Below are 50054 nucleotides of genomic sequence, written 5' to 3' on the forward strand. Positions count from 1 at the left end.
CTGACGCGCTTTCCCAGCGGCATCTCGGCCTCGAGCAGGCCGCAGGCCAGCCGCTCCAGATCGTCCCGGCCCCTGACCGCGGCCAGGACGGACCGGCTGCGCGTGATGATCTCGAAGTCGGCGAACTTGATCTTCAGGGTGACGGTCCGGCCGCGATTGCCGGTCGCCTCGCAATGGCGCCAGACCTTGTCGACGAGAGGTCTGAGCTCGGCGGCCAGCGCGTCATATTCGGCCAGATCGGTCGAGAACGTGTTCTCCGCGCCGATGGACTTGCGAATCCGGTTGGCCCGAACCGGCCGTTCGTCGACGCCGCGCGAGATCCAGTAATAATAGGCGCCCGACTTGCCGAAATTCGCATTCATGAACTCCAGCGTCTGGTTGCGGATGTCGAGGCCGGTGAACAGGCCGAGCGAATTCATCTTCGCGGCAGTCGCCGGCCCGATGCCGTGAAACTTGCCGACCGGCAGCGTTTCGACGAAAGCCGGTCCCATCTCCGGCGCGATCACGAACTGCCCGTTGGGCTTGCGATGATCGGAGGCGAGCTTGGCCAGAAACTTGTTGTAGGAGATGCCGGCCGACGCGTTGAGGCCGGTTTCGGCCTTGATCTTCTCGCGGATCCGCAGCGCGATGTCTCGCGCCAGCGGGATGCCTTGCCGATTTTCCGTCACGTCGAGATAGGCCTCGTCGAGCGACAACGGTTCGATAACAGGCGTGTGCTCGGCGAAGATGTCGCGGATCTGCCTGGAGATCGCCTTGTAGACCTCGAAGCGCGGCCTGACGAAGATCAGGTCCGGACATTGCCGCTTCGCCGTCACCGACGGCATGGCGGAGCGAACGCCGAACTTGCGCGCCTCGTAGCTGGCGGCCGCGACGACGCCGCGCTCCGCCGAGCCTCCGACCGCAACCGGCTGTCCGCGCAGCTGCGGATTGTCGCGTTGTTCCACCGACGCGTAGAACGCATCCATGTCGATATGGATGATCTTGCGCACCGGCGCAGCCTTGCCAGTCACCGGGTCGGATTCGCTCATGGAAAGATGATACAATTGCAGCATGAGAAGTGCGAGGTGACGGATGTTTCAGTTGGTGCTGTTCGTGGTGGGCGTGGTCGGCATCGGCTGGCTGATCGGCGCGACCAATCCGCCCGGCGAGTGGTATGCCGGGCTTGCCAAGCCGGGCTTCGTGCCGCCGAACTGGGCGTTCCCGGTGGCCTGGACCATCCTCTACACGCTCATCGCCATTGCGGGATGGCGGACCTTTCGCCGCGACCCCCGGGGCAAAGCGATGCTGGCCTGGGCCGCGCAGATGGCCCTGAACTTTGCATGGTCTCCGGTCATGTTCACGATGCACCAGATTGGCGCCGCGCTCGTCATCCTCATCGCGCTGCTCGGCGCGATCGTGACCTATATCGGCCTCGAGCTGTCACGCGACAGGCTGGCCGCCGCCTTGTTCGTGCCCTACGCGGCGTGGGTCGCATTTGCCGGCGTGCTCAATGCGGCGATCTGGCGGTTGAATTGAGACGATCGGTCTCGACCGATTCAAAAGACAATCTCAGGCATGTGAGTGGCAAGCATGGACACGCGACCCAATATGAGCCGCGGGAGGACAGCCCATGCAGTACAGCTCCGAGCTCATTCAAACCATGCGTCAAGCGCTGGAGACCGTGATGGCGAGCGTGCCGTCCCATCAATCAGTGTTCGGCCTGAAAGCAGCCGTCGCCGAATGCATCCTGCACGCCGCCGCGCACGGCCAGACGTCGTATGACGGATTGGTGACGGCCGCGTCCGACCAGCTCCAGGCGATCATCGCGATGCTGACGTGAGTGGCGGGACCTGAATGGCTGGCCGCTGGCGCGCCATTCAGAACAAAACTACGAACTCATATACAATTGAAATTACTATGTAATTTCCGACCTTACGCTTGTCGAAGCCTACACCGCGTAGAAGCCAGGGGAACAGGCTCTGTGCGTGCTTCATCACCTCGGCAACCAGCGAGCTATCCCGCGTCACCAACAGAAGGCACTCCGTCCAGCCCGTGGCGATATCGACCATCGTTAGGGTTTGGATGAACGATCGCGCCACCGACGTGCCGCCGTGGGCGACCCGTCGACCTCGCAGAAGCCCGGCGGCGGATTGTTCCAGTCATTCACTTCATCATTCCATATCAGCGTAACAAACACAAAATTCCATATCAGCGTAACAAACACAAAAATGGCGCCTGACGTCAAGACAGCGAAGATCATTGGTTCGAGGCCCGGAAGTACAGAACGCACCGGCGCCCGCGACGTCACGACGAAGTGCAGCGGCCGAGCCGAGCGAGCTGTCGTCGGCGAACGGCGACGGCATTCCTTTCTAAGCGAGGCAATCGACGATCATGAGATCGTCGCGCTGGCCGTGCGGGGATCGACGACCCCACCCAGCATTGCTTCACCATCCAAAAAACGCAGGATGTCTCGCCCAGCGGCCAGGGCAATGTCGCGCCGTACGGCAGCGACAGCAGAGCCGAGATGGGGCGTCATGACAGTGCCAGGATGCGCCAGCAGCCGCGGCTCGATGCAAGTCGGACGGTCCTGTCGTGCCCAGTCTTCCACTTCGAATACGTCGGCGGCATAACCGCCGAGGTGGCCCGACTCGAGAGAATTGGCAACTGCAACCTCATCAACCAGGGAGCCCCGCGCCGGGTTGATCAGGAGAGCGCCCGGTTTCATTCCGGCCAAGATTTCAGCATTGATCAGGTGCAAGGAATTCGCGGCGAGGGGTAGAGCCAACACTATATAGTCACTCTCGGCGAGCAGCTGTGCAAGATCGCGCCGTATGAGGCCAAACGCGTCCTCCTTGGCAGGCGAAAGTGGTCTCGCATCATAATAGGCCAACCGGCAGCGAAATGCACGGAGCCGGTGCGCGATCGCCTGCCCAACAGAGCCCATTCCGACAATTCCTACGGCTGCTCCGTCAAGGCCTGTTCCGTAGAGGATTGGGCGCCACCCCGCAAAGGATTTTTCCCGGATCAACCGGTCGCCCGCAAGCAGGTTCCGGCCAAGAGCTATCATGAGCCCCACGGTCAGTTCAGCCGTTGGGGCCGTCAACAGGTCTGGGACGATACTCACTGCGACACCGCGACGTCGACAGGCGGCGAGATCGAAATTGTCAGCACCCTTGAGAGCACAGGCGATAACCCGCAGATGCGGACACTGTTCGAGAAATTCATCGTCGATATGGTCCGTCATGAACGCGATCATGGCATCCGCATTCCGTAATCGGGATAGTATGGTCTCCCTTAGCCATGGCTGCCGTGAAAGATTGACCTCGACGTCCCCACGGACCCGCAGCAAATCGATGACTTCGGAATGCACCCAGTTTGTGATCAAAGTCTTTCGTGTCATCGGTCGAGCTTCCTCAGGAATTGGCGGAGTGGTCTGCACGATTATTTACGATTGGTCAGAGACCGGTGGCTGAAATGCCGCTGTCATGCGGCGCACGGCAGAAACGATGAGGATGACGGATACAGAACCTTGCCGACCACGACATTGCCCTTGCTGCCCAGGTGGCGATCTGCACTCACGCATCGGATGTCGTGCCTGCCGCGCTGCAAAACCGGGCAAATTGACGAGACAGGGATGTCTCCGGACTTTCTCCGGAAACCCCCAAGAACAGATTCTTGAATATGTCGGCTTCCTCGATGTCGATCGCTACGAGAGAGCCAAAGGCCATATCCTCGGTAACCGAACAAGCAAGCACGATCGACACGCCAAGATTTGCCTTAACCGCTTCCTTTACTGCTGCTGTACTGCCGAGCTGGCGCTCAATCCGGAGTTTTTCGACATCCTTGCCAAAAAGGCTTCCAAGGAGGCGCCCGGTTCCAGTTCCAGGCTCGCCGCCCATCATCGGATACTCCAACAGCTCTTTTTTGCTGATACAGCCGCGTTGGGCCAGGGGATGATTTGGTGCCACGATCACGACAAGCTTTTCTCGACGCCAGCGCAGCCACTCCACCGAAGCATGATCTTCGGCCCATTCGGTCATGATCACATCGGCTTCACCAGATAGGAGCGCATCGATCGCGCGTCGATTGGCGCCGATACGAAGATCGACGATTCCTTCTCGACCCAGCTGCCTTTCGAAGCCAGCAACCAAGCGAGGCGCGAGGAATACGCCGACGTTGCCGCTTGCCGCGACAACGAGATGGCGCTCCTCAATCAGCTCGCGGGCTCGCTCAGCTGTGGCGAGCAATGATCGCGCATGTGGCAGAAAGAGCTCGCCCTCTCGTGTTGGAGCCGAGTGGCCTCTGTTGCGCACGACTAGCGGAACGCCGAAAAACTCCTCAAGCTTTCGCAGTTGTTGCGAGACGGTGGGCTGCGAGCACGACAAGCGCGTCGCCGCAGACTGGATGCTTCCTTCATCTATGATCGCAAGAAACGTCTGAACTTGAGATAGAACTAGCATCTGGGTCTCAGTCTCCTGCTGACGGATTAACTTCGCCAACGCTCCACCGGTTGGCCTGATCGTCTTGTTCACGCGCCGGCGGCGGCATCGCGGAATAGTTGCTCTTGAACAAATGCGCGCCGAATACGCGAACTCACGCGAAATTAGATTATTGACATTACAAAACGAAATCTTTTTCAAGATAAATCCGATTTTCCGATGATAAAAATGTCTGATTATTTGCTTTTATTGTCATTCTATAGCGAGTTTCTTAAATCGTCATCATATCGTAATACGAATGTTATTCAATTTTCATTCGTTAATATAATTCTACCCTCGCAACTAGGCGCAAGACGATAGCCCACGTTGCAAGCGCAAGGCACGGCGTGCGGTCGATGCCTCAAACAGAATTGATCTATGGAGACTTTCATGCTGACGCGTCGTCGTTTCGGAGCGCTTGCCGCCTCCTCTATTTCTGCAGCTTCGCTCGGCCTTGCCGCCAGCGCGGCTCGCGGTCAGGAAATGCGCAATGGCAAACTGCATCTGCGGTTTGCTATCGCCCCACTTCGTCCAACCCCAGCCATCACCCTCAAGGAATTCGAGCCCGTCTTCAAATACATCGCTGACGAGATGGGGGCCACCTACGAACTGGTGTCCCCCGAAAGCTGGTCTGCAATATCGGTCGCTATGACCAATGGCCACGTAGATGTGGGCTGGCTCGGACCGTGGGGTTATGTGCTGGCATATCACCGGGTCGGCACTGAAGTGCTCGCGACTGCAAAATATCGTGGCAAGCCGTTTTACCACGCCATCATCGAAGGACGGCCGGATCTTTCGATCAAGGAGTTCCCGAAGGACGCAAAGGGAATGAAGCTGTCGCTGAGCGATCAGGGCAATACGTCCGGCTGGCTCGTCCCCTACGCCTTCCTGGTGAAAAACGGCATTGATCCGCGTGATTTCTTCCAGTTGCGCGAGGGCGCAACTTTCGGAAACAACGTCTCGATGATCCAGCAGGGCCTGATCGACCTCGGTTCAAACATGGATCGAGGTCGCAACGGCATGATCGAAGCTGGCGAAATGGACCCCAACAAGGTCAAGGTCTATTGGACTTCCGATCAACTTCCGAATGACGCTATCTGCGTGCCGAAGAATTTCGATCCGGAGTTGAAGAAGAAACTCCTGGCGATCCTGGTCGGGCTTTCGGAGGAGAAAGCGCAGTCGCTCATGGGCAGCGGGTACAACGGTTTTGTCCCTGCGAGCCACAAGGACTACGCGATCATCGAGGAAGCCGGACGCGTAACCGGCAAGCTGCGCACCTGATTACATTCAGTTGGGCGAGCGCATTCTGGCGCCCTGCCCGTATTCCTGCGCGACCGGCGGCGGGTGGATATTTTCAGCGCTCGTCGGTCGCACGAAATCAATGGACGAACTCATTACCAGGCCAGCGGTCTCACCGCTCTGGGACGACGAGTTGCCGTAATTGCGGGGGAGGATCTGTGTTGATCGCTGACTTGTCAGAAAAACGCTTTATGGAGCCTGGTGTACGGGTATTTTGTTGGCGCAACATTCGGAACGTCCTGATCTTTATCTGCGTAGCGGCGTTCTTGGCCACTTGCTTCTCGGCCGTGCGGATCGACATTTACAAACTGGCCAGCGGCCTTCCCAAGATCGCGAACTGGTTCGTGCAGATGTTTCCTCCCGACCTGCGCGACATCGACCGAATCCTGCGCGATGCATTCCAGACCCTGGCCATGGCAACTGTAGGGACGATATTCGCTCTCGTGATCTGTTTGCCGTTGGTGCCGCTCGCCGCACGCAACACGACACCGAATATGCTGATCTACCGCCTAGTGCGAGGCCTGTTCTCCGTGCTGCGAGGGACGGAAATCCTAGTATTCGCCTTGATCTTCGTTGCGGCCGTCGGGTTCGGCCCCTTCACCGGCGTGCTTGCGATCACGTTCAATATGGTCGGCGCCCTGGGTAAGTTGCTCACCGAGGTAATCGAGCCGGCCGACCCTGGCCCGGTGGAGGCCGTCCAACTCACAGGCGCGGGCCCCGTGAAGACCTTTCGCTATGCGCTGCTTCCTGATGTCTGGCCGAACATCATCGCGACGACGCTGTACATCTGGGAGTTCAATGTCCGAGCCTCGACCGTACTCGGTATCGTCGGCGCGGGCGGAATCGGGCAGACGCTGAAGGACTCCATCGACCTGCTCGATTTTCCAAAGATGCTGACCGTTCTCGGCGTCATCCTGATTATGGTCGTCGCCATAGACAGTTTGAGCTCCTGGGTGCGTAACAAAATTCTGAATCCCGACGCGGCCAGCAGCGCTGGTCATGGCGCACCGGTACGGCTCAGCAGAGGAGAAATGCCTTGAATACCGTCACACCGATCGATCTGACCCGTTGCCAACCATTCGATGCTGCGCAGACCGACGTCATCACTGTGCGAAATCTCTGCAAGTCATTTAACACCCGCAGGGTCCTCGACGACGTGTCCTTTTCGATCCCCAGAGGGAAGTTCGTCGTGCTTTTGGGACCGAGCGGCGGTGGGAAGTCCACATTGTTCCGCTGTCTCACCCGCCTAATCGAGCCTGATAGCGGTCATATCAGCATCAACAACACCACAATAACGAGTCTAAACGCCGGCGCACTAAACGATTTTCGCCGCCAAGTGGGGTTCATCTTCCAGCAGTTCAACCTCGTCAAGCGCCTCAGCGCCCTGGATAACGTGCTTGCGGCTAGGCTCAGCTACACGTCGACGATGCGCGCGATGCTGCGGCGCTTCTCGAAATCCGACCGGCAACTCGCCTTGGCTTGCCTTGATAGTGTTGGCCTGCTCGACCAAGCCTATCAGAAAGCCCAAACGCTTTCCGGAGGCCAGCAGCAGCGCGTGGCGATCGCTCGAGCCTTCGCCCAGCAGGGCGAATTGATCCTGGCCGATGAGCCAATATCGAGCCTCGACCCGGAGTCTTCCGAGAATATTCTCCAGATCCTTCAGCAAGCAGCTCGTGATTGCGGCTTTTCCGTCTTGTGCAGCCTGCACCAGGTCGAGTTGGCGGTTCGTTATGCCGACCGCATTGTGGCGCTCAAGGATGGCCGGATCTTCTTCGACGGGCCGTCGGACGATTTCAAGGCGAGTGTGCGCGAGGAGCTCTATAGTGCGGTCAAAGCATAAGCGTCCAAGATCGTACGGTGCAGGCGGGCCTATTGCCGGTACGCAGGAGATCGCGGCGATCGAGACGGCGCTGCTGTCGCACGGCACCGCACGCGACGGGCTGCTGGAAATCCTTCTCGACATCCGTGACCGCCAGGGGAGCGTCTCCCAAGCTGGGCTTCAGTATATCGCGGAACGTCTTCGGCTTACCTCGGCCGAGGTCTACGAAGTGGCGACGGCGTTTCCGGCCGTAAACTACGGCGCCACTGTTCCCTACGGCAACTATACGAACAATTGCTGCGACTTGGTCTGTGCGCTGTTGCGCGGACCAGCGGACATCGATCGCGAGATGCGTCCCGGCGTTTGCGGAGGACGTTGCGACGTGCCGGACTCCGAACCGGCGCCGCGATCGTTCGAGACGTTTCGCGCGGCCGGCGGTTACACAGTCGTCAACAGGCTGCAGCGGATGCCGACGGAAAAAAATCAAATTCTGCAGAACATCGCTGGCCGGAACGCTGTCGGTCGAGCTGGCGTCGGGTTTCCCGTGCATCGCAAGTGGCAAAGCCTGATTGCGACAGGAGGAGAGCCGGTGGTGGTCGTCAATGCGGACGAAGGCGAACTTGCGACGTTCAAGGATCGCTTCATCCTGCAGAGCGATCCGCACGGCGTACTGGAAGCCGCGCTCGTTGCCGCATCGGTTACCGGAGCAAAGCAGCTATTTTTCTATCTGCGCGACGATTACGCGGATCTTCATGCCATTGTGCGTCGCGCGATCGACGATACGGTCGCCGCAGGTTTGACCGCGGGGCTCGATGTCCATCTGCGGCGTAGTGGCGGCGCCTATATCTGCGGCGAGGAAACTGCTCTGATTGCCAGCCTGGAGGGGCGGCCTGCTCGCCCGCGTGAGCGTCCGCCCTATCCGACTGAGCGCGGGTTGCAGGGACGACCGACGCTGGTCCACAACGTCGAGACCCTTTACCGCCTTCGCGGCGCCTGGGGCGCGGTCCACGAGGATGCCGTGCCGGTTTCCGCCCTGCTCGATCCCGATATGCTGCTCTACAGCGTGTCCGGTCGGGTTCGGAAACCTGGGCCCAAACTAATCCGGGCCCTGCCTTCGCTCGACGCGCTTGTGCGAGCGGCTGGTGGTATGCGCGAGGAGGAAGAGCTCGGCGGTGTCGTCATCGGCGGATCGGCAGGGACTATAGTTCCGGCTTCCCGCTGCGGCGTGCCGCTGGCCGAGCTTCTGGCATCGGGGCTGAGCCTCGGCACCGGCAGCGCCGTCGTGTTCGGCAAGACCGACGACATTCGATGGATCGCCGAAAAAATGGCGGGCTTTCTTGCGCGGGAGAGTTGCGGACAATGCGCTCCCTGCCGTATCGGTACCGCCAAGATGGCGCGCGCGCTCGCGGGCGGGCCACTCGATCGCCGCCTGCTCGATGACCTCGCCTCGGTGATGAGCGAAGCGTCCATTTGCGGCCTCGGTCGAAGCGCCGGAAAGTTCCTCGCGCGGGTCACCCCGATCCTAACGGAGCATGAGCGATGAATTTTTTCGACATCGACATCGATGGCAAGACGGTTCCGGCCGCCGTCGGCATAACCATTCTCGAGGCGGCTGTTGCGGCGGGGGTCGACCTGCCGCATCTCTGCGCCTGTATGCGCGAAGGCTATCTGCCCATCGCCGCATGCCGGACGTGTCTCGTCGAGTTGAACAACCATGACGGCCTTGTGCCGGCTTGCCGCCACAGCGTTGCGCCAGGGATGGTGGTCCGTTCGGATAGTGCCCTGTCGAGGCGCACGCGACGCACCGTTGTGGAACTCCTTGCATCTGAAATGAGCGAGCCGGCGGCGAAGCGGCACCCGGATGGGCTTTTCCAGCGCCTAGTGCGACGGGTCGAGGCCGATAGTGGCCGGTTCGGCAACCGCGCGGTGCGCTCGGAGCCGGACCGAAATCATTCTGCGATCACCGTCGATGCGGACGCGTGCATCCGCTGCGGCCTGTGCAGGTCCGCCTGCCAGGACGTTCAGGTCAACGGCGTGATCTCGCTCGCCGGTCACGGTGACGGACTCCACGTTGCGTTCGATACCGGCAAGGATATCGGCGACAGCAGTTGCGTGTCCTGCGGAGAGTGCGTCCAGGTGTGCCCCACAGGCGCCTTGTCACCGGCCGTGCTCTTCGCGCCTGAAGCACCGGTAGCGATCGAGTATTCGGCGGAGACGGTCTGCCCATTCTGCAGCGTCGGTTGCCGGGTAAATCTGCATGTCGCCGAGGATCGCGTCGTGTATGCTGACGGCGCGGATGGGCCGGCCAACCACGGTCGGCTTTGCGTCAAGGGACGCTTCGGCTTCGGCTACCTGCGACATGCCGAGCGTCTTACCGTCCCGCTCATCAGACGCGACGACGCCCCCAAAGATGCTTCGCATAATTTTCGGGGCGCCGAGGTACTGGAGATGTTTCGCCCCGCGACCTGGGACGAAGCGCTGGATCGTGCCGCGTCCGGCTTCGCCGACCTAAGAGATCGTCACGGAGGGGATGTCTTGGCCGTTCTCGGATCGGCCAAGGGAACCAACGAGGACGCATATATTCTCCAGAAGCTTGCACGGACCGGCTTCGGCACCGCCCATATCGATCATTGCACCCGGCTTTGCGCCTCGGTACCGCCACTCGCGGAAGCCATCGGGTTTTCCGCCGTCACTGTCCCGATCGAGCAGATAGTTAACGCGGATGTGGCTCTTATGGTCGGCTCGAACCCTGAAGTGAACCACCCCGTTGCCGCCTCGATCATGAAAAACGCCATTCGGCGCGGTACCAAGCTCATCCTGATCGATCCTTACGAGCAACCATTAGCGCGGCTGGCGACAGTCCACCTGCAATTGCGACCCGGTACGGACGTCCAACTTTTGTCGGCTATGACGAAGCTCGTGATTGCCGAAGGGCTCTATGACAGCAAGTTTGTCGATGATCGACTGGAGGGTTTCGACGAACTTGTCCAGCGCGTCGAAGCCTATACGCCGGACGTGGCGGCCCGAATCTGTGGCGTTTCAGCTGAAGCCATCGTGGAGGCCGCTCGTCTTTTCGCGAAGGCGCCGGCCGCCATGTGCTTTTGGGGAATGGGCGCCTCTCAGCATGTGCACGGAGCCGACAATATCCGCGCAACGATCGCCTTTGCTTTGGTCTGCGGACAGATCGGGCGCTCGGGGACTGGCCTTCATCCGCTCCGTGGGCAGAACAATGTGCAGGGATCCTGCGACGCAGGTCTATTGCCGCATTATTTTCCCGGCTACCGCACGCTTGACGACGCTGTGCAGAGAAGCCTTTTCGAGACGCTATGGAAGACGCAGATTCCGATCGGGTCAGGGCTTTCTGTTGTTGAGATTATGGATGCCGCCAAAGCCGGAAAGATGAAGGGGCTCTATGTCGTCGGCGGAAATCCCGCCATGGCGAATCCCGATCTTGCCGCCACCAGGGAAGCCGTCGCCCGATTGGACCACCTCGTGGTTCAAGACATCTTCCCAACCGAGACGGCCGCCTTTGCTGATGTGATCCTTCCAGCGGCCGCACTTGCGGAAAGATCCGGGACTGTCACGAACACCGACCGGATCATCCAGTTCGTCGAGCCTGTGCTATCGCCTCCGGGCATGGCCCGCGAGGACTGGGCAATCGCCTGCGCCATCGCGGCTCGGCTAGGACTGTCTTGGGCGCGGGACTCGCACGAGGCGATTTTTGATGAAATGGCGTCGGTTGTTCCTGTCCTCAACGGCTTGAGCTGGCAAAAGCTCAAGACCGAACGCGGCGTGCGGTATCCTCTCAATCCGAACGATCCGCTACGGATGGATCACCCGATAGGAAGCAATCAGATACCGCAGGACAGCCTGTTCTCGACCGGCTTTCCACGAGGCCCCCGGGCTCGGCTCGCAGCCCTGGAAGGTAAGTGTCCCAGCGAACTGCCCGACGCAGCGTTTCCCTTCACGCTGATTACAGGGCGCGTCCGCGAGCATTGGCATACGGGCTCGATGACGCGACGATCTGACGTGCTCGACGCGTTAAGTCCTGAAGCACTGCTCCACGTCTGCCCCTCCGACTTCGACCGACTGGCTCTTTCGTCGGACTACTTGGTAACCGTGGAGACTCGCCGAGGGGCTGTAACTGTTCGTCCGGTCTCCGATCAGCGAATTCAGCAAGGCGTTATCTGGATGGCAATGTCGTTCTTCGAGGCCGCAGCAAATGAACTGACCATCAATAAACTCGATGCATACACACGCGTGCCGGAATACAAGTACTGCTCCGCTAAAATCGTTGTGAACAAGGTCAACTAAATGCCGCCACTTTAACTGACGCCGCGAATTCACACAAGCGAGCGCTAACAATACGCAGAATTCGCTGAAGGCAGGATAGCACGACGCCGGGCGGGGTCGGGGTGCGTGCTCATCTGCGCCGCCTGGTACGGCACATGTGGATGCGGTGGCACAAGACGCGAATTACGTTCCGCGGCGACGTAGTCCCCGGTCAGGCCAAAGCGCCGACATAACCTTCTTCTCTCACGCCGCATTCGCAGCGCAGAGTGACAAGCTGTCCCGCCGACATGGCTTTCACCTCGATATGCATTGCGGGCTTGTGCAGGTCCGATCGAACGCCGCACCGAACAGTAACGTTCAGCGATTGATGTGAGCAGTACGCGTAAAGATATCAATCTGAAGGCAGAGATTGCCACACCCGTTCAAAAAACTGTTGCGTGTGAATAATAAGCGTCCAAGAGTGCCCTCTCCACCGCATGGTGGATCGATAGTTTAGCGTGCCGATCGACGTCGGGACCCCGCGCCGATTCACAAGCGAGTTTGCAGCATCCTGAAGATGCACAGGTGTGATCTCTGCAACCTTCTGCATCATTCTGCGTCTCGTGCATAGCTTTGCAGAGACTTGCAGAGGCTGCTTCGGCGGCTTAGATCTATCTGACATGCGGAGAAGTCGACATGCCGAGTAACAAGGAGCTTGAGGCGGGGCTGAAGGCGATGACCGAGGACTTCCATCTGCCTAACGGGGGACGGAAACGGTTGTCGCTGCTCGTCGCCAACCATCTGTGGTGGTTCGATGCTGCCGAACGCCGCGGCATGAGCTGGCGTGACATGATCGGCATGCTGACCGCCGCCGGCGTGAGCGGTAGAGGAGGACAGCCCCTGAGCGTCGGGACATTGTCATCCACAGTCTGGCGCGCGCGAACCGAAAAGGAACCGGGGGTGGACAATCAGCGCCGGGAACAAGACTTTGAGTCGGAAGCGATCCAACCGCGTGCGAAGGCACCTGGAAAAGCAACACGCCGTTCGGCCGCTCCGTTGCGGCAAGAAAGACGTGCGGCACCGCCTCAGGAGGTCATCGATGCCCCGACCGATAGGCGGACTTCGAGTTCATCGCCGCGATTGGCCGATGGAGAACGGAGAGAGCGGGCCAACAAGGACGTATTGGCCTTCATGGACAGGGCTCGAAAAGTTCGTCGCCGGTCGGAAGTTTAATTCCCGCCGCTCTTTTGATGAGGAAGCGCGGTGTATGCCCGGAGCTGATCCTTCCAATCACTAGACGGTCTCCGTTGACTTGACGCTGACATTGCCATTGCAATACGCAGTCAGAATCACGTCGTCGGAGGCCTGCTTCAGAATGTCCGAGGATCCAGAGACAATCGGGCTCCGCCCGATGGTTGTCGATGGCGAGGTCCAGGTTGACGACTATGAAGTGGTCTGGCGCGGACTTTCGATCGGAAGAATCCTGAAGCAGCCGCACACTCGGCATTGGTGGTGGGGATGCAATGTCTATGGTCAGAATCCCACGCCCGGCGACAGGGGAGTCGCCATTGATTTCAGGGACGGTCAGGTGCGGTTCAAGCTTGCATGGGCCAGGATCAGACCGACTCTGACAGAGCAGGACATTGCGACTGCGGCCCAGCACGCCGAAAGGCTCGCCCAACAAAGGCTGTCCGAGAAGCCGCAGCCCGAAGTGCCGCTCCAGGTTCTGGACAACCAGCGCACAGCACCGCGCCAGCGTGTGCTGAAGTCCGGCATCATCGAGTTCAATGGCGGCGCCATCGATTGCGTCGTACGAAACATCTCTGACACCGGCGCGGCGCTCGACGTGGCCAGTCCGCTAGGCATTCCGTCGGAGTTCAATCTGCTGCTGTCTGGAACGCGCACGCATCAACGTTGTCGAGTGGTTTGGCGTCAAGAAAAGCGAATTGGCGTTACATTTGAATGAGACCGGCATTCGCCACTGCGTGAACAGAAGCTGGTGAACGCGGAAGACGCTGTGGGGGGCGTGTTCAACGTCGAGGGATTGCTGTGGCTTGTTCGAGCGAGGGATTGCTGGACGCAGTTTCACTAGGCTGGGTGAAAACGAAACGGGTAGTGACGGGCACTTCCGCGTCGGCGCTGCCGGCTTGACCGATAAGGATTAAGCCGGCTCCGCCATTTGCCACATTCAGAATGATTGGCTCACCGCTCCAAGTCTTGATCGGCTCCATTGCAATCGTGAGGAATTCACCGATCGGCTGATCGAAGTATTGAATTCGCAGCTGCGGGCCGACCTCAGCGGCAGACAGTTCAAAGCCGAGTCCTTTAGCGCGCGAGTAAACTGCTGCCAGTCCTACGTTGTCCGTCGCGAACCCAAGCTCGGCTGGGGACACGGTGACAATATTTATCTCAATCTTCTTAGAGCTTACAGTGAAGCTCGGTCGAGCGAGGATTTCGGCGGCCTGCCCGCCAACGTTGCAGCCCACCGCGTCCATCGCGTTACGCAGCGCAAGAGGGTTGGCAAAGGTGCCGATCTTGATTTGTTTCCATGTCGCAACATCACGGACCGACCTGATCGGCTGCGTGGGACAGGATGTGTCTTTCCGTTCAGCTGGTTCTGCAAGACGTCGCGGGATGAGCATTGAGCCCGTGCAGTGTTTACGAATGAAAGGAGAAAAGCTGCACATAGTATGGATGCCAGTAGGTATTGACCTGCTCGTGCTGCATTTGGAATGCGATTGCCTGCCACGCGATCGGCTCGGCTTGTCTGGATAGACATGGCGAAAATCGCCTTTTGGTAAGCTTGACTGAAAAAGGCCCGCCTCCGAGTCTGGGGAAGAACGGAGGGGAATGACGTCCATGAACATTCCCGGCCGACCTTGAAATGGGTCCGGAGGCGGGGCCTATGGCTCAAGTATTTCAATTTCCAAAAAATCGGCGAGCGGCAGTCCGTAAGCCTGTGATTGTCCGCCCATCAGACCAGAAGGAATGATGCAGCTATAAGGATAGCACTAAGATCTCCTCGCTTCAATTGCGAAGGACGGCGCGTTGGTGTGAGGTAGCTGAGTATTCGTCAGACGCCGCCAAATCCGCCATGTTAAGAGGACATGGATAGCATCTCCCTATTCGAGGCGGCTTAGCGGCTGGGAGATTGCCCGACAAGTGCGCGAAGGCGAGCGAGCTTTTTCCCGTCATTTACACGACGGCCTGGTCCACGCACAAATGGCCGTCGCGAGGGATGCCCAACAGCATCCTGCTGACGAAACCATTTGCGCCAGCCCAGCTCATCACTGAACTGTCTCGGTTGCTCAATACGGGCTCACCGGAGAAGTCAATGTTACGGCCGAGCGACTAAAGCCCCGGTCGCTCGGGTGTCAGGCCCGGTACAGGGTTTGCAAGCCCGTGCCGGGCCTGTCTATTCGGCCCCACCATTTGTCTTGCTCGGCAGAGGCTCGACTTGGCGAACGACGGTCATGCAATTGGGACACTCGTAGGAGCTGAGCATGTATGAGGGCGTGAATTCGATCGGTTCGATCAGGATCAGTCTACGGCTCACGTCGCACTGAACGCATCGAGGCGGGGTGCCCATGCAGTCTCCTCGATTGGAGCCTATCAGAATAACTACGTCGACCACGAAAGCCGGGCCGCCAGCACGACTCAAAAAGCGCCGGCGGGCGCCGACCGGTCACTCCCAAATGCCCTGCCAACGCAGTAGGCGTGATCGGCATTGGCAGGAGCATATCGAAGCGCCGCGAACCACTGCAACTCAGGGTTATTACGAATGAAAAATATCACGTGAGGGAACAAAGGCTCGATGCGCGCATTGCCCCGACATGAAGGATGATCAGCAGTCAGCACTCGGGTCCCCGTCCCCTATTATCGGTCGTACGTTTCTTGCGACGACGGCTGTCAGCATGGCTGCGATGGTGATGCTGCTCACACTCCTGATCCAATAGCCCCGCGCACCGAAGGCTGGATGTCGTAAGATCGATGGGCCGCCCCCCCGGCGCCCATTGCGGCATAATTGATGGTGGCGGGTTTCATGGTGGCTGTCGTCGGAGCTGGACTTGCGGCTGGGGCCGTTCGCAGCCATGGCGACCTCCGGAGCAGGTCTCCTTCCCGCTTGGCCTCGAGCTCGGCATCCGGGCCTGCAGGAACCTTGGCCCAAAGCCGTAAAGCATGCCTTCTCGGCACTTCTGTGCAGCTTCCAACCTGTCGCCGGGCTCTTCTAGAGCCCGACTGGTGCGCCGCGAAAATCCTGCCCGTTCGGCGCAGGTATATTGACCTCGACCGCCGCGTTGTAATCAACTGCCACCACTTCTTGTTGTGGGGCTGGTAGTGTAATGGAGGATAAGTTTTACCGCGGGCTGGCGCAGCGCGTGCGCGACATCGCCGAGCGCGTCGACCCATTCACCAAGCGGCGTTTGTTAGAGATCGCGGAGCGATACGCACTCAAAGGCATCCGGCCGGAGCCTGCCCCGAGAACCGAGAGACCGTTGCCGATCCCCAACCCTCATCTTCACGTGGTGCGGGGTCCCGAAGAGGGGTGATGTTGGCGACCGACCGCTCGTCCGCGCCTAGATAAGGCAGGTCGATTTGATGTGACAGGTCTCCGGTAAGGCCAGCCGCCGATGCCGTCACGCATCTGGAGGTCGTGTCGTTTCGAGATCGCCTCAAACGATCTTGCACGCGCCATCAGCTTGGCTGTCAATTCTTGCGTATGGGCGTTCCCATTGGTCGAGCCAGCGCAAGAGCCAGCTCAGGAAGCTTTTGCCCGCGCTCTTTCGCGAGCGGCCTGCCGACGCTGACGACGATTGCCTTTACCCAGGCGTGCCATAACCGTAAGCGGCGGCGGGGATGTTGCGGGATGGGACGCATCGACTTGCGCTGTCGCGATTGCCGTCTCTGGAGCCGGATGACGGGCTTCCATGACGTCCAGCACCGCGCGCCCCTTGTCGGTGATCCGCCACCCACCGTTCATTCGCTCGATCAATCCTTGCGAAAAGATGTCCAGATCCGGAACGCGAGCAGCCAGGCGTTTGGTGCGCTCGGCCCAATCGGGGCCGCTGGTTGCCAGAATCGCCATGTCACGCTTGAGGTCGGCCATCCCAGCGAAGCCGCCGGGATAGCTGACCAGAATCTTCAGGACTGTGACCTGGAAATTCACCGCCGCCTCTTGCGATTATCGCCACATGGTCGGTACGCCCGAGAGAGCCTCGCGGCCTACCTCTTTGAGCCGGTCCGGCGTGGTGTCTCCATTGGTGGCGGCTTCCAGAATCTTCGAGGCGACATGCGTACGGGCGCCCGTCTCGTAGCGGGAAACGTCCTCACAGACCTCGTCGAGGACCGCCCGCAAAACCGCGGTGGTAGCGGCATCCAACATGACAGATCCCCAGCGGAAAATCTTGCCTTAGGAAATCGCCCTCGACGTTGCGTTCAAGAGGCGCTAAACGGCCGTTAAAATCCTGGAAAGTCTAGTACCTCCGGCTGCAGCTTGCAACGACCCCTGAGCTTGGACTTCGCGTCGCTTCGACCAAGGACAAGCGGAGAGAAGCTCAGAAAATCGCCGAGACTTGGCCAGCGAAGGAGCGCATCCAACCTGAGGCGCGGTAGACTGTACCAGTGGAGCACGTCGGCCGCAGCGCCTCGGAGGCGGAAAGCTGCACGCGGCTGCGCATCAGCCGGTGCATCGGTCCTCACGCTACAGCAGAATGGCCGCAGACCACCGGCCTGCGGCCGACCGGCGAGAAATATAAATCACGATGAAATACGCCCGCCCCGGTGCTGAGGGACTATTAAGCACGTTTTCGTGCATTTTGGATTCCGTGACTCTACGGGAATTCCACCAGAGCGGGTGTGGCCGCGTTGCAGGATCTTGCGATCATCGAAGCCAGTTCAACCGCTTCTTAAGCAAACAAGCAATTTGCCTAAAGTCGGCGCGTCTCGTTTAGCGAAATCGAAGCCGGAAGCGACCATCGTCGAGCACTGATTTCAGTTCTTCGATTTGGCGACCATCGCCGCAAGAAACTTTGTCGACAGGAAGCCCGAGAGCACGCTGATGCAGTCGGATTCGAGAATCTACAGCCTCCCGCGCTGGCGCGTGACGCGATGGCTCGCCGACTGCGGCGCGGACGTGCCCGAGGACATTCGGGTCGCGCTGATTGGCAATCTGTACGGCACGCTGCCGGTCTTCATCGGTGGCTTCCTGAATACCCTTCTGGTTGCTGCAGCTATTGCGGCGCGCTCGCCGACGCCGTTGTTCATCGCATGGCTCGCGATCGAGATTGCGATCTGCCTGACGCGGCTCACTGTGTTGGTCGTCGCGCGCCACCGCGCGCTGAGGCATCTCGCTACGCCAACCGACGTCAACCTGCTCCTGTCGATTGCCTGGAGCGGCAGCGTCGGGTACGGGGCGCTGATCAGCTTGGCGACGGGCGACTGGGTGGCAGCGACACTGGCCTGCGTATCCGCCGGAGCGATGGTCGGCGGCATCTGCTTCCGCAACTTCAGTGCGCCGCGGCTCTGCGGAGCCATGATCGTGCTGAGCCTGGGCCCGACGATTCCGGGCGCTCTGATGGCGGGACAGCCGCTCATGCTGGTCCTCTTGTTCCAGATCCCGATGTATCTGGTGGCTATGACCATGGCCTGCTTCAAGTTGAACCGGATGCTGATCGCCACGATGCGTGCCGAACGCGAGAACGACCGGCGCGCGCGACATGATGAGCTTACCGGGCTTGCTAATCGAGCGGGGCTCGTTGGCGCCCTTGAGAAGCGACTGACAACGCGAGGCAGCCGCGGCGAGACGCTGGCGCTGCTCTATCTCGATCTCGACGACTTCAAGGTGGTCAACGACACGCACGGCCACGCCGCGGGCGACCGACTATTGCAGAGCGTGGCCGAGCGCATGCGGGGTCTTCTGCGGGAAGGCGACCTGCCGGCGCGCCTCGGCGGTGACGAATTCGTCGTGCTCGCCGCGGGCTGCACTGAGGAACAAGCAACGGCGTTTGGACGGCGCCTGGTCGAGGCGATCGGAGCTCCGTATGATCTAGACTGCGGTGCGCGGGCACGCGTCGGCGCGAGCGTCGGCATCGCGATGGCCCCCGAGCACGGGAACAGAGCGGCCGATTTGCTGCGGGCTGCCGACGCCGCGCTCTATCAGGCCAAGTTCGCCGGCGGGTCTCGTTGTGAAGTTGCATCCGAAGACGACCTAGTGCGGTTACGCCGGCTTCTCGCGCGAAGTGCTGCCGAGCCGAGTCGCCAAAGCGCCGCTGCGTGACCAGTTGTCGATCGATCTGCGCTCGTCCTCCCGTTGCAGTACGGTCTGCGAAGTTAGAAGCTCGTTAACCGCCTGGGCACATGGTGAGGTCGTGTTCGCCGACCAAAGGGTCTGTCCATGGCTGAAGCTCCCGCTTGCTACTCCTGCAGCGTCAGCAGGCTACTGCGCGATGTCTCGCCAGTGACGCCGGGTTACGAAATCCGATCATTCGAGTGCCCCAAATGCCGGACAGTCCTGCGGCTAGTCTCCAAATGTCAGTCGGGTTCGCCTGAGGCGGCGGACTGATCGGGAGCGCGTCGAGAAGAACTAAATTTCTGCTTCGAGCCGCTGGAGGACGTCTTCTGCGAAACCTCTCTCCGCCTGTGGGCATTCCTCCGCAACGTGTTGCCGAAGAATGCCAGTCATCCTAGAGCTAGACCCAGCGGCTTGAAGTAATTGGTTTCTTTCATTCCCTTCTTCTGAATTGGACAATGCTGGGAAGCGGCCTGCGGTCTCTCGCGAGTGACCCACCCGGCGGATCACAGGGAGGCGCCCGCAGATGCAGAGCCTGGACGACCTCGAACCCGATCACGCGGCCTCCGTCTCCAAACATGCGCTCCAACTCATGGCCGAGTTGGAGGTACCGGCGACACCCCCAAATTTTACCGTCTGGTTCGCTTACGTTCTGGGCCGCTCGGCGGCGCTGCGTAAGACCATCGATATCCTGCGCTCGAACGACCGCAAGTTCGATAAGGCTCTCAATCGCGAACTATACGAAACCTTCCTCAAGTCGACTGCTTTAGTCGGAGAGGTTGCTCAAACCATTTCCGGCGAGCTCGACGCAATTCTGGTCAATGTACGAAACGACGTTGCAGGCGCGATCGCAGACAGTGCAGCGCATTCCGAGGAGCTGATCGAGGTTGGGCGGACGCTTCGCACGGCCAATGACCCGCAACTTGCCCTGAAGCGGCTGACCGACGAATTGACGAGAGCGACGGAACGTGCGTCGGCGCTGGAAGCGAAGCTTGTCGAAGCGTCGGGCGAGCTTGGCGAGCTCCGGAAGTCACTCGAGCAGGCCGAGCTCAGGTCGCGGACCGACGCTCTGACCGGGCTTGCAAATCGCGGGGCAATGGAGAGTTTCCTTCGCACGGCCCAAATCAACGCCATGGAGAGTGGCGAGTCCTTGAGCGTGTTCCTGATCGACGTCGATCATTTCAAGAAGTTCAATGACACCTACGGACATCAATTAGGCGACCAGGTCTTACGGCTGGTCGCAAAGTGCCTTCAAGAAGGCATCAGGGACGGCGACCTCGCAGCGCGTTACGGTGGAGAAGAACTCATCGGTATTCTGCCGGGAGCCTCGCTCACAATCACGCAGGAGATCGCCGAACGAGTGCGCACCAGAATTGCCAACGCTAACGTCAAGAAGCGGGCAACGGGCGAGTTGATCGGGCAAGTGACGATTTCGGCGGGCGTTGCCCAATTCAAACCCGGCGAGAGCTTCGAGGCCCTCATTGAGCGATGTGACCAGGCGCTCTATCGGGCGAAGCAATCGGGTCGGAACTGCACGATCGCTTCCGATGACTAATCACATCGGCACCAGAACAATCGTCGAGGGGAGTTCGCCCGGATATTCCGACCGCGAAAGCCAACAATCTGTCGAACAACTATGCGGCGCTCAGCGGCAAGCGCCGTGCCGAACAGAACCGATCGCGGGGCTCTTTTCCGCATCCCGGTCGAACGCATCGCTCGCCGACGCTGGTTCGTGCAGGCGAGCGGCTCGCAACTGCGCCAACTTTTCGGCGCCAGGCGGTGGTCCTGCGCTCTGATTGCTGACTTGAAGCCGCCGGGCGCTCGTTTTCGCGATCGCCGCATCAAAGAAGCCCCGCCCGGCGACGCCGGGCGGGGCTTGACTGAGCGTCTCTCAGTCGGCGCTCTTGCGCGGCCGCGACCAGAGCAGCGTGTAACCTTCGCCGCCTTCGTCATCGAACAGGTTGGCGTAGATCGGCGAGTTGAACGAGGGGTCGTCGAGCTTGAGCGAGAGGTAATCGCGACCTTCCTCGGAGCGCTTCGACCACGCTGCCCCGATCTCAGCTCGGCGAACGTACACGCGGTGGCTCGGAGCATTGTCATTGGAGCGGTTGGGTTCGGCGACGATGCGGACGCCCTTGGCCTGCAAGCTCAGGGTGACGATCTCTCCCTGAAAATCGTCACCGACCTTCTTGAACGAACCGATGGTAGCCATATCAAGTCTCCTTGCGTTGTTTCGGACCGCGACCACCGCGGCCTCGATGGCGATGACCAGGCCGAATGACGATCGGCGACGCACCCGCTTGCGGGCCGGAGCACAGCGGAGGACGCCGGTGAAGCGACTTTCTTGTCTCGCGAGGAATGGGCTTTAGCCCAGGGGAAGAAAGTCGCATCAACGGCGTTGCGGCTCAGACGGTCGAGGCACAGCCGGTCTTCGGCCAGATCAAGCCATCAAAGAGGCGAGGTGTTCGCGTGCTGAACAACATTGAGAGGAGACGTGACTGCCGTCGGTCGTACGATACAAGAGGTCGGTTCGTTTTCAGGTGGGAGAGGAGAGAGCACATGCAGAGTGGACGAATCATTTGCCGAGCATAAGCGCACCTGCAAGAGGCTCCGATCTAGCACGTAGCGCGCCGAGGCTCCGGGCGCATGATGGTTACGAAGTGCTGCGAGGAAGGCCCGCTATCGGATCGACCGGACATCACTGCGCGTAACGATCGAAGCAACAATCGATGCGGCAGCGAAGGTTAGACCCTGCTCTGGTCGCGGGCGCGCGCGCACAATCGAAGACTCGTGCAATCCCGCTCCGGTCTCGACGAGCTCGGCCTGGGTCTCCGCCGCGGCGCCGCTGAGCCGCAGCGCCTCTTTCAGGTGGACGAACGAGCTCGGGGCGCCAGAGGACACGCCCTGGCCCAACGAGCGCGAGGAGATCGAGCGAATTTTTCGCCAAGAGCGAGACCGCACTGGGCTTGCTCGATCCCGACGATCCCGTTGCTGAAGGCGAGTAGCTCGGAGAATGCATGGAAGACCACCATCGGGCTTCTTAGAACGTAGTTAGACTCTGCCGCTTTTTCTCGGCGTATTTGGCGGCTCGGCTCTGCTCCCCTCTCGCGCCCGGCTCACGACGTCGCGAGAAGTTGAAGCTGCCACAAGGCGAACAGAACGAACCATCACTAGTGTTATGCTCATACCGAGCGGCCTCCGCGTCGTTCCGGTCGCGAGGCCCGGACTCCTCGGCACTCCGGCCTCGTCCGTTCATTTCGCTTGGTCCCGCTTGGAACAAATCCCTCCGCAGGTCGTTTGATCCCCTCATTGCGCAGCATTGGGGTGCCGCGTGCGGATGCGAACAATGATTGCCGGACTAGCGTGGGGGCTCTGCATCCAGGCTTTTCCCGTCTTTGCTCAAACACCTGGCCAGCCGCCCGACACCATGGAGGCGCGCGTCGAAGCATGCACGCCGTGCCACGGCAAGGAGGGTGAAGGCACCGCCGATGTCTACTTTCCTCGTCTTGCCGGCAAGCCCGCCGGCTATCTCTACAATCAGCTTCTCGCGTTCAAGAACGGCCGGCGCAAGTACCCGCCGATGAACTATCTGCTCGAGTATCTCGGCGACCCCTACTTGCAGGAGATGGCCGAATACTTCGCGGAGCAGCGGCCGCCGTTGCCCGCGCCCGCCGCGAGCGAGGTGAGCCAGCAGATCATGCAGCAGGGGCAGGCGCTGGTCACGCGTGGCGACCCGGCCCGGCAGATTCCGGCCTGCGGCAGTTGCCACGGGCCCGGCCTCACCGGCATGGAGCCCGGCATCCCCGGTCTCCTGGGACTGCGCCCGAACTATATCAGCGCGCAGTTGGGCGCTTGGCGCTACGGCACGCGCACGGCGAAGGCGCCGGATTGCATGCAGCAGGTCGCGGCACGTCTCACGGAGGCGGACGTCACCGCGGTGGCGGCCTACCTCGCGAGCCGGCCCGCTCCGATTACCATCGCGCCCGCGCCGAAGGGAGCCTACGTGCTGCCCTTCGCGTGCGGAAGCGAGCCGGATTGAGGAGGCGGCGATGCGTCCACGCACACGAATCCTTGCACTGCTGCTTCCGCTGATCGCGACCTCGTCCGCGAGCGCGCAACAGACGCAGCCCGCCGGTCCAAGCGACATCGTCAAGCGCGGCGAGTATCTCGCGCGCGCCGGCGACTGCATCGCGTGTCATACGGCCCCGGAGGGCCGCACCTTCGCCGGCGGCCGCGCGATGCCGACGCCGTTCGGCACGCTCTACTCCTCGAACATCACGCCCGATCGGGAGACCGGCATCGGCAAGTGGACCGCCGAGGACTTCTACAAGGCCATGCATACCGGCCGTTTTCCGGACGGCGGCCCGATGTACCCGGCGATGCCGTTCGCCTCGTACACCAAGGTGACCCAGGCCGACAGCGCCGCGATCTTCGCCTATCTGAAGTCGATTCCGCCGGTAAGCCAGAAGAACCGGGAGCACGACCTCCGCTTCCCCTACTCCAACCGGCAACTGATCCTCGGCTGGCGCAGCTCTTCTTCAGCGAGGGCGAATACAAGCCTGACCCGTCCAAATCGGCCGAGTGGAATCGCGGAGCCTATCTCGTCGAAGGACTCGGCCATTGCGGCATGTGCCACTCTCCGATCAACGCCCTCGGCGGCACGTCGCAGTCGGACGCCTTCAAGGGCGGTCTCATTCCGATGCAGAACTGGTACGCGCCGTCCCTCACCTCCAACCGCGAAGCCGGGCTCGGCGACTGGAGCCTCAAGGACATCGCCGATCTCTTGAAGACCGGGGTGTCCGCGCGTGGCGTCGTCTACGGTCCCATGGCGGAAGTCGTCCACAACAGCCTGCAATACCTGACCGACGAAGACACGAACGCGATGGCGGTGTACTTGAAGAGCATCGCCGAACCAGCGTCGCGTCCGCCGACGACGTCTGCGACCTTGCCGACCACCGAGAGCAGCCTTCTGGTCAGCCTCGGCAAGACCGTCTACGACGCACGTTGCGCGAGCTGTCACGGCGCCCAGGGCGAGGGCAAGCCGCCGCACTGGCCCCCGCTCGCCAACAACCAATCGATCGAGATGGAGTCCGCCGTCAACGCGATCCGGATGGTGCTGAACGGCGGCTACCCGCCGGGCACGGAAGGAAATCCTCGTCCCTACGGCATGCCGCCGTTCGCAGGCCTTCTCTCCGACAACGAGGTCGCCGCCGTCGTCTCCTACATCCGCACCGCATGGGGCAATCGCGGCGCGCCGGTCAGCGCCCGCGAGGCCAACGAACTGCGCTCCGCCCCCCTGAACTGAGGCCCAGATGATCAACACGGATCTCCCCGAGCAGACCGAGTCTACCGCGGATGACCGCGTCGATCGCATCGTGGCCGCCGGACCGGGCGGGGCACTGACGGTGGCAGGGATAGCTACGGCGCTGGTGGTGGGGATGTGGTTCGCGTTCTATCTCTTCGTCTTCCTCCCTCGCGGAGCCCTGCAATGACCGTCCATGACGGCAACCACGGCGCCGAGGTCGCGGTGCGCACGGAGCGCCGCTGGGCGACCATCTCGGTGATCATCATCGTGGTGCTGGCCGTCATGGCCGCGTTCGCCGGCATCCACCAGGTCACCATGCCGCAGGCGCGCGTCGAGACCATCGACCCGACCCGGCTGCACCTCTCCGGAGAATTCGTCGAATCCAATCTCGGCAGCGTGCTGGAGCCGAACGGCGCCGTGACGGTCCGTGCCATCGGCCAGCAGTATTCCTTCACGCCTACCTGCATCCTGGTGCCGGCCCAGACGCCGATCACGCTGCGCGCCACCAGCGCCGACGTGGTCCACGGGATTCTCGTCCAGGGGACCAACGTCAACACCATGCTGGTGCCAGGCTACGTCTCCGAGCAGCTCATGCGCTTCGAGAAGCCCGGCGACCACCTGATGCCCTGCCAGGAATTCTGCAGCTTCGGCCACGAAGGCATGTGGGGCAAGGTCAAGGTGATCGACAAAGAGGAGTTCGTCGCCAAGTCGAAGAGCGGCGGGAGGCTGAGCTGTGTTGGTGAATAGGAAGCTCGTCCTGGCGCATTTCTGGCTGGCGTTCGCGGTGTTTGGGCTCGCGCTCTTCCTCGGCGCCTGGCAGATGTTCGTCCGGAGCCCACTCTACACCTGGATCAGCAATCCGGAATGGTACTATCGATCGCTGACGGCCCATGGGACCGTCATGGGCTACGTCTTTCCGACGCTGGTAGCGATGGGTTTCGGCTACGCGATCTCGGAGTCGGCACTGAAGCAGCCTCTCGTCGGCGTGCGCTGGGCCTGGGCGGGTTTCTGGCTGATCGTTTTCGGAGCGGTCATGGCGATGGTGCCGGTCGCGCTAGGACGCGCCTCGGTGCTCTACACCTTCTACCCGCCGCTGATCGGCAGCGCGTTCTATTACATCGGCGTCGTGCTGGTCGTGGTCGGCTCCTGGATCTGGGTCGCGCTAATGTCCATCAACCTGCGGGTATGGCGGCGCGAACACCCTGGAGAGCCCGTTCCGCTCGCGATGTTCGCCAACGTCGCCGGCTCCTACCTCTGGGCCTGGACCGCCGTCGGAGCCGCGCTCGAGCTCCTGCTGCAGATCATTCCGGTCGCGCTCGGCTGGAGGACCACGATCGACGCAGGTCTCGCGCGCGTGTTCTTCTCCTGGACGCTGCATGCCATCGTCTATTTCTGGCTGATGCCGACCTACATCGCCTACTACACCATCGTGCCGCGCGCGATCGGCGGCCGGCTCTACAGCGATACGATGGGGCGGATCGCGTTCATCCTGTTCCTGGTCGTCGCGATGCCGATCGGCATCCACCACACCTTCGCCGACCCGCAGGTCGGCGCCGGCTTCAAGTTCATCCACTCCGCCTTCACCGCGCTCGTCGCGCTCCCGACCCTGCTCACCGTGTTCACGATCTGCGCGTCGGTCGAGATCGCCGCCCGCCTGCGGGGCGGCCGAGGCCCGTTCGGCTGGATCGGGGCGCTGCCGTGGGACAATCCCATCATGCTGGCGGTCGCGTTTTCGTTCGTCCTGCTCGGCTTCGGCGGCGCCGGCGGGCTCATCAACATGAGCTATCAGCTCGACACGACGATCCACAACACGCAGTGGATCACCGGCCACTTCCACCTGATCTTCGGCGGCGCGATCGTGATCATGTACTTCGCCATCGCCTACGATCTCTGGCCGCATCTCACGGGCCGCGCCCTGCCCGATCTGAAGCTTGTCCGGGCGCAGCTCTGGCTGTGGTTCGTCGGTATGATCGCGACGACGTTCCCGTGGCACTGGGTCGGGATTCTCGGTATGCCGCGCCGGATGGCCTACTACGACTATTCCGACCCGGCGATCGCGCCGCAGGCGCTTTCCGTGACGCTGTCGGCGGTCGGGGCCTTGATCCTGCTGATCTCCGGATTGCTGTTCCTGTACATCCTGGCGACCGCGCATCGCCAAGCACCCGCCGATGCCGGAGCCTACCGCTTCAGCGTCGCTGTCCATCCGCCGAAGACGGTGCCGATCGCACTCAACACGTTCGCGCTCTGGGTCGCGCTCATGATCGGGCTCACGATCACCAACTACGGCTATCCGATCGCGGCGCTGGCTTTCCGCTCCGATACTTCGGTGCCGGCCGTCTACGTGGGAGCGCAATGATGAGCGCCCGCGAAATCTTCTCCTCGCGCAATCCCTACTTCGCAGTCAGCGTCGGCGTCGTGGCCGGCATCTTCGTCCTGACGGCCCTGGGCGGCTTGATCGTGCTGCCCTACGCCCAGAAGGAATTGCAGTTCGCCAGCCTATGGGACGCGATCTGCAGCGCGGCAGGCCTGCCCCAGCGCTCTGCCTCCGTCCCGACCGCCAAGGTGGGGCCCCGGCTGTCCGAGGCGGTCCTGACCCCGACCACGCTTGCCAGGCCGAGCCAGGAGTCCATCGGCCGCGGCGCCACGCTGGCGCAGCGCTGCGCCATCTGTCATGGCCCCACCGGCATCAGCCGCGCCGACTCGCCGAACCTTGCCGGTCAGTACGCGAGCGTGATCTACAAGGAGCTGCTCGACTTCCGCTCGGGCGCCCGCACCAACGCAGTCATGTCGCCGTTCGCCGTCAACCTGACCGACCAAGAGATCGCCGATCTCGCGGCCTACTACGCCTATCTGCCGCGGCTGCCGGCCTATCATCCGACGCCGCAGCTTCCGAGACCCCGCATCGTGATCTACGGCGCGCCGCTGCGGGGCATCGCGCCCTGCGGCTCCTGCCACGGCAGCCTCGACAACAAGGCCGGCAGCCCATGGCTGGAGGGACAATCCGAGGCTTACATGAAGGCGCAACTGCAGGCCTTCGCCGCGAGCGAGCGGCGCAATGACATCAGCCAGCAGATGCGGAACATCGCGCGCGCGATGGCGCCGGAGGAAATCGACCAGGCCGCGGCCTACTACGCCTCCCAGCCGCCTGAGATTGTGAAGGCGACGGATTGACGGGCGGCGGCACTTACAACGATTCCAAAGGACAACAGCGCTCAGGTCGAGTAAACTTCTCGAGTGAGGACAGCCTTGAACGAACCGCTCAAAATTCTGATCGCGGAGGACGACTTCCAGGTGCAGGAGATGCTGGAGGACGCACTGAGCGAAGGCGGCTTCCTGGCGGAAATCCTTTCGTCGGCGGAGGACGCAGTCGCTCTTTTCAACAGCGAGATCGCCAGTTTCCGCGCGCTGGTGACCGATGTGAACCTCGGTGGCAGGATGAGCGGGTGGGACCTCGCTCGCATCGCCAGAGAGCGCGACCCGACTTTCCCGGTCGTCTATGACCGGGACGGCCGCAGAGGACTGGGCCAGGTTTGGCGTGCCCAACAGCATCCTTCTCACGAAGCCGTTCGCACCGGCTCAGCTGGTGACCGCGGTATCCCAGCTTCTGAACGCCAGCGGACCCCCGGCCTAGCGGGATCGGACGAGCTGGAACGTTCCAGACCGCACGCGATACCACGATTGGCTCGCCGAAGCTGATGGGCGCGCGGGGCGCCAGAACGGCGGATACAGTTGGCCCGGCACGCAGTTAACACATCTCCGGGCCGCGGCCCGCGGGGTTGGCGCCGACGGCGATCGGGCGCATGCTATGGACAGCCCGGGGAATGGCCGCGAAATAATGCCTCCGTTCCTTCGATCGGCTTGACGTGCGGAGCACTTCGGTTCCAATCTGAGAGGACTTTGCGGCCGTCCCGCATTCCCCTTTTTGTGTGCCGCGCGTGAACCGGTTCCTGGAAAGCTTTGCGGTTCGACTGCACCCAGTGTCGCCAGAGGCATTCCTGCTTGCCGCTGTAGCCGTCACTGTCAGCAGTGCATTCATGTTCGTGTTCGTTAAGTTTCTTGGCGCGAGTGTCTATTTCGCCCCCTACATCCCCGCTGTATTGATCGTGAGCTTGTTCGCGGGTGCGTTCGCAGCAACATTCGCTGCTGTCGTGAGCGCCTTGGTTGTTTGGTGGATCTTCTTGCCGCCTCCGTCCAGCGGCGGCCCGCTCACCATCAGCAACATGAGCAATCTCGGCTTGTTTGCCCTTGGTGCCGTGCTGATGGTTTGGCTAGGGCATGTGTTTCGATCAGCACTCAGCCGGGCCATTCTGCGCGAGCACGAGAAGGAGCTACTGGTCGGCGAACTTCTACACCGGGCCGGGAACACGTTGGCAGTCGTCTCCTCGATCGTGAGAGCTACGCTGAAGAACGATCCAGAGAAGGCGGACATTATAGGCGGGCGGCTTCGGGCGATGTTGAAGGCGGACGAGCTGATCATAAGGTCGCATGAACACCCTGATCTGCGCGGCATTCTGGCGAGTGAGTTTTGCCCCTACCAGATTGAGCAGCGTGTTGAGATGCACGGACAAAGGATTGACCTGCCCGCAAAGGTAGCGCGAAATATCGCCTTGGTGTTCCATGAGCTGACCACAAATGCGGTCAAGCACGGATCGCTTTCGCATGAACGGGGCCGCCTTCGTATCGCCTGGGAGCGGAATGACGGAATGGTGACCGTGAATTGGGATGAGTTCGACGGGCCGCTGATTTCCGAGCCGACGACACTTGGACAGGGCAGCCGACTAATCCGAGCCGCCCTTGCCGAAGTCAATGGGTCCGTTGTGAAGGAGTTCCTTGCGACCGGACTCTCCTGTCAGGTTTGCTTCGAGGTGGGCCATGCCCAAGGTGCGTCTGGCAGCGCCGGCTTGGAGCTGGCGTCCAAAGATTCTGGGCGACCTGACTCAGCTCCAGCCTGAGGGATTGGCTGCCCTGCGGCTATGGCTTCCTGAAGCAGTTGTGTACAATGCTCAACGGCGCAAGACCGACCGTCAAACCTGATCATCTCTTGACGCAAATCAACGGCCGTCCCCCTTTCCGTCATAGGATTCGCAGCATGCAACGACCTCAGGCACAACCGGATCGGGGTGAAGAAGCGCAGAGGCGCGAGCAGTCGTGCTTGGAGGAGGCACGAAGGATCATCGAAGAGTACGCGGACGACCTGCGCGAAGTGATCAAGAAACTGCGCCAGCGCCTCCACTGAGTTTGCCAGCCTACCCAACATCAGATCGGCGCGCCAAGAGCTACCGATCGGGCTGCATCAATACAACTGGTGCCGCCCCGTGTGACATAGACGCGCAACCCCCGATCAGCCGGCTTGGTTTGACCACGGACAACCCCTTGAGGCTCCACAGGTCGCAATGAACATCTCCTTGGTCGGCGCCTTTTTGTACTGCTGGTTGAAGCCCACGATCCCCCTGGCGTCTTCGGAGGCACTATCCAGCGCTACTCATTCTGCGACCGGGATCGGAGCGAAGCAGTTCATGCTCAGGTTAGGAAGAAACTCACGGAGGCGGACTACAAGGCCAACGAAGTCAGCTACAAGCGGGACTACCTTCCAGGCGCAGGTGAGCACGGCACCTGGACTGGCGGCGTGGCCGCCGCCGTCATCTAAGAGGGGATGGCAACGTTATTCTCGAACGAGATCTCGGCTCAATATGGGTTGGACTTGTTCTATAGCGAGTTGCGTCGAAGCCGCCGACCTGACACGCAAGTTGATCGATGCGCACCCGAACGGGACCAGAAGCGCATGCGCGAGAGAGAAACTAGCTTCAAAATTCACTTTGCGTCTCTTTTCCGAGGTGTTTATCGGCTTTCCCGCCTGACGTGGCCGCCGGCTTTGCAACCTTCGTTCGTGGTGAGTAGGCCATGCGCTTGGATCTGGCTCTCCGATAAATGCCTGCTCGCGTAATCTGTCCCGAGAGTTGGCAAGACGGGCTGGCTTCTCGACGCATCCTCGCAGCAATCGTAGTGTCGACAACGCGCGCGCTTCGATGCGGCGGCGCTATGCGCCGCCGTCGCCGAACTTCCAGACCGGAATTCCCATCCGCCGCGCCTTGTCGGCGAGATTGTCCTGAATTCCCGTTCCCGGGAATACGATGACGCCGATTGGTATCATCGTCAGCATGAGATCGTTGCGCTTGAATGGCGCCGACTTCGCGTGCTTCGACCAATCCGGCTTGAATGCGACTTGCGGCACCTTGCGGTTCGTCGCCCATTTGGCGGCAATGAGCTCGGCGCCCTTTGGTGAGCCTCCATGCAACAGGACCATGTCGCTGTGCTTGGCGTGAACCTTGTCGAGGCGATCCCAAATCAGATGATGGTCATCGAAGTCGAGGCCTCCGGTCAGTGCGACCTTGGGTCCGACCGGAACAAGCACCTCGGTCTCGGCGCGACGCTTTGCGGCGAGAAAGTCTCGGGAGTCGATCACTGCCGAAGTGACCGAGCGATGATCGACGAGCGATCCAGATCGCGGGCGCCAGAGTGAGCCGGTGTGGGTTTCGAATTGAGCAATAGCTTGCTCGCGGAACAGTTCCATGCAGTTGCGGCGTTCGATCAACGAGAGTCCTTCCGTGATGAGCCGCTCGAGTTCGACCGAGCATACCTCCGAGCCATCCTGCTCGCGTTGGCTTCTACGCTGGGCCTGCTCGTTGTGGTCGAGCTGGCGCTCGATCCGGTCTGCGGCTCGATGGAATAGATTGACCGTCGACCAGAGCAGGTCCTCCAGGTCCGGCTCCATGCGGCTGTCGCTCAGGGTGGCCACGAAGGCATCGAAGATGTCAGCAACGGCGCCCGCGATCGTCTTGCCTTCGGGGAGCGGCCTCGGATCTGGCTCATCGCTGAACGGGCGGTAGCCGAAGAGTTGCAGTTCGGTCAGAACGTGATGAAGCGATGATAATCTGTGCTGCGGTTCGAATGCGGTGTCGTCACGATCGGTCATGGGATGAGGCCCTCCGTGGATCGGCCGCGACCATCGCGGCCTTCGTGGCGATCACTCAGGCGGCGGGCGGGCCGGACCAGAACCCGAAGCAACGCGGAGGGCCGCAGCGATAGCGGAGGATGGCAGGTCGCGGCTATTTTGCTTCGCGATGCAAAGGCGGGATGGATTCATCGACGTTGATTTGCGCGGTGACCACCGCCGGCGGAAAATAGCCGCGCCCCTGCCATTGCCGGTCCGGCGCGCTTGCCGTCCGATCGCCCTCTAGAAGGCCGGGCGCGGCTCTCTCACGACGTGGCCTCACCTTTGATCGGTTGTCAACGCAGATGGCGAGGCGCAGGCACTCATGGCGTGATCGCGACTACCGACGGCAAGAATCGGACGACATCCGCAGGCGCGAGCTGAATGCGAAGAGCTGCCCGCAGCTCATCGATGCCGAAGGTGCGCAGATCCTCGTTGAAGTCGTCGAGCCGGGGCGATAGTGGGATCGCCTCGATACCGGCGGCTTCTGCCCGTTGTGCCAATGCGGTTGCGACCGCCTTCCCGGCCGCATCGGCGTCATGGGCGATGTAGAGCCGGCGCAGGCTCGATGGCAGCAGCATGGCCGCGAGATGGTTGGCCGATAGCGCAGATGCCAGTGGCAAGGTAGGAAGTGCGGAGCGCAAGGAGAGCATGGTCTCGATGCCTTCGCCGGCGGCGAGGACATCATGGGCCCGTCCAAATCGGACAGCGTTCCCGAGCAAGAGGCCCATCGCGCGGCGTGGCGTGTCGATCGGCGCCTTGCTCAGACCGGAACGATCGAGCCACGTGCGGTGGACGCCGGTGATGACCCCGTCGAGCGTGGTGACGGACGCGATCAGGGCCGGCCAGGTCTCGGTCGGGAGATCATCATGCGGCCTGTAGTAGCAACGCGGGTGAAACCGAAGGCTCGTGAGCTCATTCAAGGCCGAAATACCGCGCGTCCGGAGGTATGTTTCTGCGAGCGTGCCATGAATGGTCTTTGACATGGCAAACAGCCGCCGAGCCGATTCCGGCGAACCGATGGGAACGGGTGGGAGCGGCGATTTGGATTCCGCCTCGGTCTGCGGCAGGCTGAGAAAACGCCGCGCCTCGGCAAGGACATCGCGGAATTCAACAAGGCCGCAGCTTTCCCTGATGACGTCGAGCAGATCGCCGTGTTCAGCGGTCGCGGCATCGGTCTTATGTTCAACTGCACATAAGACCGACTATGTTGCGGCGAAGATTATGTTGCGGCTTGGCGCGGAGGCGCTGTCCCACAGCCGATTGGCAATTTCTACGCAACATAACGTCGTGCTGCGGGAGGTCGTGTGATGGCCCGCGACGCTTCTGAACTGTCGCGCCGCCTTGCCCAGAACGTCGAGGCGGTCTGCCGCCATTATCTGTCCAGCGGCCGACGACAGGGCCGCTACTGGCTGGTGGGTGATGTGCGCAACACGCCCGGCCGGTCGATGTTCGTGCGGCTTAGCGGACCGGACTTCGGTCCTGGCGCAGCCGGGCACTGGACGGATGCGGCCTCGTTTGAACATGGCGATCTGCTGGATGTCATCCGCGAGAGCTGCGGTTTTGTTGACTTCCGCGATGTCGCTGATGAGGCACGGCGCTTTCTAAGGCTGCCTAACCTGCCGCCCTCCTCAGTAGCGGCGGCTCGGCGCAGCCCGGCCCCGCAAGGCTCCGCGGAATCTGCGGGCCGCCTCTTCGCCGCGTCACGTTCCATCGGCGGCACGCTGGCGGAGCGTTACCTGCACGGGCGACGTCTGACCGCGGTGGCCGGGCTTGCGGCCCTTCGGTTTCATCCGCGCTGTTTCTACCGGCCGGAAGGCAGCGCCGAGAACCTATCGTTTCCGGCCCTAATCGCTTCGGTGACTGACCTATCCGGGGCGATCACCGGCGTACACCGTACCTGGCTTGACCCGGCCCGCGGCAAGGCGCCGATCAAGACCCCGCGACGCGCGATGGGTAATCTCCTCGGCAATGCTGTGCGCTTTGGCGTCGCCGAGGATGTGCTGGCCGCCGGCGAAGGCATCGAGACCGTGCTCTCGCTGCGCGAGGTTCTGCCCAATCTGCCGCTGGCGGCGGCGCTCTCCTCCAGCCATCTCGCCGCCATCCTGTTTCCACCGGGCTTGCGCGTTCTTTACATCCTGCACGATGCGGACCGGGCCGGCGACGCAGCGGTGGCCGCGCTGGCGGCCAGGGCTGCAGTAGCGGGTATCGTGCCGCATGTGCTGTCGCCGCAGCTCAGCGACTTCAATGAGGATCTCTGCCGAGCCGGCTTTTCGGCGCTTCGCGCGACATTGGTGCCGCAACTGCGGCCGGTGGATGTCCAGCGGTTTGCTGAGCCCGCATTGCCAGCAGGCTGAACTTGGTCCGCGCTGCGTCCTGTGGGGACGCTCATGTCGGAGCGTCCCCAAACGCCATAACTCCTCACTCACAAGGCGCTGAGGAAGCTCATCAGATCCTTGTCCTCCTTCCATGAACGGATGGGCTTTGACTGACCGACTTCGCAAAGAGCTACAGCGTTGGCTTTCAGCGTGAGGTCTATTTCGGCATAGATGTTGGTGGTACTGATCGAGACGTGGCCGAGCCAAGCGCGGATGGTGTTGATGTCCACGCCCGCGAGAACCAGGTGGCAGGCCGTCGTGTGCCGGATCACATGAGGGGTTATCGTTCTGTCCGCCAATTCTGGCATTTGGGCCGCGTATCGCTCGATGAGCCGATACACGCCGAAGCGGGTGAAGGGCTTCCCGAGCCTGCTGACAAATACGGCGTCATCGAGCGGCCGACCAAGGATCTCATCTGCCAGAACGCGTTCGGTTTCGGCCCACAGTGGGCACTGGCGCGTTTTGCCGCCCTTTCCGTGCAGGGTGGCAAGATCGTGACCGCTATTCCCGCGCCCGATCTGCAGATCGCGCACTTTCAGTTCCGTGGCCTCGGAGACCCGCGCGCCAGTGCTGTACAGAAAGAGCAGAAGCGCGTATTCGCGCCGACCCCGCCTGGTTTTGCGATCAGGCAGGGCGAGCATGGCCTCCATTTCCGCCTTGGTCAGCCATCCGACCGGTGGCGGCATGGATTTCTTCGAGGTGATGGCCCGGATATGACCGCACCATTCGACAAGGGCTGGGTCCCGGCTGCCGATGAAGCGGGCGAATGCCCGGATGGCGGCGAGCCTCTGATTACGAGTTCGCGCAGAGCATCCGCGATCTTCCTCAAGATGGGTAAGGAACTGCAGCACATGCCGAGAGGTGAGATCGCGCACGACCAGCCGGTCCACGGGCTTGCGCACCTTGCGGCTGACAAAGGGCAGCAGAAGGCTGAAGGTGTCCCGATAGCTCTTGCGGGTGTTGCGGGCCAGATTGCGCTCTGTGACGATATGTTCGGACAGGAAGCGCCGAAGCCATGGGCCGAGGGTTACGACTTCAGGCATTACGGCCTCCCGCATAGCGCTCAAAGCGCAGCGATGCCTGCTGCAGAAGCTCCGGAGTCATCGTCAGATAGACCTTCGTGCCCTCCAGATCGGAATGACCGAGGTAAGTGGAGAGTGCGGGCAACAACCGCTGCACATCCGCCCCTTGACGATACCAGGCGGTCAGGTTGTGAACAGCGAAGCTATGTCGGAGGTCGTGCAGCCGAGGGGTCTGTCGGCCGCCAGTCGTGCGACGCACTCCGGCGATACGCCGCAATGCGTCGAACGCAGACTGAACGGTGCTGCTGGCGAGCCGCGTACCGTCCGGGTTCGCCAGAAGGAAGGAAGCGTTGCCCTGCGCAAGCCCGCAGCGCCGCCGCAGAGGCATATAATTCGCCAGCTCCGCTGCAAGCTGCGGTCCGATCGGAACCAGACGGCTTTTGTAGAACTTCGTCGCCCGTATGGTCAGAACATTTTCCGACGGGTCAACGTCCGCCAGCGTGAGTGCTGTCGCTTCGCTGAAGCGCAACCCGGCTCCGTATAACAGGATCAGGAGAGTGCGGAATGTGATCGCGTCGCACTGAACTGCACCGCGTCGGCTGCTTGCCACATTCGCGGGATCAAACAGCCGCCGCAACTCATCATGCGAGTAGATATATGGCGGCTTCCGGGGTGGGGATTTCGGTTCGTTGCTTGGCAGTGGCGAGCGCGTCGCGTGGCCACGGCTGATTGCATGGCGCCAGAAGCCAACAAGGGCGTAATATTTGTTCTCGCGATTCCGGGTCAGCGCTCCCTGGCCCGCCAGGAAGGTCAGAACCTGCTTCTTGCTGACCGCATCGCAAGCGGCATTTCCATCCACATATTGAAGGAAGTGGTGCAGAATGTCCGAGCCAGTCGCGAACTTCGCACCATGGGCCCGCCGCCAGAGGATATATTGCTCGATCGCCTCACACAGCATCATACCAGGCCCTCCAGATCGAGGGCCGCGACCTCGCGCAGAGCAGCGAGATTGACCTTGGCGTAAATCGTGGTGGAGGACGGATCACGATGCCCGAGAAAGTCCCCGATCACCTTCATCGACAGGCCTTGATCCAGAAGATGCTGGGCGGCAGCGTGTCGTAAGGCGTGCGTACCTCGCCGGCCGGAGGCGATGCCAATGCCTGCCAGGCGATCATTGACGATCTTGCCGAGGGTCTTTCGGTTAACAGGCCGGATTGGCGCGTGCGATGTGAAGAAGAGGCTGCGCCCGAAGCCAGATGGCCGGACCTCCCTTATGTAGCGCAGGATGGCATGGCCGACTTCGTGTGACAGCGGCCAGAGATGGGTCCGACCGGGCTTCGGGCAGCGGACGCGGAGCATCTCGTTTTTCCAGTCCAGATCATCCAGTCGCAGGCCGGCGACTTCCCCGGCTCGCAGCCCGTAAGTGACAAACAGCATCAGGATTGCTCGGTCGCGCTTGTCGACCGGCCGATCCCCATGAACGGAAGTCAGCAGGCGCAGAACATCTTCGCGCCTGAGCCCCTTCGGCACCGTCTCATCGGCCCTAAATCGAGGCGCCATGATCCCCGCAGCCAGACCCGCCCGGCACCAGCCGCGTGCTTCTGCAAACAGGAAGAACGCCTTCAGTCGTTGCGCGTAGTCGTGCATCGTCCGGCGGTTCCAGGTTTTTCGCTCGTGCTCGACCGCAACGGCATCGTCGATGTCGATCATTCGGAGGGCGCTGAGGGGAACACCCTTTGCAGCCAGCCAAAAGAAGAAGTGGTGGGTGGCGCGGCAGTAGTCGCGTATTGTCTCCGTGGAAAGGCCGCGCTCCTCGCGCATCCACGTCTCAAAGATCGCGACCTTTGCGTGATACGGATGCTGTTCATGGTTTGGTTCGTCAAGCCATCCGAGGAAGCGCAGCCATCGGATTCCGCGACTGGTAAAAAGTGATCTCGCCTTGGGCGACGCCGCCCAATCACACCTGCGCGCCTTCGGTTTTGACCACATTGCGGTCGCAGCATCTATCTGCGACAGACGCACTCTGCGGCCTTCTTTCAGCTTCAGAAGGCGCACCAAGCTCAATTGATTATTTGCGTTTGTTCGCAAAACCGATCGCTTGGTGCCCGCCTCCTTGAGATGAACGAGGTATCGTTCCCGCTGCGCGGCAAGTGGCGCGGCGCGGTATCTCTCGGCGGTTCGGGGAAAGAAGATTTCTTCAAACATACTTGTGCCTCCAAAATGGTGGAGGCCCAAGGTTCCGCACCGAGCACCGCAATGACAGTTACATTGCGTGGCAGCCGCTCAAAAATCTGTATAACAACACAAATCCTGCGGCGCGAGTTGGATGTGCAGGGCTGCTCGTAGCGCATCGAGATCAAATGCCCGCAGGTCCTCGTTGAAGTCACCCATCCGCGGAGACAGGGCACGCGCCTCGATGCCGGCCGCTTCGGCGCGTTCGCGCAAGGCCGAGAACGCCATCTCGCCCGCGGCATCGGCGTCGCGAGCGATGTAGAGTCGACGTAGCGTCAGCGGAAGCAGAAGGGCGGCAAGGTGGTTGGCCGAGAGCGCGGCAGCCATCGGCATAGCAGGCAGCGCGCAGCGCAGCGACAGTATAGTCTCGATGCCTTCGCCGACTGCCATGACATCATCGACCGCGCCGAAGCGAACAGCATGGCCGAGCAAATCCCCCATCGCCTTGCGTTGCGTCCCGATGGGTGCCTTGCCCACGCCGTCACGCGCGAGCCATGTGCGGTGTGCGCCCGTGATTCTCCCTTCGAGATCGGTGACGGCAGCGACCATGGCGGGCCATGTTTCGGTTGGGCCGTTGCCTTCGGGTAAATGGAAGCAACGCGGATGGAATCGCAGGCTGGCCGTGCCGCGCAAATCCGTGATGCTGCGATTTCGCAAATAGGTGACAACCAGCGTGCCGCTGATCGGCTGCGACATGGCGAAGAGCCGCTGCGCCGCTTCCAGCGACCCGGCTGTGACGGGTGCGCGAACTGGTTTTGAGGCATTGTGCGGTTCCGCACGCGGCAGCCTTAGAAAGCGCCGTGCCTCATCAGCGACATCGCGGAAGTCAACAAAACCGCAGCTCTCGCGGATGACATCCAGCAGATCGCCATGTTCAAACGAGGCCGCATCCGTCCAGTGCCCGGCTGCGCCAGGACCGAAGTCCGGTCCGCTAAGCCGCACGAACATCGACCGGCCGGGCGTGTTGCGCACATCACCCACCAGCCAGTAGCGGCCCTGTCGTCGGCCGCTGGACAGATAATGGCGGCAGACCGCCTCGACGTTCTGGGCAAGGCGGCGCGACAGTTCAGAAGCGTCGCGGGCCATCACACGACCTCCCGCAGCACGACGTTATGTTGCGTAGAAATTGCCAATCGGCTGTGGGACAGCGCCTCCGCGCCAAGCCGCAACATAATCTTCGCCGCAACATAGTCGGTCCACTTGCCGGCCGCTCCCTTACCCCCATTTCGTGGGCGCAGCCGAACGAACATGGATCGGCCAGGCGCGTTGCGAGCGTCGCCGACGACCCAATAGCGGCCGACACGCCGCCCATTGGAGAGGTAGCGCCGGCAGACGAGTTCGGCCCGCTCGGCCAGCCGGCGGGCAAGGTCGGATGCTTGGGTTGACATGGCAGCCCCGAAAGCAAGAAGGCCCGCCGGTTCTGGCGGGCCTTCGAGAGTGACGCTTGTGCTGACTTACTCGGCCGCGACCAGCGGCTCGTCGGGGAGAGTTGTGTCTTCCAGCGGATGCTCTGCATCCGGCGTGGCCGCTTCGCATTCGCTCACTGGCGCGTCCTCCCCCGAAGCGGATGGCGAGATCGGGCCAGATTCAGAAGCCGGTGATGTTGCGCTGGAGGGGCGACCAGCCGTGCGCAGCGGCTCCGGAAGCCAACCTGAGCCAGTAAGGAGTTCTTGCGCCCTCTCCGCCATCTCGCCCTTTTTCAGGTGCTCGAGGAGCTGAGCTGCAGTCTCTCCCTTGACCTCGCGGACGGCTTGCAGGATGCGCGCCTTGGTCACACGCCCGAGATAATTGTCGACGGTCGGCGACCAGCCGGCGGCAGCGACGTCGAGCCCGATTGCATCGGCGAGACGGTCGGCGTGAGCCAGTGCACGCGGCCGGCGATTCCAGGGCTCATACACTGCATTGACGCTCAGCGCGATGCAATGTGCGAACAGGGCATCGCAGCTGTCCCGATCGAAGGTCGCGAGCGCGTCCCAGAGCTCGGCTGATTCACGCGGCAACTGCTCCGACCACTGCCGGTGCCTCTCGTCGACGGCCTTGGCGATGGTGGCATCGCCGAGGCCCGGCGCCTGGCTGCCGAAGACGACGCTCTTCGCGTCAACGTCGAGACAGGACTCGGGCGTGTAGCGGTAGAAAAGCTTCAGGCAAAGGGCGTGGAGTGCCGCCAGGAACGCAGTGTCCGGGTCCTTTGCCAGCGCGTCGCGCAAGGCCAGGGTACGATACGCCGTGAGTTCGGTCATCAGCCGGTCAGGGATCGGCTTGATACCGTCCTCCTGATCGGGTTCCTCGGCATTTGCCGAGGTGCCTGTCTGCCCTTCGGTCGCATCTCCTGAGGCGGAGGTCGCCGCTGGGGTGGCACTCGACTCGGCGTCCGCCTCTCCCTCCGGCTCCGGAATTGCCGGTTCATCCTCAGGGCGGACATAGCCGCGCTCGACCCGCAGCGCGCCTGACGCGTCGATGCTGACGAAGGCACCCGCGCGCGCGATTTCGTCAGTGTCGTACTGGACTGGCCGCTCATCGAGTTCGGCAAGGGCCGTCTCGATCTCGCCAAGGCGTTGATCGATCCCTTCGGGAAGGACGTCGACGTCGGAATGCTCCTGCTCATGACGTTCGTACTCGGCGCGCAGCGCTTCGGCGGCGGCGGCCTCTTCGTCGGTCATCGCGACGGACTCGCCGGAGATACGGCGCAGACCGCAGATGTGGCCGTAAGGAAAATCGACGGCGACCTCGACCCATTTCCAGCCTTCGGATCGGACGTTAGCCGCCTCGCGCTCCAGCTTCTCGGCGACGAGCCGATCGAGCAGCATCGGCTCTTGCAGCCAACCGCCGTCATCCTGCTGGAAAAGATCGCGGATGATGTCGCCGCCGGCGGCCTCATAGGCCTCGATTCCAACGAACTGGGCGCGTTTGTCGGAGGCGCGCACGGCGCCTTCGGTCAGCAGACGCCGGATGTAATACGGCTCCTTGTTGTGCGAACGCTGCACCGCCTGCCATACCTGCTGCTGGCGCCCGTGGTCCGGATTGATCGCAAACGCCATCAATTGGTCGAGGCTCATGCCGTCTTCGGCATAGACGTCGAGCAGCGCTGGCGAGACGGCGGCGAGCCGCAGCCGCTGCTTGACCACCGACACGCTGACGAAGAAAGCGGCTGCAACCTCCTCCTCGGTCCTACCCTTCTCGACGAGATCGCGGAAGGCGCGGAACTGATCGAGGGGCTCAAGTGGGACCCGCTGGATGTTCTCGGCGAGCGAGTCTTCCTCGGCGAGGCCATCGGTCCGGATGACGCAGGGAACCGGCGCGTTACGCCCCAGCCGCTTCTGCTTGACCAGAAGCTCGAGCGCGCGATAGCGCCGCCCACCGGCCGGGATTTCGAACATGCCGGTTTCGGCGCCGCCCTCGTCGAGAACCGGGCGGACGGTCAGACTCTGGAGCAGCGTGCGCCGAGCGATGTCCTGCGCGAGCTCCTCAATTGAGACACCCGCCTTGATACGGCGGACATTGGCCTGGCTCAACACCAGCCGGTTGAAAGGAATGTCGCGAGACTGGCTCAGGACGATCTTCCGAACAGATTTTGCCATCGAAGTTTCTCCGCGACGGGCGGTCAAGAACCTCCCTCGACCTTCTGACCCGTCACGAAGCGAAGCGCCGCCCTCTTCCTCTGAGGGCGGCGCCAGCCGGAGAACCGAGAGCTGAGGCTCGTCACGCGCGCACCACTGTAGCGGGCGCCATCGGCCTCAGTTCGCCCGATCGAGCAACTTCTTGGCCTTAGCCTCGAGGTCCAACCGGCCGTCCTGATGGGGCTTGTCGCGCGCCACCGCCGTGATGCCTTGCACGAAGTCGAAGATACTCTCGGGTTTGCGGCCTTCCTCGGCAAGCACAGTCTCAATGATCTTGGCGGTCTCGGACTTGCCGAACCCCCGCTTGCGAAGAAACTCGGTGCGCTCCTCATCCGTGCGCGCAACGATCCGCTCCCGCGCCGCCCTGATGCCATTGACGAAGGGTGTCGGCGAGGAGTTGGCGAAGCGAGCGAGCGCCGGCGCAGCCTCGTGGGCGAAGCGGGTAGCCGCGAATTTGGAGTGACGGATGGTGATCTCCTCGAAATCCTCCACACCCCAGAGATTGCGATTCTGGCAGACGGCGCGAAGGTAGAAGCTCGCGATCCCAAGCGTCTTGGCACCAACCTCAGAGTTCCAGCAATAGAAGCCTCGGAAGTAAAGGTCGGGCGAGCCGTCCGCCAACCGGCCCGCCTCGATGGGGTTGAGGTCGTCGACCAGGAAGAGGAAGACGTCCCGGTCGGAGGCGTACAGGGTGGTCGTGGCTTTCGTGATGTCAACCCGCGGATTGTAGATGCCGGTCGACCAGTCGAGCACGCCGGGGATTTTCCAGCGGGTATCGCCCGTGCCGTCGCCGGCGATCCGCCGCACGGCAGCGACCAGTTCCTGGTCAAAGATGCGGCCGTAATCTGGGCTAGTGACCGCCCGTAGTTCAACGCGGCCGTCTTCGACTTCGAGCGTCTTGATCAGCTCTCCTCGATTCGAGGTTAGTCCGTGCTGCAAATTGATGGCCGCGAGTGGCGCTGGAAGCTGCCGCAAATAGGCGGACGGTGCGCCAACCATTGTAGCGAGCTGACCGAAGCTCCAGTGGGTCGGCGCAAGAGGCGCGGACTCACCTGGCAGCATCAACGTCAGCCGCTCCGTGTCGTCGCGCTTGGCTTCCACCCTGATCGCCGCGGTTTCGACTGTTCGGGTTCGGCTTCGCTCGGCACGGCCGCGTACGGCGGCGTGAAGCTCGGAGAGCGACAAGTACCGCTCGTCCGCCGGCCGGGAAAACCACTCCGAGGCGACACGGCCGACGCGTTCACCGCGGCTCACATCCACCCTATAGCCGGCTCGCTGATTGCGAGCGCCGTTTAAAACAGTCACTTGGGTCATGGGATATCTCCATGACGGGCGCCGCGAGACTCTCCTCTCGGCTCTCAACCCGTCACGGAAATTCCGACCAGACTCTAACTCTGTGATGGCGCCCGGGAACTGTCGGACGCACCCAATAGAACTGGCAGTTTCGGATCCGCATGCGCTCCTGCAGAGCCAGCGCCGAACGAAGCTGCAAACGCTCGCGGCACGACCCCCGCGAAAGCGCAGCAAGAGCGCCCGCTTGGCACGGCCTTCAGGCGGATCATGGATACAACTGCAGATCTGGATACGGTGCAGTCAGCTAAGCGGAAAGCGCTGGCGCTCGTTATCGTAAATGTATCGTGCGAGCGCCATCAGCCTCTCAGGCTTGCTGAGTGGCCCCGGACTAGAAACTGATCCGAAATCCTTCGACATCACGCCGGAACTACCAGAACGCGATTGGTCCCCACTCTTCGGTCCGGCTCGCTGAACTTGACGCGTCGAATGACGTCCTCGATGCAGCAGTTCACGGGGGCTGTCTCATATTCATCTCCTCGTGAACCAACGATCAATCCGCGTCCGGGAAAGCTCTGGCCGTCGATCTCGAAGAATAGTCGATGGGTGAACAATCCTTCCTCGTCGACATACAGAATATCTCCGCCTGAATATTCGGCAGCCAATTGGATGCAGCCGCCGATCGCACCTTGCAGCGAGTCCAATCTATTAGTGACCTCGATTGTCTTTATGTTCCGGTGATATGGGTCGATGAGAATTGCGGGATAAGTCCGTAGCTTGTGCGCAGCGCCTGACTTGGCCGACGAGGTTGGTCGGCAGATAGGAGGCAGCCGTGGTACATTGAAGAACGTCGACCCGGGCGGAAGAAACTCATCGGCGTCCTGGAGTTTCTCTGCGGTCCCGATATCGACTTTTCGCAGATGATTTGCAAAGCCGCGGTCATGCTCGCAAGCCGCATGCCAGGAGGTGACGACAGCGATTCGCTGAAGTGTCCGAGCGAGCTCAAGGGATGACGTGCCGGCCGCTCGCAATAGATCCGCGCTTACCGGCTCTTGATTCGGCGGACCTCCAAGCGGCTGCGAAGTATCGGTAGCAAGGACCTCGTCGGGTGAACCCCACATCCAGGTCAGAATCCGACGGGAGAATTCACCAGGCGGCGACACGACCGCGAAAACACGCGGCGCCCCAAGCTGCCCGCCGGGGCTCGTCTGCGTCAAAAGCACGATAGCGGACACTTCGAGGGTTTTGCCAATCATCAACGCCTGGTCAACAAGGTCTAGATACACGGCAAGGTAGCCGGCATTGAACGTCTCGGCCTTCTCGGCCATTTCTCTGGTGACTTGAAGCTTGGCAAGGCTGTCGAGGACCTTTCCTCCAAATTGGAATGCCGCGACGTGACGATCGCAATGCCCACCCTGGTCAAGGAACCAACGCACGATCGTTGCGTCGAACTCTGTATTTATATCGACCCCGCCGGGAGACTGCGCCCGGATGACAGCGGCTTGGTATGCCGTCGCCATCATGGCAACCAATGGGTTCTTGGCTTGAGGTGAGTTGCCCTTACCGCTGGCGCGGAGAGCGGCCGTCACTTCGCGGCCAGCATCCAATACGAAACGGTCCAACCAAGTTGTCATTCTGCTTTCCTCAGATTGTTGGACAATTGCCTACCTGACGAAGCCTCCGATCAAATGAAGCGAATACGTCAATTTCAACCGATTGCAGTTCAGCAATACCGAGGTAGGGATGCTGTGCATCCATTCATCTCTTTACCTCTACGATCGGCCGGCGATAACGGCGGACGTCGTCAATCGCACCTCAACGCTCGAACAGCGGGAGGGGCACGTTAGGGATCGATCAACCAAAGTAACGCCGAAGGAGGGGCGAATACTGCCAATCGAAGCGAGGCAGTCGCAAAGCCGTCACAGGCAAAGAAATCGTTCATTCGCGTAGGGTAGATCACAACGGACCAAGCGAACGACTGCGCCCGTGTGTCAGGCATCTGACATGACAAAACGGATTCGCCCGCCACGCGGAGTTTTTTTGGTGGACCGTACTAGCGCCCCCTTGGTGAACGTCTTCTTCGCCTATCAGGTTAGCTATATCCCACGTGGGTACCGCAAAGTGCGCACGCGCTGGTGTCCTGGATCGGCAATAATTGCGCTCCGATCGGTATCAAAAGCGGCCATGAAGCCGGCTTTCAGGATCGAACGAGAGAGCGCAAAGGGACGCTTGGTCACAGAGATATTTCGCCTCGATGGCGCGCTGTGGTGGCCGATCGTGTTTCACCCTCCCTTCTGGAACAAGCAGGCCTTCTTTAACGCTTTAGAGAACGGCATCCCGGCGGCTCTCGAAACGATCAGCATGGACGTGCCCTGGGCGGGAAAGGCCATTAATGAATTCGATCCCTTCTTCGTTGGACGAGTTGTTGGGTCCAGGGAGCAGGAAATGCGCACTGTGGCTGAGCGGACAGCGCAAAACCTGATAGTGGTTGATGACGAGCACCTGTTCATCCGTGGCGGAGAACCGATCTATGTGGCACCCGCTGATGGCCAGATTCCGCCTGACCTGCGCTTTGCAGACGTAGCAAACTCTGGCATTGGATTCGGCTCGGCATTGCCGCTCGATCCCCTTTCGCCAAGCGATGAAGATGTACTCACGACACAGGATATAAACGCTGCTGCGATCGAAGGAAGAACTCTTGGTATTTCGAAAGCTGCAACTCGCCATCCAACGTGCGATATTCGAATATTTGAGGATCATTCACCGAGCTTTGACGCTATGGATTTTCAGATAAGAACTTGTCTGCGAGAGCTATCCATCCGAATTGAAGAGACGCTCAATCGACCGAAGTTGCCGCGAGAAATTGTGCAGTCCACAGCCGTCTTCCGCGATATCAAACAGCACATCGGTCATACAACAACCGAATGCGCAGCAACTCTCGGCGCATTCATAGGCTGGTATCGAGATCTGCCACTGAAGCGCGGCTACAGATTTCGCGCGGAGTACGACCTCGTCCGGATGTGCATCGCTTCCATAGAGGCGCGATGCCGCCGTGAAGGTGCAATATCGCCCTTCAAACCGTCGCGGTTGGACCCCGCGGATGAGGAGGCCCTTTCGCTTCTTTCTCAATAAAGCCCGCCGACTCTTTTGATATTGTTGGGGGCGCAAAATGTGCCTCGCATTTTTGGCGACGCGTTTGCGATACACATATTCTCCTGCGGAGATCGCAGCCCAGGGTTGCCATTGCGTCGCTGTCGCATAGGTCGAAGAAGCCGGGCTCGGCGATCCGTGCTAACCGAACTCTCCAGCCTGGTATATGTATAGGGTGGACCAACGGGCCTGCCACGGGATGGTCAATGGCGCGTTGGCGCCCGCCCCTAGATCGTCAGAAGCGTGTACAGCTTGCCCCTTCTCATGTCGAAGTCTGTGCCAACAGGGGGCGCGCCCTTGCAACAATAGCTTCTTGAACCGTCGCTTGGTTGCGCATGATACGGTGGGGCAAATTCGAACCTGATTGATGCAGGAGCCCACGCGTTAGCGCAACGTCCGGCTGATCGATTCGTAGGATCGGGCTCCACCTTGTAAGACATCTTTTCACAAGTTCGTCGACGACATCGTTCTTGACTTCGAAAAGATCTTCCCATGTGGAGATCACTAGCGTGCTGTCACCAGAACGCGCTAAGTAGTTCTCAAGCTTGGGGCGCCTGACATCGTCGGTTTCGAGCAATATCTCGGTGAAGCAGGAGGACCATTGGCTCCCTCGAGGCCCCCGCACGTATTTCGAAAACCATTCGGTATCAGCCATCCTCATCACCTCAAAGAATTGTTGGATAGGCTTGATGTGATTTTCGTTCGTGGTGGACTCCGGCCTGTGTCGTACGGTTCCTCTTCCCCTCGCTTTCACATAACCGACGAACGGTAGAGCGATTCCCATGATAGCCTCATCTGCTGATCGAAACTTGTCCTTGACCGGCACGTTGAAGGGACGAGCCTTGAGGTTGCAATGTGCTGTCGAAGCGTAAGGATTTCATTGAAAAGCCGCTCCCGAGGGATGGATGGTTAATCAATCGATTGGCAGACCCTGCGGAGTCGGTGTCGTTAGGAGTATCGAGTTAGCCGTTTCCTTAAGAAGGGGATAGTGCGGAGGATTTCGGAAGTAGTCGCAACCCTTCCACAGCCGATTATGGCGACAAGCTACTTCTGTCGAGCAGGCAGAGAGAGGGCCGCTCCGGTCCACGACTGAACCTCCTCCGAATGAGTGGACACCTGTAGTAGGCTCATGGAGCCCGGAGGTGTCGAATGGAACGTCAACGTCGGTCGTTTACTGAGGAGTACAAGCGCCAGGCCGTCGAACGGGTAGTGTCGAGCGGTCGCTCGATCTCGTCGGTAGCCAAGGAACTCGGTCTGCGCGACTCGGTGCTGCGACGCTGGGTCGATAAGCTCCGGCGCGAGCCGGCATCGGCGGCGTGGCGCCCCACCACGCAGGCGACGCCGATGTCGGCGGACCAGGCTTCGGAGCTCGCCCGCCTGCGCCAGGAGAACGAACGGCTGCGCATGGAGCGCGACATTTTAAAAAAGTCGATCGCGATCTTTGCCGGAACCCGACATGAGTTTTCGCTTCATCGAGGATCACCGCGAGACCTATCCGGTACGCTTGATGTGTGCCGTGCTCGAGGTCTCGCCGGCCGGCTATTACGCATGGCGCGATCGCCCGGTGAGCGCGCGTGCGGGCTCCAATTCCACGCTCCTTGCCGAGATTCGTCAGGTCCATCACGACAGCGGTCAGCGCTATGGCAGCCCGCGGGTCCATGCCGCTTTGCGGACCCAGGGCCGTGGCGCCAGCCGCGGCCGGATCGAACGGCTGATGCGTCGATATGGCATTCGAGCGATCATGACGCGGCCCCGTCGGGTTCGCACCACCGACAGTCGTCACGATCTGCCGATCGCGCCGAACCTGATCGCGCGTGACTTTACCGCCGCAGCGCCAAACCGGGTCTGGCTCGCCGATATCACCTACATCCCGACCGCGGAGGGCTGGTTGTACCTGGCGGCCGTCATGGACCTGTTCAGCCGAAAGATCGTCGGCTGGGCGATGCGGGATCATATGCAGATCGAACTCGCATCCACCGCGCTGACGATGGCCATCCAGCAGCAGCGGCCGCAGGCCGGATTGATCCATCATTCCGATCGCGGCGTGCAATATGCCTCACGCGCCTATCGCGAGGTCCTCACCGGCGCCGGCATCGTCGCATCGATGAGCCGCAAGGCCGATTGCTACGACAATGCCCCGATGGAGAGCTTCTTCCATACCTTGAAAACTGAGCTGGTCCATCATCGCGATTACAAGACCCGCGGCGAGGCCCAGCGCGATATCTTCGCCTTCATCGAGGGCTTCTACAACCGAACCAGGCTCCACTCCGCCATCGGATATATTGCCCCGATCGAGATGGAGCTAAAAGCCGTTTAAACCCGTCCACTTTTTCGGGGGAAGATCAGACGGCATGACTGAACTAACCGGGTCTTTAGAGGGCGCCAGCGATGGCCTATGCCCCCCATGCTCCCTATGGCCCGGCTAACCCGCCACCGATCTCGATCGTTTGCCCGCGAGGCCTTGCGGGCATAGTCTACGTAACCGTGCTCCTGAGCGCGTATGTGGTCGCGCTCCATTTCCCGACCGGCACATTGCGCGTCAGGACGAAGCCTGCGGCGCGCGTCCCCCTGAGGTTGGCAACGAACGTCGCGAACTTCTGGCGGCTTGTGCCGTGACCCTCTGCGAGCTGGCGCAGTTTGAGATCGAGCTCGCTAACGCGAACGGAACGATCGCCGTACAGCTGGTGCCACTCTTTGAAAAACTCGAGCAGCTGGAGGCGGTCCGGATCGTCACGCTTTGCATCCGCAACCCGAATGACGGGATCGGCACAACCCAGCGCAAGCAGCGGGTCGCGACACCAGTCGGCCCACTGCTCGAAGCTCCCCAGTTCAAGACCTCGCTTGAGCTGATTTTGACGCCCCCACCGCCAGATCGTCAGTGCGGCGGCGAGCATTTCACCGCGCTGCCGGTCCACCGTAGCAAAAAAATCTCCATCGAAAGCACGGCGTTCGGGATCCTCGCATCCGGCGTCGAGGTTTACGATTAGAAAGCGACGGGCCAGGTCTTCGGCAACTCGGACGGCGTTGCCCGTGATCGCAAGAAAGACATTGGTCGTCACGGTGACCATCTTGGTGTTGATGCCGAACGGTCGGATGGAACAGGGATTCTCGGTGGCGATCTGGGCGAGGAGATTCGACTTCACGATCTCAGAGTTCACGTTGTCCAGGAAGATGACGGGATCGGCCTCGACGAGCGAGGCTGTGAGGCGTTTCTCGAGCTCACTTTGCGCGCCCGGACTTGTGAAAGGCCTCGGCACCGTATTGTAGGCGATGCGCGCGATGGCCCGGACGAGCTTCCCTTTGCCCGTGCCGGCGCCGGAAAGCTGCGGCGAACGGAAAATGAATCCTGGGGCCAAGGGCAAGCTCGGGCGGCAAACCGCCGTAAGCACAGCGCAAAGGAGGCTTGTCTCGTCGGCGCCCGCCCCGCGGGTCACTTCAAATTCCTCCGGGTGCGGTCAGTCAAACTCCTCCACCCCAAGGCAGGACAGAAGTGGATTGTTAGTTTGACATTGTTTCGCGGGCAAGAGCTTCAGCGGCCTCTTTGAGCCGATAGCTGCGTCCGTCGAACTCAAGCAGATGGCAATGATGCATCAGGCGATCGAGGATCGTCGTGCTCATGGTGTTGTCCCCCAGGTATGTCCCCCAATCCTGCACGACGCGATTGGAGGTGACGATGACGCTGCGGTGCAGTTTGTAGCGCTGATGGATCAGGGTCTGCAGCAAGGCGCCGGCGTCGTCAGGGATGGCGCGTGCGAGGAACAGATCGTCCAGCACGAGGAGATCGCAGTCGATGATGTTTCGCAGGCGGGCCTCGCGCTGCGCCGGGGAGTTCAGGGCGTAGCGGTGGAAGAAGTCGTCGGTCTCAAGATACTGGACCTTGTGGCTTTGCAGGATCGCCTGATAGGCAATCGCCTTGGCGATGTGGGACTTCCCGGTGCCAGGTTTGCCGACGAGCAGCGCGTTCTCGCCGGCGGCAATGAACGCCAGGGTGTGGAGCTGGAAGCAGGTTTGGCGCGGCAATTTGGGATTGAAGGACCAGTCGAACTCGGCGAGCGTCAGTTTTTCGTCGAGTCCGGATTGCCGGTATCGTCGCTAGATAAGGCGGGACTGACGACGGTCCAGTTCGTCCTGCAGGATCAGGGAGAAGGTCTCGAGGAATGGCTGGTTGGCGCCCTGCGCCTGCAGCACGCGCGTCTGCAGCGTGTCTCGGACGCCTGACAGGCGCAGCTGTCGCAGGCAACGCTCAATTTCCGGCATGGTCATCATGTGGCTGGGTCTCCAGTTTGAGGTGAGAAGGCGCAGCGGGAGCGCTCGTGGCGCCGGAGCTGGCCGGGGTTGCGCAGGCGACACGAGCGCGGCTGTCGTGGGCCTCGGCCTGCCGGCCATTGTTGCCGGCATCGTGCCGCACAGCGTGGCTGAAGAGGTCGCCGTATTCGGCGGCGGCGCGGATCAGCGGATGATCCTGGGTGAGCGGCGATGCCGGCTGTGGCGTCGCTCCAACCTGCGCGATCGCCTGTTCGAACAACCGCTCGACGGTCGCACGCACATGCTTGTAACGGTAGATGCGGTTGCCGATGGCGTGCGCGCAGGCTTGCTCGACCAGCCATGCCGGATATTTCCGGCTCAGCCCGACAATGCCCCACATCGCGCGCTGTCCGGGGCGCCCCTCGGTGTCGAACACTTGCTGGCACAGCGCCCTGGTCTGCGGCCCGACGCGCTCGGCGCTCGCCAGCAGCACGGCGGTTTGCCGCGACGGATTGAACGGCCGTTCGCTGGTCGGCAGGACGACAGAACCGGGGTGCGTCGTCCGGGAATGAACACGCAGCAGCGCATGGGTGTGGCGATCACGGATCTCGATCGTGGAGGCGTAGATCCGCACCACGACTTGACTGCCGATGGGTGCAGGCCGCGCGGCGTAATAGCTGCTATCAACA

Annotated in this window: 39 protein-coding genes and 5 pseudogenes (1 of these 44 cut by a window edge); 24 read left to right on the forward strand and 20 right to left on the reverse strand. The window is 61.4% G+C overall.

Annotated features, from left to right (window positions below):
* Positions 1-1028: the 5' portion of a DNA polymerase IV gene (dinB, locus tag K410_RS0104350; protein WP_028133707.1), read on the reverse strand. The gene continues 73 nt to the left of window position 1, outside the view; 1028 of the gene's 1101 nt are visible here — the first part of the coding sequence; it begins with the start codon at positions 1026-1028; its stop codon lies off the left edge, out of view.
* Positions 1029-1071: 43 nt separating this feature from the next.
* On the opposite strand from dinB, the gene K410_RS0104355 reads away from it, so the two are divergent.
* Together K410_RS0104355 and K410_RS0104360 are read left to right on the forward strand one after the other, a co-directional pair.
* Positions 1072-1515, forward strand: a complete 444-nt coding sequence (locus K410_RS0104355; RefSeq protein WP_028133708.1) for a TspO/MBR family protein — start codon at positions 1072-1074, stop codon at positions 1513-1515.
* 94 nt (positions 1516-1609) lie between these two features.
* Positions 1610-1819 carry a hypothetical protein gene (locus tag K410_RS0104360; protein WP_028133709.1) on the forward strand — a complete coding sequence of 70 codons (210 nt, stop codon included), beginning with the start codon at positions 1610-1612 and terminating at the stop codon, positions 1817-1819.
* A gap of 549 nt (positions 1820-2368) precedes the next feature.
* On the opposite strand, the gene K410_RS0104370 is transcribed toward K410_RS0104360, so the two are convergent.
* Together K410_RS0104370 and K410_RS36475 are read right to left on the reverse strand one after the other, a co-directional pair.
* Complete coding sequence (locus tag K410_RS0104370; RefSeq protein WP_028133711.1) at positions 2369-3379, reverse strand: phosphonate dehydrogenase; 1011 nt, start codon at positions 3377-3379, stop codon at positions 2369-2371.
* 175 nt (positions 3380-3554) lie between these two features.
* Complete coding sequence (locus tag K410_RS36475) at positions 3555-4619, reverse strand: LysR family transcriptional regulator (protein ID WP_155253222.1); 1065 nt, start codon at positions 4617-4619, stop codon at positions 3555-3557.
* A 228-nt stretch (positions 4620-4847) separates the two neighbouring features.
* On the opposite strand from K410_RS36475, the gene K410_RS0104380 reads away from it, so the two are divergent.
* The 7 genes from K410_RS0104380 to K410_RS0104405 all read left to right on the forward strand — a co-directional run bounded on the left by K410_RS0104380 (position 4848) and on the right by K410_RS0104405 (position 13813).
* Entirely contained in the window at positions 4848-5738 is an 891-nt protein-coding gene (locus tag K410_RS0104380; protein WP_210164231.1) for a phosphate/phosphite/phosphonate ABC transporter substrate-binding protein, read from the forward strand.
* 179 nt (positions 5739-5917) lie between these two features.
* Positions 5918-6796: a phosphonate ABC transporter, permease protein PhnE gene (gene phnE, locus K410_RS36480; RefSeq protein WP_245269324.1), complete on the forward strand. Its 879-nt coding sequence runs from the start codon at positions 5918-5920 to the stop codon at positions 6794-6796.
* Positions 6793-7596 (forward strand): phosphonate ABC transporter ATP-binding protein, encoded by an 804-nt coding sequence (phnC, locus tag K410_RS0104390; protein ID WP_049819927.1) that lies wholly within the window; start codon positions 6793-6795, stop codon positions 7594-7596. The genes phnE and phnC overlap by 4 nt, the downstream gene beginning before the upstream one ends.
* Positions 7580-9118 (forward strand): NADH-ubiquinone oxidoreductase-F iron-sulfur binding region domain-containing protein, encoded by a 1539-nt coding sequence (locus K410_RS36485; protein ID WP_049819928.1) that lies wholly within the window; start codon positions 7580-7582, stop codon positions 9116-9118. The genes phnC and K410_RS36485 overlap by 17 nt, the downstream gene beginning before the upstream one ends.
* Complete coding sequence (locus K410_RS0104400; protein ID WP_028133714.1) at positions 9115-11889, forward strand: molybdopterin-dependent oxidoreductase; 2775 nt, start codon at positions 9115-9117, stop codon at positions 11887-11889. Before K410_RS36485 ends, K410_RS0104400 begins: the two co-directional genes overlap by 4 nt.
* Positions 11890-12543: 654 nt before the next feature.
* Positions 12544-13080 carry a hypothetical protein gene (locus K410_RS39240; RefSeq protein ID WP_155253224.1) on the forward strand — a complete coding sequence of 179 codons (537 nt, stop codon included), beginning with the start codon at positions 12544-12546 and terminating at the stop codon, positions 13078-13080.
* Positions 13081-13573: 493 nt separating this feature from the next.
* Complete coding sequence (locus K410_RS0104405) at positions 13574-13813, forward strand: PilZ domain-containing protein (protein WP_028133715.1); 240 nt, start codon at positions 13574-13576, stop codon at positions 13811-13813.
* Positions 13814-13877: 64 nt separating this feature from the next.
* On the opposite strand, the gene K410_RS0104410 is transcribed toward K410_RS0104405, so the two are convergent.
* The 3 genes from K410_RS0104410 to K410_RS0104430 form a co-directional block, all read right to left on the reverse strand.
* Positions 13878-14489: a hypothetical protein gene (locus K410_RS0104410; RefSeq protein WP_196235987.1), complete on the reverse strand. Its 612-nt coding sequence runs from the start codon at positions 14487-14489 to the stop codon at positions 13878-13880.
* Between the two features lie 2117 nt (positions 14490-16606).
* Positions 16607-17014 (reverse strand): hypothetical protein, encoded by a 408-nt coding sequence (locus K410_RS0104425; protein ID WP_028133716.1) that lies wholly within the window; start codon positions 17012-17014, stop codon positions 16607-16609.
* A 15-nt stretch (positions 17015-17029) separates the two neighbouring features.
* Positions 17030-17230 carry a hypothetical protein gene (locus K410_RS0104430; protein ID WP_028133717.1) on the reverse strand — a complete coding sequence of 67 codons (201 nt, stop codon included), beginning with the start codon at positions 17228-17230 and terminating at the stop codon, positions 17030-17032.
* 621 nt (positions 17231-17851) lie between these two features.
* On the opposite strand from K410_RS0104430, the gene K410_RS36495 reads away from it, so the two are divergent.
* Both K410_RS36495 and K410_RS0104440 read left to right on the forward strand, forming a co-directional pair.
* Positions 17852-19123: a diguanylate cyclase domain-containing protein gene (locus K410_RS36495; protein ID WP_349509790.1), complete on the forward strand. Its 1272-nt coding sequence runs from the start codon at positions 17852-17854 to the stop codon at positions 19121-19123.
* A 538-nt stretch (positions 19124-19661) separates the two neighbouring features.
* Positions 19662-20690, forward strand: coding sequence for a diguanylate cyclase (locus K410_RS0104440; protein WP_049819930.1), 1029 nt, complete (start codon positions 19662-19664; stop codon positions 20688-20690).
* Positions 20691-21026: 336 nt separating this feature from the next.
* Here K410_RS0104440 and K410_RS0104445 read toward each other — a convergent pair whose 3' ends face one another.
* Positions 21027-21347: a DUF736 domain-containing protein gene (locus K410_RS0104445; RefSeq protein ID WP_028133719.1), complete on the reverse strand. Its 321-nt coding sequence runs from the start codon at positions 21345-21347 to the stop codon at positions 21027-21029.
* Positions 21348-22481: 1134 nt separating this feature from the next.
* On the opposite strand from K410_RS0104445, the gene K410_RS0104455 reads away from it, so the two are divergent.
* The 10 genes and pseudogenes from K410_RS0104455 to K410_RS41515 all read left to right on the forward strand — a co-directional run.
* The gene (locus K410_RS0104455; RefSeq protein WP_028133721.1) at positions 22482-23174 is read left to right on the forward strand and encodes a c-type cytochrome; all 693 of its coding nucleotides are present in this window, start codon (positions 22482-22484) and stop codon (positions 23172-23174) included.
* A gap of 10 nt (positions 23175-23184) precedes the next feature.
* Positions 23185-24440: pseudogene (locus tag K410_RS0104460) on the forward strand (cytochrome c).
* A gap of 7 nt (positions 24441-24447) precedes the next feature.
* Positions 24448-24627, forward strand: coding sequence for a hypothetical protein (locus K410_RS0104465; protein ID WP_028133722.1), 180 nt, complete (start codon positions 24448-24450; stop codon positions 24625-24627).
* Positions 24624-25187 carry a cupredoxin domain-containing protein gene (locus K410_RS0104470; protein ID WP_028137481.1) on the forward strand — a complete coding sequence of 188 codons (564 nt, stop codon included), beginning with the start codon at positions 24624-24626 and terminating at the stop codon, positions 25185-25187. The genes K410_RS0104465 and K410_RS0104470 overlap by 4 nt, the downstream gene beginning before the upstream one ends.
* Complete coding sequence (locus tag K410_RS0104475) at positions 25174-26796, forward strand: b(o/a)3-type cytochrome-c oxidase subunit 1 (RefSeq protein ID WP_028133723.1); 1623 nt, start codon at positions 25174-25176, stop codon at positions 26794-26796. The genes K410_RS0104470 and K410_RS0104475 overlap by 14 nt, the downstream gene beginning before the upstream one ends.
* Positions 26796-27611 (forward strand): c-type cytochrome, encoded by an 816-nt coding sequence (locus K410_RS0104480; protein WP_028133724.1) that lies wholly within the window; start codon positions 26796-26798, stop codon positions 27609-27611. The genes K410_RS0104475 and K410_RS0104480 overlap by 1 nt, the downstream gene beginning before the upstream one ends.
* 75 nt (positions 27612-27686) lie before the next feature.
* The gene (locus tag K410_RS0104485) at positions 27687-28136 is read left to right on the forward strand and encodes a response regulator (RefSeq protein ID WP_349509791.1); all 450 of its coding nucleotides are present in this window, start codon (positions 27687-27689) and stop codon (positions 28134-28136) included.
* 338 nt (positions 28137-28474) lie between these two features.
* Entirely contained in the window at positions 28475-29392 is a 918-nt protein-coding gene (locus K410_RS0104490; RefSeq protein WP_155253226.1) for a sensor histidine kinase, read from the forward strand.
* A 137-nt stretch (positions 29393-29529) separates the two neighbouring features.
* Positions 29530-29676 carry a hypothetical protein gene (locus K410_RS39245; protein ID WP_155253227.1) on the forward strand — a complete coding sequence of 49 codons (147 nt, stop codon included), beginning with the start codon at positions 29530-29532 and terminating at the stop codon, positions 29674-29676.
* Positions 29677-29684: 8 nt separating this feature from the next.
* Positions 29685-29837 (forward strand): annotated as a pseudogene (locus tag K410_RS41515) (IS481 family transposase); the annotation flags it as partial.
* A 640-nt stretch (positions 29838-30477) separates the two neighbouring features.
* Here the strand turns inward: K410_RS41515 and K410_RS0104500 are convergent.
* Entirely contained in the window at positions 30478-31413 is a 936-nt protein-coding gene (locus K410_RS0104500) for a DUF2493 domain-containing protein (RefSeq protein ID WP_028133726.1), read from the reverse strand.
* Positions 31414-31754: 341 nt separating this feature from the next.
* Positions 31755-32609 (reverse strand): annotated as a pseudogene (locus K410_RS36500) (DUF7146 domain-containing protein); the annotation flags it as partial.
* A gap of 132 nt (positions 32610-32741) precedes the next feature.
* Here K410_RS36500 and K410_RS0104510 point away from each other — a divergent pair.
* Positions 32742-33788, forward strand: a complete 1047-nt coding sequence (locus K410_RS0104510; RefSeq protein ID WP_028133727.1) for a DUF7146 domain-containing protein — start codon at positions 32742-32744, stop codon at positions 33786-33788.
* A gap of 68 nt (positions 33789-33856) precedes the next feature.
* On the opposite strand, the gene K410_RS0104515 is transcribed toward K410_RS0104510, so the two are convergent.
* From K410_RS0104515 to K410_RS0104550, 8 genes are all read right to left on the reverse strand, one after another.
* Entirely contained in the window at positions 33857-34852 is a 996-nt protein-coding gene (locus tag K410_RS0104515; RefSeq protein WP_028133728.1) for a tyrosine-type recombinase/integrase, read from the reverse strand.
* Positions 34845-35792, reverse strand: coding sequence for a tyrosine-type recombinase/integrase (locus tag K410_RS0104520; protein WP_028133729.1), 948 nt, complete (start codon positions 35790-35792; stop codon positions 34845-34847). The genes K410_RS0104515 and K410_RS0104520 overlap by 8 nt, the downstream gene beginning before the upstream one ends.
* Positions 35789-37036 (reverse strand): tyrosine-type recombinase/integrase, encoded by a 1248-nt coding sequence (locus K410_RS0104525; RefSeq protein WP_028133730.1) that lies wholly within the window; start codon positions 37034-37036, stop codon positions 35789-35791. The genes K410_RS0104520 and K410_RS0104525 overlap by 4 nt, the downstream gene beginning before the upstream one ends.
* Positions 37037-37114: 78 nt before the next feature.
* Entirely contained in the window at positions 37115-38149 is a 1035-nt protein-coding gene (locus K410_RS0104530) for a DUF7146 domain-containing protein (protein ID WP_028133731.1), read from the reverse strand.
* Complete coding sequence (locus K410_RS0104535; RefSeq protein WP_028133732.1) at positions 38149-38451, reverse strand: hypothetical protein; 303 nt, start codon at positions 38449-38451, stop codon at positions 38149-38151. Before K410_RS0104535 ends, K410_RS0104530 begins: the two co-directional genes overlap by 1 nt.
* A gap of 66 nt (positions 38452-38517) precedes the next feature.
* Positions 38518-40641 carry a ParB/RepB/Spo0J family partition protein gene (locus K410_RS0104540; RefSeq protein ID WP_028133733.1) on the reverse strand — a complete coding sequence of 708 codons (2124 nt, stop codon included), beginning with the start codon at positions 40639-40641 and terminating at the stop codon, positions 38518-38520.
* A 156-nt stretch (positions 40642-40797) separates the two neighbouring features.
* Positions 40798-41994 carry a hypothetical protein gene (locus K410_RS0104545; RefSeq protein WP_028133734.1) on the reverse strand — a complete coding sequence of 399 codons (1197 nt, stop codon included), beginning with the start codon at positions 41992-41994 and terminating at the stop codon, positions 40798-40800.
* Between the two features lie 395 nt (positions 41995-42389).
* Positions 42390-43604, reverse strand: a complete 1215-nt coding sequence (locus tag K410_RS0104550; protein ID WP_028133735.1) for a DUF3846 domain-containing protein — start codon at positions 43602-43604, stop codon at positions 42390-42392.
* Positions 43605-43974: 370 nt separating this feature from the next.
* Here K410_RS0104550 and K410_RS0104555 point away from each other — a divergent pair, with 370 nt between their 5' ends.
* Positions 43975-45102: a DUF8359 domain-containing protein gene (locus tag K410_RS0104555; protein ID WP_491136922.1), complete on the forward strand. Its 1128-nt coding sequence runs from the start codon at positions 43975-43977 to the stop codon at positions 45100-45102.
* Between the two features lie 1167 nt (positions 45103-46269).
* A protein-coding gene (locus K410_RS0104560) for an IS3 family transposase (RefSeq protein WP_245269325.1) occupies positions 46270-47437 on the forward strand; the annotation gives its coding sequence in 2 pieces (ribosomal slippage) (positions 46270-46571 and positions 46570-47437; 1170 coding nt in all).
* A gap of 157 nt (positions 47438-47594) precedes the next feature.
* Here the strand turns inward: K410_RS0104560 and K410_RS0104565 are convergent.
* The 3 genes and pseudogenes from K410_RS0104565 to K410_RS36505 all read right to left on the reverse strand — a co-directional run.
* A complete protein-coding gene (locus K410_RS0104565) occupies positions 47595-48476 on the reverse strand; it encodes a hypothetical protein (protein ID WP_155253228.1) in 882 nt (293 codons plus the stop codon).
* Positions 48477-48618: 142 nt separating this feature from the next.
* A pseudogene (istB, locus tag K410_RS0104570) lies at positions 48619-49386 on the reverse strand (IS21-like element IS1631 family helper ATPase IstB).
* Positions 49364-50054, reverse strand: a pseudogene (locus tag K410_RS36505) (IS21 family transposase); the annotation flags it as partial. The pseudogenes istB and K410_RS36505, both read right to left, overlap by 23 nt.

It is taken from the genome of Bradyrhizobium sp. 22, from assembly GCF_000482425.1.
Classification (GTDB): domain Bacteria; phylum Pseudomonadota; class Alphaproteobacteria; order Rhizobiales; family Xanthobacteraceae; genus Bradyrhizobium; species Bradyrhizobium japonicum_B.

Coding starts and splice junctions, on each gene's coding strand:
- K410_RS0104445 (WP_028133719.1), bottom strand. CDS start 21,347: ATGGCTACCATCGGTTCGTTCAAGAAGGTCGGTGACGATTTTCAGGGA.
- K410_RS0104465 (WP_028133722.1), top strand. CDS start 24,448: ATGATCAACACGGATCTCCCCGAGCAGACCGAGTCTACCGCGGATGAC.
- K410_RS0104470 (WP_028137481.1), top strand. CDS start 24,624: ATGACCGTCCATGACGGCAACCACGGCGCCGAGGTCGCGGTGCGCACG.
- K410_RS0104555 (WP_491136922.1), top strand. CDS start 43,975: ATGACAAAACGGATTCGCCCGCCACGCGGAGTTTTTTTGGTGGACCGT.
- K410_RS0104525 (WP_028133730.1), bottom strand. CDS start 37,036: ATGTTTGAAGAAATCTTCTTTCCCCGAACCGCCGAGAGATACCGCGCC.
- K410_RS0104520 (WP_028133729.1), bottom strand. CDS start 35,792: ATGATGCTGTGTGAGGCGATCGAGCAATATATCCTCTGGCGGCGGGCC.
- K410_RS0104490 (WP_155253226.1), top strand. CDS start 28,475: ATGTTCGTGTTCGTTAAGTTTCTTGGCGCGAGTGTCTATTTCGCCCCC.
- K410_RS0104380 (WP_210164231.1), top strand. CDS start 4,848: ATGCTGACGCGTCGTCGTTTCGGAGCGCTTGCCGCCTCCTCTATTTCT.
- K410_RS0104535 (WP_028133732.1), bottom strand. CDS start 38,451: ATGTCAACCCAAGCATCCGACCTTGCCCGCCGGCTGGCCGAGCGGGCC.
- K410_RS0104440 (WP_049819930.1), top strand. CDS start 19,662: ATGCAGAGCCTGGACGACCTCGAACCCGATCACGCGGCCTCCGTCTCC.
- K410_RS0104540 (WP_028133733.1), bottom strand. CDS start 40,641: ATGGCAAAATCTGTTCGGAAGATCGTCCTGAGCCAGTCTCGCGACATT.
- K410_RS0104360 (WP_028133709.1), top strand. CDS start 1,610: ATGCAGTACAGCTCCGAGCTCATTCAAACCATGCGTCAAGCGCTGGAG.
- K410_RS0104515 (WP_028133728.1), bottom strand. CDS start 34,852: ATGCCTGAAGTCGTAACCCTCGGCCCATGGCTTCGGCGCTTCCTGTCC.
- K410_RS0104500 (WP_028133726.1), bottom strand. CDS start 31,413: ATGACCGATCGTGACGACACCGCATTCGAACCGCAGCACAGATTATCA.
- K410_RS0104480 (WP_028133724.1), top strand. CDS start 26,796: ATGAGCGCCCGCGAAATCTTCTCCTCGCGCAATCCCTACTTCGCAGTC.
- K410_RS0104550 (WP_028133735.1), bottom strand. CDS start 43,604: ATGACAACTTGGTTGGACCGTTTCGTATTGGATGCTGGCCGCGAAGTG.
- K410_RS0104410 (WP_196235987.1), bottom strand. CDS start 14,489: ATGCTCATCCCGCGACGTCTTGCAGAACCAGCTGAACGGAAAGACACA.
- K410_RS39245 (WP_155253227.1), top strand. CDS start 29,530: ATGCAACGACCTCAGGCACAACCGGATCGGGGTGAAGAAGCGCAGAGG.
- K410_RS0104510 (WP_028133727.1), top strand. CDS start 32,742: ATGGCCCGCGACGCTTCTGAACTGTCGCGCCGCCTTGCCCAGAACGTC.
- K410_RS0104530 (WP_028133731.1), bottom strand. CDS start 38,149: ATGGCCCGCGACGCTTCTGAACTGTCGCGCCGCCTTGCCCAGAACGTC.
- K410_RS0104355 (WP_028133708.1), top strand. CDS start 1,072: ATGTTTCAGTTGGTGCTGTTCGTGGTGGGCGTGGTCGGCATCGGCTGG.
- K410_RS0104430 (WP_028133717.1), bottom strand. CDS start 17,230: ATGTTGGATGCCGCTACCACCGCGGTTTTGCGGGCGGTCCTCGACGAG.
- K410_RS0104370 (WP_028133711.1), bottom strand. CDS start 3,379: ATGACACGAAAGACTTTGATCACAAACTGGGTGCATTCCGAAGTCATC.
- K410_RS0104545 (WP_028133734.1), bottom strand. CDS start 41,994: ATGACCCAAGTGACTGTTTTAAACGGCGCTCGCAATCAGCGAGCCGGC.
- K410_RS0104455 (WP_028133721.1), top strand. CDS start 22,482: ATGATTGCCGGACTAGCGTGGGGGCTCTGCATCCAGGCTTTTCCCGTC.
- K410_RS0104400 (WP_028133714.1), top strand. CDS start 9,115: ATGAATTTTTTCGACATCGACATCGATGGCAAGACGGTTCCGGCCGCC.
- K410_RS39240 (WP_155253224.1), top strand. CDS start 12,544: ATGCCGAGTAACAAGGAGCTTGAGGCGGGGCTGAAGGCGATGACCGAG.